This window comes from Levilactobacillus hammesii DSM 16381 (assembly GCF_001434395.1).
Classification (GTDB): domain Bacteria; phylum Bacillota; class Bacilli; order Lactobacillales; family Lactobacillaceae; genus Levilactobacillus; species Levilactobacillus hammesii.
Genome location: NZ_AZFS01000064.1, coordinates 177,291 through 221,622, shown reverse-complemented (window position 1 = coordinate 221,622; position 44,332 = coordinate 177,291). Strand labels below are relative to the sequence as shown.

The 44,332-nt window shown below is 50.5% G+C and carries 43 protein-coding genes, 1 tRNA gene, 2 pseudogenes and 1 CRISPR repeat array; of the genes and pseudogenes, 17 read left to right on the top strand and 29 right to left on the bottom strand.

The window, feature by feature from the left end; all coding sequences use genetic code 11:
- Positions 1–556: 556 nt before the first annotated feature.
- From FD28_RS11425 to FD28_RS13095, 4 genes are all read left to right on the top strand, one after another.
- Entirely contained in the window at positions 557–1,051 is a 495-nt protein-coding gene (locus FD28_RS11425) for a MarR family transcriptional regulator (RefSeq protein WP_057735172.1), read from the top strand.
- Positions 1,052–1,254: 203 nt separating this feature from the next.
- On the top strand, positions 1,255–3,204 hold the full coding sequence (locus FD28_RS11420) for a M13 family metallopeptidase (protein ID WP_057735171.1): 1,950 nt from the start codon (positions 1,255–1,257) through the stop codon (positions 3,202–3,204).
- Between the two features lie 229 nt (positions 3,205–3,433).
- Positions 3,434–3,712: a type II toxin-antitoxin system RelB/DinJ family antitoxin gene (locus FD28_RS11415; protein ID WP_057735170.1), complete on the top strand. Its 279-nt coding sequence runs from the start codon at positions 3,434–3,436 to the stop codon at positions 3,710–3,712.
- On the top strand, positions 3,702–4,004 hold the full coding sequence (locus FD28_RS13095; RefSeq protein WP_083478184.1) for a type II toxin-antitoxin system YafQ family toxin: 303 nt from the start codon (positions 3,702–3,704) through the stop codon (positions 4,002–4,004). Before FD28_RS11415 ends, FD28_RS13095 begins: the two co-directional genes overlap by 11 nt.
- Before the next feature lie 193 nt (positions 4,005–4,197).
- Here the strand turns inward: FD28_RS13095 and FD28_RS11410 are convergent, their stop codons facing one another.
- On the bottom strand, positions 4,198–4,692 hold the full coding sequence (locus FD28_RS11410) for a GNAT family N-acetyltransferase (protein WP_057735169.1): 495 nt from the start codon (positions 4,690–4,692) through the stop codon (positions 4,198–4,200).
- A 105-nt stretch (positions 4,693–4,797) separates the two neighbouring features.
- Here FD28_RS11410 and FD28_RS11405 point away from each other — a divergent pair, with 105 nt between their 5' ends.
- Entirely contained in the window at positions 4,798–5,688 is an 891-nt protein-coding gene (locus FD28_RS11405; RefSeq protein ID WP_057735168.1) for a LysR family transcriptional regulator, read from the top strand.
- A 79-nt stretch (positions 5,689–5,767) separates the two neighbouring features.
- On the opposite strand, the gene FD28_RS11400 is transcribed toward FD28_RS11405, so the two are convergent.
- The 8 genes and pseudogenes from FD28_RS11400 to FD28_RS11365 all read right to left on the bottom strand — a co-directional run bounded on the left by FD28_RS11400 (position 5,768) and on the right by FD28_RS11365 (position 16,576).
- Positions 5,768–6,787 carry a LacI family DNA-binding transcriptional regulator gene (locus FD28_RS11400; RefSeq protein ID WP_157059899.1) on the bottom strand — a complete coding sequence of 340 codons (1,020 nt, stop codon included), beginning with the start codon at positions 6,785–6,787 and terminating at the stop codon, positions 5,768–5,770.
- A 15-nt stretch (positions 6,788–6,802) separates the two neighbouring features.
- A complete protein-coding gene (locus FD28_RS11395) occupies positions 6,803–8,266 on the bottom strand; it encodes a UDP-glucose--hexose-1-phosphate uridylyltransferase (RefSeq protein ID WP_057735167.1) in 1,464 nt (487 codons plus the stop codon).
- A complete protein-coding gene (gene galE, locus FD28_RS11390; RefSeq protein WP_057735166.1) occupies positions 8,266–9,270 on the bottom strand; it encodes a UDP-glucose 4-epimerase GalE in 1,005 nt (334 codons plus the stop codon). The genes FD28_RS11395 and galE overlap by 1 nt, the downstream gene beginning before the upstream one ends.
- 251 nt (positions 9,271–9,521) lie before the next feature.
- Positions 9,522–10,691: a galactokinase gene (locus FD28_RS11385; RefSeq protein WP_057735165.1), complete on the bottom strand. Its 1,170-nt coding sequence runs from the start codon at positions 10,689–10,691 to the stop codon at positions 9,522–9,524.
- Positions 10,692–10,910: 219 nt separating this feature from the next.
- A pseudogene (locus tag FD28_RS11380) lies at positions 10,911–12,349 on the bottom strand (glycoside-pentoside-hexuronide (GPH):cation symporter).
- 59 nt (positions 12,350–12,408) lie between these two features.
- Positions 12,409–12,651, bottom strand: a complete 243-nt coding sequence (locus FD28_RS11375; RefSeq protein WP_057735164.1) for a hypothetical protein — start codon at positions 12,649–12,651, stop codon at positions 12,409–12,411.
- A 427-nt stretch (positions 12,652–13,078) separates the two neighbouring features.
- On the bottom strand, positions 13,079–14,812 hold the full coding sequence (locus tag FD28_RS11370) for a phospho-sugar mutase (RefSeq protein WP_057735163.1): 1,734 nt from the start codon (positions 14,810–14,812) through the stop codon (positions 13,079–13,081).
- A 732-nt stretch (positions 14,813–15,544) separates the two neighbouring features.
- Positions 15,545–16,576: an aldose epimerase family protein gene (locus FD28_RS11365; protein ID WP_057735162.1), complete on the bottom strand. Its 1,032-nt coding sequence runs from the start codon at positions 16,574–16,576 to the stop codon at positions 15,545–15,547.
- Positions 16,577–16,789: 213 nt separating this feature from the next.
- On the opposite strand from FD28_RS11365, the gene FD28_RS11360 reads away from it, so the two are divergent.
- From FD28_RS11360 to FD28_RS11350, 3 genes are read left to right on the top strand one after another with little or no spacing between them, the layout of a single operon-like run.
- Positions 16,790–17,911, top strand: coding sequence for an acyl-CoA dehydrogenase family protein (locus FD28_RS11360; protein ID WP_057735161.1), 1,122 nt, complete (start codon positions 16,790–16,792; stop codon positions 17,909–17,911).
- Between the two features lie 11 nt (positions 17,912–17,922).
- The gene (locus tag FD28_RS11355) at positions 17,923–18,717 is read left to right on the top strand and encodes an electron transfer flavoprotein subunit beta/FixA family protein (protein ID WP_057735160.1); all 795 of its coding nucleotides are present in this window, start codon (positions 17,923–17,925) and stop codon (positions 18,715–18,717) included.
- A gap of 13 nt (positions 18,718–18,730) precedes the next feature.
- A complete protein-coding gene (locus FD28_RS11350; RefSeq protein WP_057735159.1) occupies positions 18,731–19,696 on the top strand; it encodes an electron transfer flavoprotein subunit alpha/FixB family protein in 966 nt (321 codons plus the stop codon).
- Positions 19,697–19,963: 267 nt separating this feature from the next.
- On the opposite strand, the gene FD28_RS11345 is transcribed toward FD28_RS11350, so the two are convergent.
- Both FD28_RS11345 and FD28_RS11340 read right to left on the bottom strand, forming a co-directional pair.
- Positions 19,964–21,682 (bottom strand): phosphoenolpyruvate carboxykinase (ATP), encoded by a 1,719-nt coding sequence (locus tag FD28_RS11345; protein ID WP_057735158.1) that lies wholly within the window; start codon positions 21,680–21,682, stop codon positions 19,964–19,966.
- A gap of 620 nt (positions 21,683–22,302) precedes the next feature.
- Positions 22,303–23,457, bottom strand: coding sequence for an RNA-guided endonuclease TnpB family protein (locus FD28_RS11340; protein WP_057735157.1), 1,155 nt, complete (start codon positions 23,455–23,457; stop codon positions 22,303–22,305).
- 90 nt (positions 23,458–23,547) lie between these two features.
- On the opposite strand from FD28_RS11340, the pseudogene tnpA reads away from it, so the two are divergent.
- Positions 23,548–23,972, top strand: a pseudogene (gene tnpA / locus FD28_RS11335) (IS200/IS605 family transposase).
- A gap of 224 nt (positions 23,973–24,196) precedes the next feature.
- Here tnpA and FD28_RS11330 read toward each other — a convergent pair.
- Together FD28_RS11330 and FD28_RS11325 are read right to left on the bottom strand one after the other, a co-directional pair.
- Positions 24,197–25,003, bottom strand: coding sequence for a hypothetical protein (locus FD28_RS11330; RefSeq protein ID WP_157059890.1), 807 nt, complete (start codon positions 25,001–25,003; stop codon positions 24,197–24,199).
- 153 nt (positions 25,004–25,156) lie between these two features.
- On the bottom strand, positions 25,157–26,572 hold the full coding sequence (locus FD28_RS11325; protein WP_057735155.1) for an MFS transporter: 1,416 nt from the start codon (positions 26,570–26,572) through the stop codon (positions 25,157–25,159).
- 201 nt (positions 26,573–26,773) lie between these two features.
- On the opposite strand from FD28_RS11325, the gene FD28_RS13360 reads away from it, so the two are divergent.
- The 4 genes from FD28_RS13360 (at position 26,774) to FD28_RS11315 (ending at position 28,878) form a co-directional block, all read left to right on the top strand.
- Positions 26,774–26,950, top strand: coding sequence for a hypothetical protein (locus FD28_RS13360; RefSeq protein ID WP_169788501.1), 177 nt, complete (start codon positions 26,774–26,776; stop codon positions 26,948–26,950).
- A gap of 121 nt (positions 26,951–27,071) precedes the next feature.
- The gene (locus FD28_RS13265; RefSeq protein WP_157059889.1) at positions 27,072–27,245 is read left to right on the top strand and encodes a hypothetical protein; all 174 of its coding nucleotides are present in this window, start codon (positions 27,072–27,074) and stop codon (positions 27,243–27,245) included.
- A 100-nt stretch (positions 27,246–27,345) separates the two neighbouring features.
- A complete protein-coding gene (map, locus tag FD28_RS11320) occupies positions 27,346–28,140 on the top strand; it encodes a type I methionyl aminopeptidase (RefSeq protein ID WP_057735154.1) in 795 nt (264 codons plus the stop codon).
- Positions 28,141–28,158: 18 nt separating this feature from the next.
- Entirely contained in the window at positions 28,159–28,878 is a 720-nt protein-coding gene (locus tag FD28_RS11315; RefSeq protein ID WP_057735153.1) for a demethylmenaquinone methyltransferase, read from the top strand.
- A gap of 130 nt (positions 28,879–29,008) precedes the next feature.
- Here FD28_RS11315 and FD28_RS11310 read toward each other — a convergent pair whose 3' ends face one another.
- Complete coding sequence (locus FD28_RS11310) at positions 29,009–29,635, bottom strand: DNA-3-methyladenine glycosylase (protein ID WP_057735152.1); 627 nt, start codon at positions 29,633–29,635, stop codon at positions 29,009–29,011.
- 55 nt (positions 29,636–29,690) lie between these two features.
- Between FD28_RS11310 and FD28_RS11305 the strand changes: the two genes are divergently transcribed.
- Positions 29,691–30,083, top strand: a complete 393-nt coding sequence (locus FD28_RS11305) for a DUF488 domain-containing protein (protein WP_057735151.1) — start codon at positions 29,691–29,693, stop codon at positions 30,081–30,083.
- Here FD28_RS11305 and FD28_RS11300 read toward each other — a convergent pair.
- From FD28_RS11300 to FD28_RS11275, 6 genes are all read right to left on the bottom strand, one after another.
- Positions 30,037–30,714, bottom strand: coding sequence for a beta-phosphoglucomutase family hydrolase (locus tag FD28_RS11300; protein ID WP_057735150.1), 678 nt, complete (start codon positions 30,712–30,714; stop codon positions 30,037–30,039). The genes FD28_RS11305 and FD28_RS11300 overlap by 47 nt on opposite strands.
- 99 nt (positions 30,715–30,813) lie before the next feature.
- Positions 30,814–31,272 carry a universal stress protein gene (locus tag FD28_RS11295; RefSeq protein WP_057735149.1) on the bottom strand — a complete coding sequence of 153 codons (459 nt, stop codon included), beginning with the start codon at positions 31,270–31,272 and terminating at the stop codon, positions 30,814–30,816.
- 341 nt (positions 31,273–31,613) lie between these two features.
- A complete protein-coding gene (locus tag FD28_RS11290) occupies positions 31,614–33,227 on the bottom strand; it encodes a BCCT family transporter (RefSeq protein WP_420806201.1) in 1,614 nt (537 codons plus the stop codon).
- 312 nt (positions 33,228–33,539) lie between these two features.
- On the bottom strand, positions 33,540–34,145 hold the full coding sequence (locus FD28_RS11285; protein WP_057735147.1) for a sugar O-acetyltransferase: 606 nt from the start codon (positions 34,143–34,145) through the stop codon (positions 33,540–33,542).
- Between the two features lie 364 nt (positions 34,146–34,509).
- Complete coding sequence (locus tag FD28_RS11280) at positions 34,510–34,974, bottom strand: VOC family protein (protein WP_057735146.1); 465 nt, start codon at positions 34,972–34,974, stop codon at positions 34,510–34,512.
- Positions 34,975–35,102: 128 nt separating this feature from the next.
- Positions 35,103–35,969, bottom strand: a complete 867-nt coding sequence (locus FD28_RS11275) for a ribonuclease H family protein (RefSeq protein ID WP_057735272.1) — start codon at positions 35,967–35,969, stop codon at positions 35,103–35,105.
- Positions 35,970–36,244: 275 nt separating this feature from the next.
- On the opposite strand from FD28_RS11275, the gene FD28_RS11270 reads away from it, so the two are divergent.
- Positions 36,245–36,724 (top strand): hypothetical protein, encoded by a 480-nt coding sequence (locus tag FD28_RS11270; protein WP_057735145.1) that lies wholly within the window; start codon positions 36,245–36,247, stop codon positions 36,722–36,724.
- A 131-nt stretch (positions 36,725–36,855) separates the two neighbouring features.
- Here the strand turns inward: FD28_RS11270 and codA are convergent, their stop codons facing one another.
- Positions 36,856–38,094 (bottom strand): cytosine deaminase, encoded by a 1,239-nt coding sequence (codA, locus tag FD28_RS11265; protein ID WP_057735144.1) that lies wholly within the window; start codon positions 38,092–38,094, stop codon positions 36,856–36,858.
- A 599-nt stretch (positions 38,095–38,693) separates the two neighbouring features.
- On the opposite strand from codA, the gene thiD reads away from it, so the two are divergent.
- Positions 38,694–39,512: a bifunctional hydroxymethylpyrimidine kinase/phosphomethylpyrimidine kinase gene (gene thiD, locus FD28_RS11255; protein WP_057735142.1), complete on the top strand. Its 819-nt coding sequence runs from the start codon at positions 38,694–38,696 to the stop codon at positions 39,510–39,512.
- 147 nt (positions 39,513–39,659) lie between these two features.
- On the opposite strand, the gene FD28_RS11250 is transcribed toward thiD, so the two are convergent.
- The 4 genes from FD28_RS11250 to FD28_RS11240 all read right to left on the bottom strand — a co-directional run bounded on the left by FD28_RS11250 (position 39,660) and on the right by FD28_RS11240 (position 41,241).
- A complete protein-coding gene (locus FD28_RS11250; RefSeq protein WP_057735141.1) occupies positions 39,660–39,839 on the bottom strand; it encodes a hypothetical protein in 180 nt (59 codons plus the stop codon).
- The gene (locus FD28_RS11245) at positions 39,832–40,524 is read right to left on the bottom strand and encodes an NAD(P)H-dependent oxidoreductase (RefSeq protein WP_057735140.1); all 693 of its coding nucleotides are present in this window, start codon (positions 40,522–40,524) and stop codon (positions 39,832–39,834) included. The genes FD28_RS11250 and FD28_RS11245 overlap by 8 nt, the downstream gene beginning before the upstream one ends.
- 137 nt (positions 40,525–40,661) lie before the next feature.
- On the bottom strand, positions 40,662–40,814 hold the full coding sequence (locus tag FD28_RS13355; RefSeq protein WP_169788500.1) for a hypothetical protein: 153 nt from the start codon (positions 40,812–40,814) through the stop codon (positions 40,662–40,664).
- 121 nt (positions 40,815–40,935) lie between these two features.
- Positions 40,936–41,241, bottom strand: coding sequence for a hypothetical protein (locus FD28_RS11240; RefSeq protein WP_057735139.1), 306 nt, complete (start codon positions 41,239–41,241; stop codon positions 40,936–40,938).
- Positions 41,242–41,380: 139 nt separating this feature from the next.
- Between FD28_RS11240 and FD28_RS11235 the strand changes: the two genes are divergently transcribed.
- Positions 41,381–41,454: transfer RNA gene (locus FD28_RS11235), tRNA-Arg, on the top strand.
- Positions 41,455–41,598: 144 nt separating this feature from the next.
- Positions 41,599–42,297: a CRISPR direct-repeat array (repeat unit 28 nt; unit sequence GGATCACCCCCATACATATGGGGAATAC).
- 255 nt (positions 42,298–42,552) lie between these two features.
- Here FD28_RS11235 and FD28_RS11230 read toward each other — a convergent pair.
- The 4 genes from FD28_RS11230 to FD28_RS11215 all read right to left on the bottom strand — a co-directional run bounded on the left by FD28_RS11230 (position 42,553) and on the right by FD28_RS11215 (position 44,283).
- Positions 42,553–42,792, bottom strand: a complete 240-nt coding sequence (locus FD28_RS11230; protein ID WP_057735138.1) for a cytochrome b5 domain-containing protein — start codon at positions 42,790–42,792, stop codon at positions 42,553–42,555.
- 150 nt (positions 42,793–42,942) lie between these two features.
- Positions 42,943–43,146: a cold-shock protein gene (locus tag FD28_RS11225; RefSeq protein WP_024746588.1), complete on the bottom strand. Its 204-nt coding sequence runs from the start codon at positions 43,144–43,146 to the stop codon at positions 42,943–42,945.
- A gap of 193 nt (positions 43,147–43,339) precedes the next feature.
- Positions 43,340–43,951: an alpha/beta hydrolase gene (locus tag FD28_RS11220; protein WP_057735137.1), complete on the bottom strand. Its 612-nt coding sequence runs from the start codon at positions 43,949–43,951 to the stop codon at positions 43,340–43,342.
- A gap of 11 nt (positions 43,952–43,962) precedes the next feature.
- Positions 43,963–44,283: a hypothetical protein gene (locus tag FD28_RS11215; RefSeq protein ID WP_057735136.1), complete on the bottom strand. Its 321-nt coding sequence runs from the start codon at positions 44,281–44,283 to the stop codon at positions 43,963–43,965.
- Positions 44,284–44,332: the final 49 nt, after the last annotated feature.

Here is a 44,332-nt window from a genome sequence, read left to right as displayed (position 1 = left end):
AGACCATCGGCTAACACCGTCGTCACGGCTGCCTCCATCTCTGGCCTCCTCCGGTTTTGATAGTTGTTAACCTCTGTACAGGCCTGAACATCACTAAAGTGTCAGCACTGATCTTCCGTACAGTTCAACATGTTGCGTAGCCGTGAGTGAGCTAAATTTGAGCTCAGCTGTGGGATTTTCCAAGTGGTTTAACTTGGAAAATGGCGACTTTGAAACGTGGTCCGTCGGTTCAAAGCGAGGTCAGAGACCGCTCCTCAGGCTCTGACCGTCCTGCCCACCGCGTTCCAGCACAAATTTGGCGAACGGTAAGGCGGTCATTTTCCACAATATGATGTTCTCCCACAATCGAAGCGACCTTTTCAGGGGGTTGGTCGCGCATACCCTAAACCAGATAACAAACTGAATTGCCCTAACCCTTCCTCTCTAAGGGTAATCATTTTTATCCCCAGCAATCAGGCGGCATAATAACGGTATGCTGAGGTAGTGAATATCGGCGGTCATTATACTCGTAAATATTTGCTAAACCGGCTAGATTCGTTTTCAAGGGGGAGTTATTATGCAAAACGAAGAAAGAGTATTTGAAAATTTCCTACGGCAGTATCGTGAGATTTTTCGGGTGTTGATCAATGCCGCAGAGCAAATTACCGGACAGTACTCGGTCAGTTTTGAACAATATCTATTGTTGAAACAGATTCACGAGCAGCGCAACATTACACTCAGTGAATTGGCCGATTCTACCCGGACAACCCGCTCAGCGGCTGCCCGGAAACTACGGGCACTGTTGCTGGACGGATTCGTTGAACAAGAAGCCAAGATGGACGATCGACGGGTAAAGTATCTACGACTGACTGACAAGGGGACCACCGTAGAACACGACATCCACCAGGCTTTTCTGCAGAGTGCTGAGACCTGGAACCAGATTCCAACGAGTCTGACTTCAGCCAGCATCACCGACTTCTTCACCCAGTACCAACAAAACATTGCAGTTTGGGATCGGACTCGACCGAAGTTTCAGCGGCCCATCCTCAATGCCAAGCGCAACGCCGAATAGTTTGCCTAGCGCTTGACCAACCGCTAGCCACATCTGGCTGGCGGCTAAATTCCAGGGAAATAACGGGGGCTGGGCCGAAGGGTTCAACCCCCGTTATTCTGGTATTAGCACGGCATTATGAGAGAACTATGATAAAAAAATTCCCTTTTATCTGCAAAAGGGTTAACCTGTCACTAACGACTATTTTTCAAGGAGGATTTCCTATGCGTATTAATCATTTTGCTTCTGATGCCCCATCCGCTGCCGACTTTCCAGTTGACGAGTCCTTGCTGACCCAAGACTTCTACGAGGCCGTCAACGGCAAGTGGGCTGCACAGGCCACCATCCCCGGTGACCACGCGTCAACTGGGGGCTTCATGGACCTGGCCGACAACATTGAACACACGTTAATGCACGATTTCAGTGATCTCTTAGCGGGCAAATTGACCCCGGCTAATCCGGAAATGGCCGAGTTCAAAAAGCTCTATGGCATGACCAGTGACTTTGCGCAACGGGAACAAGCTGGCACTGCCCCACTCAAACCGTGGTTGGCTAAGATTGAGGCCCTCAAGGACTTAGATGATCTCAGTGATCACTTGGCCGACTGGCATCGCCTGGGCTTGCCGGTTCCCGTCGGTGTCGGTGTCGAACCCGACATGAAGGATACCAGTCGCTACGCCCTGTACGTGGACGCACCCGACCTCTTCTTGCCCGACAAGACCTACTACAGCAAGGACAATCCGGCTGCCAAACAACTCATGCCGATCTTTACCCAGACGGCCACAAAGTTATTGGAAATGTTGGGTTATGACAGCGATAAGGCCGCGACCATTGTGGAACAGGCCAAGGCCTTCGATGCGCAGATTGCCCCTCACGTAAAGTCCTCCGAGGAAGCTGCCGACTACGTGAAGATCTACAATCCACGGAAGTTAGCGGACGTGGACGCCAAGGTCAGCGCGCTTGATTTGACTGGCGCGATTACCGACCTGCTCCACGACACGCCGGAAACGGTCATCTTGCCACAACCGAAGTTCTTTGACGCCGTTGACGAGATCATCACACCCGCCAATTTCGAAGCCATCAAGAGCTGGATGCTGGTCAACACCGCCTTTGACGCAACGGGTCTCCTCACCGAGGAATACCGTCAAGTCGGGGGAACCTACAGTCGGGCCCTTTCCGGTAAGAAGGAAGCGCGTTCCCAAGAAAAGGCCGCTTACTACCTGGCCATGGGGACCTTCTCTCAGGTTGTCGGCGATTACTACGGTCACAAATACTTTGGGGAAACGGCCAAGAAGGACGTCCACGATATGGTCGTCAAGATGGCCAACGTTTACCAAAACCGGCTCAAGACGAACGACTGGCTCAGTCAGTCTACGCGTGAAAAAGCCGTCGTTAAGTTACAGAAATTAACCATCAAGGTCGGTTATCCCGACAAGATCGACCCGATCTACAGTAAGTTCCACGTGGACCCAAACCAGTCTCTCTTTGATAACCTGCAGGGCTTCAGCGAAATTGTGCTTGCCGATCACTTCGGCCACTGGGGCAAGCCCGTCGACCGTGACAAGTGGGAAATGAGCGCCAACACCGTCAATGCCTACTACTCACCAACCAACAACGAGATCGTCTTCCCTGCCGCCATCCTGCAAAAGCCATTCTACAGCCTGGAACAATCCAGCAGTGCCAACTACGGGGGAATTGGGGCCGTGATTGCCCACGAAATTTCCCACGCCTTTGACAACAACGGGGCCCAGTTCGATGAATTTGGGAACCTGAACAACTGGTGGACGGATGCCGACCTGGCACACTTCCAAGACCTGGCCAAGGCCATGGTGAACGAATTCGATGGGATTCCATTTGCCGGTCAGAAGGTCAATGGGAAGCTGACCGTTTCCGAAAACATCGCCGATGCCGGTGGCCTGAGCTGTGCGCTTGAGGCTGCCAAGTCTGAAGACGATGTCGACCTGCGTGCCTTCTTCATCAACTGGGGCAACGTCTGGCGGATGAAGGCCACCAAGGAATACATGCAACTCTTGCTATCGATTGACGTTCACGCGCCCGCCAAGCTCCGGGCCAACGTGCAACTCAAGAACCTGGCTGACTTCTACAGCACCTTCAACGTGCAACCTGAAGATGCGATGTACCTGGCACCGGCGGACCGGGTGAAGATCTGGTAATGCGTTAATCGTTAAAAATCAGCATACAATTGTTTAAGAAAGCGACTAAAGTTTCCCACAAGTTGAGAAATTTTAGTCGCTTTTATTGAACCAAACCATTACCGTGTATGTGCTCGCTTGTTAGGAATATAATTATTTACTCTGACGGCTTGAGGCTTTTTAGTTGCAGAAAACAAAGGAGAGAATTACAATAATGTCATACGATGGTAAACATTAGGGGGCCAGTGAGATGAGTAGCAACGTTACCAAAAATAAAACTGTGTCGACACGCGTTACATCTGAGATTAGCGCACGTGCCAAACTTAACCTAGCAAAACAAGGGCTGACTATTTCTGAATATATTCGATTATCTTTGGTAAAAGCCGCTAACAATGAAGTTCGTCTGGTCAGTTTTTTGGATTCTCCAGATGCAGCTGCGGCAAAAAAAGAAGCCGAAAATGGCCAGGTCAAGACTATTGGTTCATTAACTGACTTTGATGATTGGATCAACAAAATTGATGAAAATTAAACAAACGCCGTCATTTGAGCGTCAATTAAAGAAATTAGCAAAAAAACATTTCCCAATCTCTGTATTAAAACCGTGTTTAAAAGCGCTTGTTGAAAATGACACACCTATTTTAAAACGCCTTAAAGATCACGCATTATCAGGAAATTGGAAAGGCTACCGCGAATTTCATCCTGCACGCTACGGAAATTACAGTAAAAACTATGATAATTGGATTGTTATTTACCGTCTGGAACACGACACGCTAACCTTATTATTAGTGTCCACCGGTTCTCATGAAATCTTAGACCAATAGTAAAACTCGCAATGGCATGACAAAAGACAGGTCGTTGTTAATCTTCAAGAGAGATTAATGACGACCTGCCTTTTTGGGGAACACTCGATAGTTTAGCAACGACGACAAAACTAATATTCACATTCGCACATTGCTTTTCTTAAACTTGGCTTTTTCCTGGTCTTAGCTTTAACTATTTTCACAGCGGTTTCGACTATCTCACAATCCCCTGCGCATAAATCAACGACTGCCGATCCGGGAACGCATAGGCCACTGGCAGCGCCTGCCGGGAAATCTGCTGAAACCCATTCTTTTCGTAAAAATAATGCGATCGCGTTTCCGCAGCCGGCGTATCCAACACGATTTCCGTCAAAGCCGTTTCAGCCTTGGCATACGCCATAAACGTGGTAAATAAACGTTGTCCCAAGCGGTGCGGCTGACCACGATATGGCGGATAGGTAAAGAACTTTTTGAGCACTCCGACCTGCGAATCAACCCGCAATAGGCCGATACAGCCGACCACGTGGCCCTTATCCCACGCCAACCAGAAGTTGCCCCCCGTCTGTTGGTAGTGTCGCTGAATATCAAAAACATCCGCCTGTTCCGCCATCTTAATCCCCAAATGTGCCTCGGTATTCTGGCAAAACATGATGAGATCCACCAATTCAGCTACCGTTTGTGGGCTTTCCGTGTAAGGTTTAATTTCCAATGTTTGACAGCTCCCCTCTTATAGCCTAAGGTTAGCATGACCATTTGCATTTGAGAAATGAATAAAATAACTAACAACCATCAATTTTTGAAATGGAGGCGTTTTATGGATATCCGCCAACTCATGACCTTCCGGACCATCGCTGACACCGGAAGCTTTACGCAAGCCGCAACGTTACTGGGCTACACCCAATCAGCGGTCTCCAACCAGATGAAGCACCTCGAACAGGAACTAACCGCCCCACTCTTCATCTATGAACACCGTCAACTGACGCTGACCGCAACGGGCAAACGACTTCTCCCATTGACGGAGAACCTGCTCACCGACTATCAGGCCATCCAGCACTTAGCCAGCGATTCTCCCATAGCCGGAACCCTCCGAATCGCCGCGCCAGAATCCCTGACCATCTACAAATTACCCCCAATCTTGGCGGCATTTCGTCAAGCCTACCCGGCCGTTCAGCTACAGATCACCAACGCCACCTGCCGGGTCAACCGACAACAGCTGACGACCGGTGAGACTGACCTGGCGTTTATGCTGTGGCCGGCACTAACGTCCACAGCCCTGGTCGACCATGACTTGGGACCGATTCCGATGACCTGTGTCACCAGCCCCGAGACTACCGCCACCTTTGATACGCTCACCACGACCGACACCCTCCCCTGGATCATCAACGAACCCGACTGTAGCTACCGCAATCAGTTTGAACATTACCTTTGGCAAACCGCCCACCAGCGGCTCCAACCCATGGAACTGTGGAGCATCGAGGCCATCAAGCAGATGGTAATCAGTCACGTAGGCTTCTCCTATCTCCCGACGATGACCGTTCAGTCCGCGTTGCAGCAGGGGCAGCTGCGGGCGGTCACCACGCCCATTGCTAACGAGATCCACGCCCACCTCCTGACCCGGAAGAACACGACCAGCCAACCCCTGATCCAGGCCTTCGTTAACTTGGTTCAAGCACGGTGGCAGAACCACGTCTCGGTAGCGCAATGACATAACAAAACGGCGCCTTCAGAATTTCAAAATTCCGAAGGCGTCGTTTTTTAAGTGCTGTTCATTTTCTTAGCAAATCTTATTTAAGTGGTGGCAATGTGCTCTCACGTTCCACAAGCCGCGTCCCAATTGTCACCCGCTGTGGCGTACTGCGACCCGACTGCAAGCGATCAGCAACCAGATCGGCTGCCTCCGCACCCAGCATCTCCGTATCCACGTGGACGCTACTCAGTTCGGGGAACACGTACTTGGCAATCGTGGTGTCATTGAAGCTAAATAGGCTGACCCGTTGTGGGACCGCGATTTCATTCTCGCGCAAGGCCTTCAGTGCCCCAGCGGCCATCGGGTCGTTGGTCACGAAGAAAGCGTGGGGCAAATTCTTCCCCAACCGCGTCACCGCGGCCTGCATCTGTTCATACCCGGACTCCGCGGTGTAATCACCCGTAAAGACCAGTTTCGGATCAAAGGCATCACGCGCCTGCATCTCCTGGCAATAAGCCGTGTAACGCGGATCAATCACCGCGAGTTGATCATCCGTCGTCGATTCACTCCCACAGATCAGACCAATCTCACGCTGCTCGTGTTGCCAGAAGAAGTCGACGACCTGCTGTACGGCCACATCAAAATCCGTCACAACACTATCGTAGCCGTGGGCCAGCTGATCCTGATCCACAAAGACGAGATTGCCCGTCAGGTGTGACAACGTGGTCACCTGGGCGTCGCTGAACTTACCAATGGCAATCACGGCATCTACATCGGGATCAATCGCCTGCAGGTTATTTTGAAACGTCCGCGTGGCCAGCATATTCAGCTGCTCACAACGCTTCTCCAACCCCAGTCGAATCGCCATGTAATACAGGTCATCTAATTCCTTAGACTTCGAGTACCACTGAACGATGGCAACCCGTAATTGCTTCACCGGTGCATTCGCGCGGCGCTTAGACTTGGTGTAATTCAAGTTCTCAGCGACCTCGAATATTTGTTTTCTAGTGGATTCGCTCACCGACAACGTCCGATCATAGTTTAACACCCGTGACACGGTGGCTAGTGAGACCCCCACTGCATTCGCAATATCTTTTAAGGTGGCTGCGATCACCATCATCTCCTGACAATGTTAGAGTTGCGCGATGAACCGATCCAAAGCCGCCTGACCCTGGGCATCCCGCTTAAAGACGCCGGCATCAGCCAGCACCCGAGCAAAGGTATCCCCAATCGCCTGGTGGACGATGGCCGTCACATTGGCGGCGGTCACGGTCTGCTGTTGTTTCAGCTGATCGGCCCATGCCCGATGCATAGGTGCAATCTGGTTCGGCTGATCTAACAGGTACTTGCTGACTTCAGCCATCTCTGACTTCAGCCGGGCCGGCAAGATCGCACGCCCCATGACCTCAATCAAGCCGATGTTTTCTCGCTTGATGTGTTGCACGTCCTGGTGCGGATGGAAAATGCCATCTGGATACTGTGCCGACGTCTGATTATCCCGCAAGACTAAGTCTAACACATAATCTGCTCCATCACGGTAAGCAATTGGCGTAATCGTGTGATGCCGCGTTTCGCCCGTGTAGGCCCGGACGTCAACACTTTCGTCGGAATAAGCAATCCAACTCTTCAAAATCTTGGTGGCTGCCGTAATCAAGGGTTCCGGCTGCGTGCCGCGCAGGCGAATATCCGTCATCGGCCACTGCACGATTCCCGCGGAAACACCGGCAATCCCCAAGTCAATCTGACGGTCCAGGGGTGCCTTCATCATAGGGAAGGTGTGTTTGCCCCCCTGATAATGATCGTGCGTCAACATGGAACCGCCCACGATAGGCAGATCGGCATTACTGCCCACAAAGTACGTTGGCAACTGCCGAACAATCTCCAACAGGTTGGTAAACGTGTGCTGGTTGATCACCATTGGCCGGTGAATCTTTGCCAGGAAGATCGCGTGTTCCGCAAAGTAAGCGTAAGGCGAGTACTGGAAGCCCCAGGTTTCGCCGCCCAGCATCATCCGAATAATGCGGTGATTGCTGCGAGCGGGATAGCCCAAACGGCCCAGATACCCTTCGTTGGTCATGCAGAGCTGGTCTAGTGGATAACTCACCTGTTTTTGCGTTTGCGCTGCCGCAATCGCCTTCGGGTCCTTTTCTGGCTTAGACAGGTTGATGGTAATCTCTAACTCACCAGCGGCCGTCTTGGCAGGAAAGACCACGTTACGGGCAATGTTACGCGTTTTAATATAATTGTTAGCCTTACTGAGCTGATAGAACCAGTCCGTTGCCGCACTCGGGCTCTTCTGATAACGATCCCAGAATCCCCGGTTAACGGCTGATGGCAGTGGTGTCATGAAATCCATGAGTTGTGATTCCAAGATTTCCCGAGGACTAGGCGAATCCGCAATCTTTTGGTTCGCAACGGCCGTCTCGACCATTGCAGCAACCAAGTCAATCGGATCGCTACTCGTGGCCGCCTGGGCCGTGCCATCGCCAATCAAGGCAAAGATCCGGTTGGTCACGTACTGCCGATCCAATTCGGTATATGGTGCTGGTGAGCTGACAACAGCGTCAATAAACGTTTGAATTGTGTCTTGTGCCATTACTTCGCCTCATTCTGATCATCGTAGCCAGCCGGATGCTTTTGCTTCCAGTTCCAAGCCGTGCGAATGATATCCTCAACGTTGTCAAATTGTGGTTGCCAATTCAAGACTTTACGTGCCTTATCACTGGCCGCAATCAACGTGCTAGGATCACCGGCCCGCCGTGGTGCCATCTTGGCAGGAATTTCCTTGCCGGTAACCTTGCGAGCGGCTTCCAACATTTCCTTGTTGGAGAAGCCAGTCGAAGAACCGAGGTTAAAGGCATCGCTATCGTGGCCCGCCTTCAAATATTCCAGAGCCAGGATGTGGGCATCAACCAAGTCCACAACCTGGACGTAGTCTCGCACGTTAGTCCCATCCTTGGTTGGGTAGTCCCCACCAAAGATTGACAGCTCCTTGCGTTCGCCCGCAGCGACCTGCAAAATGATCGGAATCAAGTGGGTTTCGGGATGGTGGTCTTCACCAATGCTCCCGTCTTCCTTAGCACCGGCCACGTTGAAGTACCGCAGCGCGATGAATTTGATGCCATAGGCTTCGTCGGCCCACCGCATGATCTTTTCCATCATGAGCTTGCTTTCACCATACGGATTGGTTGGAATTTGCGGGTCCGTTTCCTTGATGGGAATCTGCTTAGGTTCACCATAAGTGGCCGCCGTCGAGGAGAAGATAATCCGCTTGACGTTGTGTTGGTTCATCACTTCTAGCAGTGAGACCATCCCCGTCGTATTGTTGTCAAAGTACTTCAATGGCTTTTCCATGGATTCGGGAACAATGGAGAATGCGGCGAAATGCATCACACCTTCAATATCTTCCTGATCAAAGACACGGTTCAGGAACGCTTGGTCACGCACGTCTCCTTCATAGAAACGCGCCTTGGGGTTAACGGCTGCCCGGTGCCCCGTCACCAAATTATCAACAACGGCGACATCGTAACCCTTTTCTACCAAACGATCGACGGCGTGAGAACCGATGTAACCGGCACCACCTAAGACTAAAACTGTCATGCGCAATTCCTCCTCAATTATGTCGCTTCAGGGTCAACGTCTCAGCCATTTACCGTGACTAACTGGCACACACTCTCCGTTGTCTGCTCTAGTCTCCGAATGACGTTCGACGTTGATCAGAAGTTCTTGTCATCTATCTATTTTAAACAAATTTACTTTGCAATTCAGCCGTTTCACACCGGTAATACCACCGGAACCGAACTCACGGCTATCCGACTAAATTTTACCAAAACGACCGACTAGCTGCCAAATTACTTGTGCAATTCCTTAGGGCCATCGGCAATTTCGGCAACGTAGAACTCCGCCTTGTGACCAATCGTGTCTTCGTAGACCTTGCCCACCTTGGCTTCAAAATCCTTGACGTTGGCCTTCTTAACGATGGCAATCGCACAGCCACCGAAACCGGCCCCCGTCATCCGAGCACCCAAGACGCCAGGCTGTTGCCAAGCCGTTTCAACCAACGTATCCAGTTCCTTCCCCGTTACGGCAAAGTCATAGTTCAGGGAAATGTGGGAGGCGTTGATTAAGTGGCCAAAGGTTGTCAAATCGTTGTCTTGCAAAGCCTTAAAGGCCTTCAAGGTCCGTTGATTTTCGAAGACGGCGTGACGGGCACGCTTGATCAAGGTCTCGTCATTGATCAAGTAAGCATTTTGATCAAATTGGTCTTCGTCCAGGTCACCCAACGTCTTGATATCTAGCTTTGTTTGCAAGCGACGAAGGGCTTCTTCGCATTGGGCCCGACGTTCGTTGTACTTGGAATCGGTCAACTCACGGCGCTTCTTGGTGTTCATAATGACCACCACGTTATCGCCCAAATCTAGTGGGGCATATTCATAGGCCATGGTGTTGGTATCCAATAGAATGGCCTGGTCTTTCTTCCCCATGCCAATGGCGAATTGGTCCATGATCCCGGTGTTTAGCCCGAAGTAGTCATTTTCAACCTGTTGGCCGACCTTAACCATTTCGACTTCATCCAGTTTCATGCCATAAGCGGCGTGGAGGATTTCTCCCATCAGCATTTCCATAGAAGCCGATGAAGATAACCCCGAAGCATCTGGCAAGTTCCCGTGAACGAAGAGATCAAAACCATGGTCAATGGTTAAGTTCTGCTTTGCCAGCTCGAACAACATCCCTTTGAGATAGTTGGCCCAGTTGTCAGCCTTGTTGAAGGCCAAGTCGTCCAGTGAGAACGTCAGCATCCCGGCATCGGGAACGTTGGCTGAATAAACCCGAAACTGCCGATCATCGCGACTTGAGTATGCGGCGTAACTCCCCATACTGATGGCCGCTGGGAAGACGTGCCCACCATTGAAGTCCGTGTATTCACCGATCAGATTGATCCGGCCGGGAGAGAAGAAAACCCGTTGCGGTGCGACGTCAAATTTTTCTTGATATTCCGTTGCTAAGCTGGCAAAATCCATGGTCATTAACCCCTTAATAAATTTTAGTAAAGTTTTACTACGATTATCATAGTCGCTTTTGACAACATTGTCAATTAACTTTTAAAGCGCTTTCTTTTTTCTGATATTCACCACGCCTGGCTTGGCACTGGCCCATCAAGCACGGAGCCCGTACGCCTTGCCAACGTGGTTCTACAGAAAAACCTCAGACACTTGTTCTGAGGTTCTCTGTAATCCTAACTAGTTGTCCAATTCGGCTTTCGTATCAGCCGCTTTTTCAGCATTTTCAGTCTTAATTCTCTTTTCCAACTTCTTCACGATTTCCGCATGCTTCTTTTCGGATAAGGTGACCTTGAACTGGTAGATCAAGGCTGATACCACCAGTAAGATCATGGCATGTAGAAAATGAAGGAATGGAAGATGAACATCCCGTGAGCCGTAATATCACTCGGCTTAGCGTTACCGGTCATCCCAGCTTGGACGGCGGCGATAACCACAATCCCCGTTGAGAAGGCCCCGGCTAATTTATCAATCAAGGGCCGAACGGACAAGGTCACAGATTCATTCCGCGTCCCATTCTTCCACTGCCCATATTCCACACTGTCGGTAATGGTCATCAAGGCCGCCAGGAAGATCATCGGGTATGGGAAGAAGAAGATCGCATCCGCAATGTACATCATGATGGCACTGTCACCCGCGAAGTTGAACAGCAGGTAACCGACTAACATCATGCAGATACCGCCGACGTAAACCCCACGTCGCGTGATCTTGGAAACAATGATTGGGAACAGTGGCACGGAGATAATTCCCAGGATGGCTGTCACACCCCCGATAACACTATAAGCATTCGAATTACCAATGACGTAACGGAAGTAGTAGATCAACAGTGAGTTCGTGACGACGTAGCTCAAGGCAAACAACAGGTAGGAGAGGCCTAACCACATCAACTGGTCGTTTTCACCAATCACCTTGAAGACATCGCGGAAACGCGTCCGTTCCGTATTTTGACGAATCAAGCTCTTGGTTTCCTTCGTTCCAAAGAAGGTGGCCAAGGCCCCTAACAGTGACACCAGGCCAATGACAATGGCAAAGCCCAACCAGCCGGCACGGGTCTGCGTATCACCGTGCGTGCCCGAGAACTTCTGAGAAAAGTAGATGACCAGTGGCATAATCACGATGATGACCCCTTGGGAGCCCAAGGTCGATCCAAAACGACCAACCGTCCCGAACCGGTTACGAACCTTGGTGTCCACACTCAAGGCTGGCAACATGGACCAGAACGAAATGTCTTTGAATGAGTAGAAAATATCCATAATGACGAAGACGATCCCGAAGACCAGGAAGTAGATCGAGGTATTGGAGTCGGCTAGGCCAAACAGACTAGAGAACATGAGAATCAGTCCGATAGAACTGACGATGGCCCCGGCCAGCAACCAAGGTTTGAACTTCCCCATCTTGGTATCGGTGTTATCAACCATCCCACCAATCATGGGGTCGAAAGCAATTTCAATTAACCGAATCACCACAACCATCGTGGTGACGATGCCGGCCTCAGCAGCGGCACCCTTCCCCACGAACAAGGCACTGGTTACGAAGATAGCAAAATAAGTATTAAGTGTTGCGTAGAAGGCATCGTGTCCAAACGCCCCTAGTGCATATGAGAGATATTGCTTAATCAAGGTTCATTCCACACCTTTCAACGAGAGACTAATTTCTAAGTCACAACGGTGACACTAATCTAGTGATACCGGTGTTCAATGATCTTCGACAGAACATCCTCCCGTTGTTGCGCTTTGGCCATATCAAACCGGGTTTCTTCCAGCTTGTTAAAGTCCTGTGCGAGTAACGTGGCTTCCAGGTAAAGCGTCAACTGTCGCTTGATATACAGCTTATTTTCCTCATCTGGATATTGCGTGTTACCACCCAAAACAGCCGCAGCAAATTTCTCCGGATTCAACGTAATCTTGTCATTCTTAGCCATCTTGACACACCTCTAGTTTTTCAAAATAGATACCTACGGAATTAGTAAAAAAGTTGCGATTCACTTTTAACTAAAATGTAAGCGGTTTACGGTCATTATTCTAGGATGATCTCAGCTTAAATGCAACCGTTTCCATTGTGAAAAAGTTACGATTTAAAGCGCTGTTTGGCGGTTGCATGCAATTGCAACCGGTTGTTTTTTTATTTCAATTTTTTTAGTAAAGGAATAAGTAAATTGGTCCTAGCCAGCTCCCACCTGATGAAAAGTCTTAGCCGCTCATGAACTTATTGAAAGCAAGTCACCACGCCAAAAGCCGTCCCAACAACCGGTTGTCCTGAACGGGCCAGTTCCGACACCAAAAAAACAGCTAGGCGGCTCTTCACCTGAAGAGTTGCCTAGCTGTTGTCAGTTATCTTTTCGTTCAAATTTACTTCACGGCGTCCACGTACTGTTTCAAAGCCGTTTCGTACCCGGCTAACCGCTGTTGTGCGGCGGCGTCGGTTGGGGCACTGGTCCCCACGTAGAACTTGACCTTGGGTTCGGTCCCAGAAGGCCGGATGCAGATCCAGGTGCCATCGCTCAACCAGTACTTCAAGACGTTGGACTGTGGCAAATCAATCTTGCTGGTCGTGCCATCGGCTGCGGTCTTGGTGCTCGTTGAGAAGTCTTCGACCGTTTCGATCGCACTCTCGCCAAAGGACTTCGGGGCGTTTTCTCTGAATTCGCTCATCAGGTGGGCCATTTGTGCCGCGCCATTGACACCGGCGAATTCTTCAAACGTGGTCTTTTCGGCAAAGTAGCCGTAGGTCGCGTAGAGTTCCTCGATCCCATCGTACAGAGTCATGCCGCGTTGTTTGTAATCGGCGGCGACTTCGGCCAACAGCACCGTCGACTGAATGGCATCCTTGTCCCGCACGAACGGCTTGATCAGGTAACCATAGCTTTCCTCAAAGCCAAACAAGAAGGTATGATCATTCGTGGTCTCGTATTGGTGAATCTGTTCGGCGATAAACTTGAAGCCCGTCAGAACGTTCTTCATCTCTACACCGTAAGCCGCAGCGATCTTCGTGGCCAATTCGGTTGACACGATGGACTTGACGACCCGCGAGTTGGCAGGTAACTGTCCCGCTGCCTTGCGTGCCTTCAGGATGTAGGCCAACAGAATCGAGGCAATCTGGTTCCCGGTCAACAGTTGGTAATCACCGTTGGGTTGCCGAACGGCAGCGCCCAACCGATCCGCATCGGGATCGGTGGCCACTAACAGGTCGGCGCCCTCCTTTTTACCCAGCGCAATCGCCATATCAAAGGCCTGCGCAAACTCGGGGTTAGGGAACGGCACGGTTGGAAATTCGGGATCGGCGATGGCCTGTTCTGGTACCATGGTGAAGTTTTCAAAACCAGCGCCACGCAAAGCCCGTTCACCGATGACCTTCCCTGTGCCGTGAAGTGGGGTGTAAATGAGCTTCATGGTCTTTCCCACGGACTTGACCAAGTCGTGGTTAATCGTCACGCTCTCGACATTTTGCAGGTAAGGCTGATCCACATTTTCACCAATGATCTGGAGCGTCTTATCGGCCCGCAACTGTTGTTCATCAGCTACCTTGATGTCAAAGACATCCTTGGCTGACCGCACAAAGTCGGTAATCATGTCGGAAGCCTTAGGCGGCATCTGGCCACCATCCGGCCCATAGATCTTATAACCGTTGTACTGCTTCGGGTTGTGGCTCGCGGTAATCATGATCCCCATGGCCGTATGTAAATGCCGCACGGCAAAGGACAGTTCCGGTGTAGGCCGTAGATCATCAAAAACAAAGCTGGGAATGTGGTGGGCACCCAAAACGTGAGCCGCCTCGTGGGCGAATTCCGTTGAATGATACCGGGAGTCAAAACTGATGGCGACCCCGCGTTGCTTGGTGGCCTCATCCAGGGTGTCCAAGTAACGGGCCACCCCCTCGGTTGCCTGCCGGACGGTGTATACGTTCATTTGGCCAATTCCGGGGCCCATCACGCCACGCATACCGGCCGTCCCAAAGCTCATGGGACCACTAAAAGCGGCTTCCAATGCCTCGGGATCATCCGCAATCGCGTCTAATTCCCGCTTGATGTAAGGAATCATTGTGGGTTGTTGTTGCCAAACTCGATAATTATCTTGCCAACTCATCTAAACCTCTCCTTTTTCACTTAACGTTTTTGTCTGGATGGAATTGTGCTTTGTGTCGCCTTGCCGGGCAGTGTCAATCAGCCGTGACGCTGTGGGCGGACGCCCGGAGCCAAAGAGCGGTCTCCGGGCTTGACTTCGAACCTCACAGACCGAGTTTCAAAGTCACCAATTACCCAAGTGGCTGGCCACTTGGATAATTCCCACGGCTGAGCTGATTGACACTGCCCTCACGGCTAACCTAGCGTTAACCCAGACACCATCGTCAGTCAGCACATCATTTAATCCACTCCCCGATGTGTGACCGAAATTATAGAATCAACATCACTACTATACCAGCAACGCCGCAAAGTTTATACCAGTCAGGCCGAAGTTTAACTCAGGTGTTAGCTAAACTTAAGGGCTTCTTTAATGGTCAGCCCACCGTTTCACGGCTATTTTCATGACTACAAACCAAATGGCTGAAATAAGCCGAATCCAATCTTGAAACAGGCACCCTATCGTAGTTTTCAACCTAAACCAACAGTAGAGGCCTCACCGCGTTGCCGCAGACGGTCAGGGATGGAGCCAGCCGTGAGGGTGAAGTTAGCTGGCGTCTTAGGCCAGGTTACTTCACCGGACACGCTTGGAGACTCGTTGAACTTGACGAGGCTCCAACGCGAGGTGCGAGACCGCTTTATGGCTCGTACCGTTCCCCAATCCCTGACCGTCGAAGGCGCTTATCTAATCCTTGGCTTAGTCCTGGTTGTCTGCCAAGTATTGGTAGGCGATGGTGTGGGTGACGGGGTGGTTGGCCGGGAGAACGATGTCGCCGAAGTCATCGTGGTGAATGGCATCCGGCAACGCTTGGGCCTCCAAGGCCAACGCATTGTAGTCCCGGACCTCTGCGCGTTTGGCATCCGTTGGGTTTGCCGTGAAGACGACCAAGCCGTCACGATCGGAGTATACCGCAACTCGACGGTGACCCGCAGCATCCCCAATGGCGGCAATCGGCGTGGTGGCACTTGGCTTGACTACAAAGGCGTCATCGTATTCAACTGCCCCATCTTTTTTGAGTTGTGCCAACCCATCCGCGATGGTTCGTGGCTGACTGAAGTCGTACCCCGTGCCGGCCGTTGGCAACTTCTTGCCGCTGGGCGTCTTGTCTCCCTTGAGTTCCAGTCGCTGATTGCCGCTCAGCAACAGCCACTGTTTGTCGATGCTGTGCTGGTCATCGGTCACGTTAAAGTACGTGTGAATGGTTGGGTTAAATAGCGTGTCGGCATCACTCGTCCCCGTAAAGCTGATTTCTAACCGATTTTCGGCCGTTAGGGTGTACGTGATGCTGGTGGTTAACGTCCCGGGATAGCGATCCTCGGCGGGCGTCACGGTGTGCGTCAACACCACGCTAGCCGTGTCAGCCGTCTTCTTGGTTTCGCCGGACCAGTTCACGTTTCTAAAACCATGCGGGCCCCCGTGAATGGCATTCTTGCCCTCATTGGCTTCCAGGTGAACCGTCTGACCATCGAGATCAAACTGGGCGCCGGCAATGCGGCCAGCGACCCGGCCCAAGGCTTGGCACAGGCAATAGCCGTTGTGATCATAGGCGGTGATATCGGACTCGCCGACCACTAATTGTTGGCGCCGATCGCCCTCTACGACACTAAATTCTTGCAGGGTTGCGCCCCAGGTCAAGACACTGACTCGCGTTCCTTGTTGATTAGTTAACAGGTACTTGGTGACGGACTGTCCTGCGATAGTTCCAGCAACTTCTTGTGTAATTTCCATGATTGCTTTCCTCCAATTTAGAATCCGGTTTCATTGTATAATAACCAGCTGGTCAGTACCAATTTTTTTATAGCTAAATTTGTGATTACCCACAATCATTTATTCCTAAAATAAATGATACTTTTACTGGACTTATCATTTGATTATTCTCTATACTTACTTCGAATCGTGCACTTTTACACAATTAAAACGCTTGATAAGGAGGAACTATTTATGCCATCTACAACTGCTGCCGCTGAAAAGCTGCTACTCCAAATGGTTGACGACTATACCGCGCGGGAGATTAGTCCCCAGGATATGCCCATGGATGCCGCGGGTGACTTTCCAGCCGGTTTTATCCAAAAGTTAACGAATACGGGTTTTCTCGGCATCATGCTACCCCAGGAATTTGGTGGTGCCGGCTTCGGTCCCGAGGCCACGGCAAAGGCCCTCAACCACATCGCCCGCGGTAACGCCAGCACGGCGGTCACGCTCGAAGGTCACTTTAAGACCATCGATCAGATCCTAAAATTCGGGACTCCCGCCCTGCAAAAGCAACTCTTACCGTCCGCAAATGACCGGATCTTTGCCTTCTCCATGACCGAAGCCTCCGGTGGCTCCAACCCCATGGGTATCAGTTCGACGGCGACGCGTGAGGGCGACCACTGGGTCATCACCGGCGATAAGATCATGATTACCAACGGTGGCTTAGCGCAAGTCTACTGCGTTCTCGTCAAGACGGCGCCCCAAGAGCTTTCCGTCTTCGTGGTCGATCAAGACATGCCAGGTTTCTCATTCGGAAAGCGTGAAGACTTCATCGGTCTGCGAGGGACACCGGTTGGTGAAATTGTGATGGATCACATCATCGTTGACGACGATCACCTGCTGGGAAAGCTGGGTGACGGCGGTAAAATTGGGGATTCCGCCCACGACGATGCCCGGGTTCTCATGGGTGCCGTTCTAACGGGCATCATGGAACACGAGTTGAAGATCGCCACCGACTACGCTAAGGAACGTAAGGCCGGTGATACACCATTAACGGCACTTCAGGTCACCCACCGTAAAGTGGCCGACATTGCCATGCGCAAGGAAACCACACGTCTCCTCTACCAAAATGCCGCCAAGCTTAAAGCCACTGGCCAACCTTACAGTGAGGAAGCCGCCATGGCCAAGGCCCACGGCTCACGCGCTGCCGTCAGCGCCGGCGATGACACCTTACAGATCCTGGCCGGCTACGGTTACAGTCGTGAATACCCGGTAGAACATCTGATCCGTGATGCTCGCGCCATGGAAATTGCCGAAGGAACCGTGGAAAAGATGCGGTCCGCCATTGCCACCGCCGAATTTAAGAAATAGGAGGTCTTCCCATGAAAATTGTCGTATGTCTCAAACAAGTTCCCGAAACCAACGATGTCACCATTGACCCAGTCACGCACAACCTGGACCGGCGTGGTCTGGCTGGTGTGATGAATCCCTTTGATAAGAATGCTATTGAACTTGCCCTACACTTAAAGGACACCGCGGACGACGATGTTCAAGTCGCCCTCCTTACCATGGGCCCCGATGATTACGCCGAGTCCCTCCGCGAAGGGATGGCCATGGGCGCCGATGCCGGCTATCTGCTGTCCGACCGAGCTTTTGCGGGGGCCGACACCTTGGCCACGGGTTATGTGATTGCGCAAGCCCTGAAGAAGATTGGCGATGCCGACCTGATTTTATTTGGTCGCCAAGCCGTTGACGCCGACACCGGCCAAGTCGGCCCGATTGTCGCCGAATTCCTCCACCAACCACAGATTACCTACGCGGCCAGTCTGCGTCTAAGCGGCAAGAATGAGGTCACGGCAGAACGGCTATTGGAAGACACCAAGCAAACGTTGGTCGCCCAACTGCCTGCCGTGGTCAGTGTGCGAAGCGAGTTAAATACGCCTCGTTACCCCACCCCCCGCAACATCCAACTCAGCTTTGACAAGCCCCTGACCGTTTGGCATCATGACGACCTCGATCTCGATGACACTCGTCTGGGCCAAGCTGGCTCACCGACCATCGTTACCAAGGTCTACGCGCCAGAACCCGTTAAGCGGGAATTAACCCCACTGACGGGAACGCCCAGTGAAGCCGCTAGTCAACTGATCAAGGCCCTGAAAGGCCGTCAATTAATCTAAGGAGGAATCTGCCATGTCAAAACCAGAATTATGGGTCATTGCGGAACGCCGCTTAGACCACATTGAACCCACCACGCAACAGTTAATCACCAAGGCCAAGGGCTTAGCTGGTGACCATTTCAAGACTGTCGTCATTCTACTCGAAGCGACCAACGATCACCTAGAAGATGAATTAAAGGCTTACGGTCCCGACGAGATTCGCGTGGTCCGGGATGACCGTTTCCCCACGGCCACGGACGCCGAACACGCCGATGCCCTAGAACAGTTGGTGACCAAATACCAGCCCAATTCGATCTTATTTGGCGCCACGATCACTGGAAGATCCATCGCCCCACGGCTGCAAGCCAAGTTACGGACGGGATTGACCGCCGACTGTCTGGATCTGCGTTTCGATGACGACACCCTAGTCGCTACCAAACCCTCTTACGGGGACAACATCATGTGTGAAATTATCTGCCCCGACCATCGGCCCCAAATGGCCACGGTCCGGCCTAACACGTTCGTTGCAAATACCGCTGAAGGTGCGGCGACCGTCACCACCGACACCATCACCTTCCACCCCGTTGACCGCCTACAGGTAAAGGCCGCAACACCAGTCGTCAACACCGCCACCACAGTGGGTGATGCTAGCCGGGTCGTCGCCCTAGGACGCGGTGCGGCCAGCGCAGCCACCATCGACACCGCCACTCAACTCGCCGAAAAATTCGGCGGTCGGATTGGTGTCTCTCGGCCATTGACCGACCAAGAACGCTTCAACCACGATGATCAGATTGGCCAGAGTGGAAACACCATTCATCCCGAATTGATCCTCACTTTCGGGGTCAGCGGCGCCGTCCAATTCTTGGTTGGGATGCAAGATTCCCAGACCATTGTCGCCGTGAACTCAGACAAGGATGCCCCCATCTTCGACGTCGCTGATTACGGCTACGTTGGGGATGCTCAGGCCTTCATGTCGGCCTTATTGGCACAGTTTGTTTAAGACCTATTGTGCTTAGATGGAAACGGCTTCTGACAGCCACAGGTGATTAGTTTAGACGACTAGCCATGCCATCTAAGCTCCGGTAATGATTCTTGTCCTTTCAGCCTTCAATTACACAAAAAATCCCGTCCACTAACCGATTAACATCGTTAGTGAACGGGATTTCTTCTGCTATTATCAAAATAAATTTATCTTTTAGCCAAACAAATGAGACTGTTTCGGTATTTTTTTCGTTAGTAATAGTATAACGATTATTTTTCGCTATCCCTACAATGCCAACAGTTCAGCCAGCAATTGCCGGGCCGACTCGTTGAGCTTGTCCTGTGACTTGTCGTTACCCAGGTGGGTGTAGATCTCACCGACATACACGTCATCCGTGAACAGACGGTCAAAGACGGCATCGATGATCGGTTGCGTCGCCGCTTGTTCCTGAACGGGACCAAAAGGATTGGCAAAGAACGTCGTGCTCATCCCCACTTCATCCGTGGTGCCCAGTGCCTTACGCTTGCCGGCGATAAAGGTGGCTTTGGCCGTTTCCTGATCCGTAAACCGGTGAACCCCCACGGCATCGTCATAGTTATTGGCGTAGACCCACATGTCAATGTGATGGTGCATGACAATCCGTGGCCAGGTGTTGGCCGGGATGATGACCCGTGCATTCTTTTGTTCGGGGTTCATATAGATCCCCCGGTCCATGTTGTTAAAGGCAACTTCGCTACTCAGGTCATCGAGGCGGACGAACGCCCCGGTTTCAGTCCCTTGCGCGTAGAGTTCCTTGCCTTGTAACGTGAAGCTACCCATGTCGTCAAAGATGGTTTCCATGCTGACAATCTGGTCATCGGCGACCTGTTGCAGAGCCTCGATGGATTCAGACTTACCGGCACCGGAGTCCCCGAAGAAGACGACAGTCTTGGTTTGACCATTTGCAAAGGTAATCTTCATCATTGACCCGTGAATTGGCAGGCGTTTCTGCGCGATCATGTGCAGGTTGTGAAGCGTCAGGCACATCTTCTTCATGTAGCCAAAGTACGTGGTCTGGTCGTTGTAAGGCACCTGACCGACGTAGATGTCGTTGGCCTGATCGTAGAAATAATGGCCGTTTTCGGCATCGGTATCCGTTGCCACACCCGGTGTCCCAAACAAGAGCACCAAATCCGGCTTGTGATCTGCCACCTGCTTCGCATCGGCGAGCTGGAACAGGTTAGCCAAGGCCAACCCGGAAGCCATGTAGTCGCGGTGGAAGTAGATGTAAGCCAAGCTTTCCCCAATCATGGCTGGGTAACAGAAGAAATCGTCCTCGGTGCCCTTGAAGTTCGTGATGGGGTTGACCTGGGTCGCCGTAAAGGTACCCTTCCGCTTGTTACTCTTGGTGTGCAGCATCATTGGTGGCCGTAACATCAACCGGTCAATGAACCGAATGTCCTTCAGCTTTTCATAACCGGCGGGCATCTGCCAGTTCAATTCCTGGAGCAACATGCAGGCGCTGGAACCGGCGCTCACTTGACGATAAACGTGGTTGGCGTGCCCCTGTAATTTTTCTTCAATCGTCCGGTACAGACGAATCACTAAGTCGTTAAACCGTTGATCAATCGTCATAAATTCACTGGCGACCACATCGTTTTGCTTGATGGTCATCGTCGCAACCCGCAAGTACGTCCGGTAGTAGGAATAGAGGTCTTCGATGCTGGCCAGAATTTCTGATTTTTGATACTGGGCAAAAGCATCCGGCTGATCCGTCAAAATGGCCTTGATGGTGGCCAAGTAAACCTGTGGTGTCACCAGGTTAAAGGTGGTCGATGCGTCAGCGACTTCCGGCGTCCGGTCCCGTTGTTCGTCCAGGAACAGGCGCACAAAATCGGCGAGTTCGTCACTGTTAACGAGGTCAAAAATGCTGGTAATAAAGCGTGAATTGTAGTCCAAAACCGCAACGTTCCGGTCGGGATTTGCGTAAAATGAAGCCAAATCAATTGCTGCTGGTGTCTGCATGGTGAAGCCCCTTTCATAATGTCTTAAGAGTAATTCTAGCCTAAAAGCGGGTCAGAAGGAAGCGACTTTGCAAGATATTAATAGCATTTGTCCCAAAGCTGACTTACCATAAAAGACGTAAGCGCTATCAATTTATTTATAATCCGGGTTGTCGTGGACCTGAAGCGTGCCGTTCATTATGACCAGACTAGTTGATACAGATGATTATTTAAGACACCACGCGGACAACCCCTATTGAAAATGCACCAACCGATGTGAGCCGTGAGGGTGGCCCAAATAAACTCAGCCGCGGGAATGCTCTTAGTGGCGACTTTGGCCGCTTAGAGCACTGGTGTCGTTGAAACTCGGTTTTGGAGGTTCAACGGCAAGCTCAGAGACCGCCCTTTGGCTCTGGGCGTCCGCCCGCCGCGTTCCGGTTTATTTGGGCCACTCGGTAAGGCGCTGCAACCACCATGATCATGTGAATTTTGAAAGGAAGTTCTTGGATATGAAGGTGAACTACCCGTCACTAAAGTAACGAGCTTCTAGGAACACCGCTGACTTGCATGACACTTATGGGGTGTCACGTAGCGGTTACGGCTATCAACTAAGGACTGTTCCAGTCCAAGGCAGTTTGATATTTAAGTAGTTGCGGCCAAAATATTCTTAGCGGCGTTAACGTCCCTATCGTGGTTTGTTCCACAATTGGGACAAGTCCATTTACGAATGGACAGTTCATGCTTGCCATCGTCAAAGCCACAGCTTGCACAAAGTTGACTAGTTTTCCGTGGGTTTACAATCACTAGTTGCTTCCCATACCAGGGGCATTTATAGGTCAGTTGACGACGAATTTCACGCCAAGACTGGTTCGCAATGGCCCGAGCAAGTTGATGATTTTTGAGAAGATTCTTGGTTTTCAAATCTTCAATTTTAATCACATCATATTGTTTGACGAGTTGGATCGTTAACTGATGCAGGTAATTCTGACGTTGGTTAGCGATCTTTTCGCTGTACTTAGCGACCATCCGTTTCGCCTTCTGATAATTTTTAAAATCAGACAATTCGCGGGGTTCAGAAAATTGATTGTGATGATCCCAGGCAATTTCTTTTTGTGCCTGACGTCGACGACGCGCTAAGCGTTTTTCCCAGTAGTGTTTCTTCTTGGCAAGAAGCTTGTCAAAACGAATTGTCGGTTGTTTTTGCCCATCACTAGTGATCATCAAATCGGCCACACCTAAATCAATGCCCACTGTTTGACCATTTTTAGCTAACGGACTGATTTCGGTTTCAACTAACAGTACCGCGTAATATTTGCCGGTTGTTGAAAGTTTGATGGTCGCATTTTTGAGCTGACCGGTAATCTTCCTACCCGTTCTAAAGGGCATCAGACCAACCTTAGGAATTCTAATAATGCGATTGTTTTTGATGGCTAAGCTGGTCCCGGAGCACTTAACGTTGTAGCTTTGCTTAGGAAATTTACGCGACTTAAATTTAGGAAAACCGGTATTAGTTTCCTTAAAGAACTTTTGAAAAGCGGCTACTAGGTCATGACACGTCGATTGTAGACTAGTACTCTCCGCTTCCTTTAACCATGGGTATTCCCGCTTTAACGCTGGCAGCAAACTATTAAGAGCATAAACGTTCAGAAATGGTGCCTGGGGATTGTTTTCGTAGCGTTTACGCAGCATGTTTAGCATTTGATTCCAAACGAAGCGATTATAGCCAAAATTAAGGTTGATCTTTAACTGTTGCGCCAGACTGGGGTAAATTCGCAGCTTAATACCTTTCAGAACCATCCGTTCACCTTCTTTACAAAGAGCATATCACAGATGTTATGCTATACGTCTCGTAGTCACTTACAAAATAACTTATAAAAGGATACACATATGATTAAATATGAACGAACTAACGTCTATGATTTTAGCTTTCACTTGGTTTGGGTGACAAAGTACCGTAAACCGGTCTTTACGTCCCCTGAAAAGTGTTCGGCCTTGAAAAATATTCTCAGTGAAATTGCCAGCCGACATGCCATTGAAATTTTTAGCTTAGAAGTTATGCCTGACCACGTGTACATGATTGTTAGTTTTGCGCCTAAATACGCGCCCTCTTCAATTGTAAAAGCCTTCAAAGGTGGGTCAGCCAAGCAATAGTTTAAGCAATTCCCTGAAACGAAACGGCAACTGTGGGGGGGGGGCACTTGTGGTCGCCCAGTTTTTTCATGAGCACCTTAGGTAATGTTTCAAAAGAAATTGTGACACAGTACATTGATTCACAGTTAGATCAATACAATGGTGGTCGTCCAAGACGTTGATTCATCTCGGCATTGCAATACCGAGTTCTCTCAACTGACGCCACCTATAGACTTGGCTCTGAGCGTCCGCCCGCCGCGTTCCAGTTTATTTGGGCCACCCGGTAAGGCGAAGGGACCACTAGGTTGTCCAATTTCAGGCCGACCGGTATTGCTAGAATAGGCATACCTGGTACTTTAAAACTTTCAGTCATTAGTTAGCCAAAAAACCAACTAATCTTTAGCAATCATTTGATCGACGCTGCATCAAACTTGACATTCGCCTTCTGGCTAACGACTTTGGTCAGTGCATACGCCGGGTGACGACCAGCATGTCGGTAGTAACCAAAATAGTGGTTCCCCAATTTCACTGACTTGGCGGAGATACCCGTATAGGGGGATGCAAAGACCTGATGGCTTATTCTTCGATAGTTGACCGATTGACTACTGGTATCGCGATATGACTTCTCAAAGTCATAGGTGTCAACGTTCAGCATTTCTTGGGTGACATGACCGTTCTTTTTCTCTAAATCCACCGAAAATGGCAGTGGCCTTGGCTGCTTAAACTTCGCATTTTCAATACGCGACCGCAAGCCCTGATAGCCAGCCACAATTCGCCTATCGGATTTCACTGCCGCAAAACTAACAACTGTCGCCTTTTGATCCTTTTTTAAGTTTTCTTTTTCCACGGACAATTTTTCTTTGGTGTCCGTCATTAAGGCTTGTCGTTTGTGGGTGAAGGCTTGTTTTGAAAGCGCCATTCCCTTTTGTTTTAATTGTTGAATGGACAACCGCGCTGCGTCCCCTAACGTAAACGAACTGGGCACCTGAAAGGCGGTGGCCTTGCCATTTTGCGTAATCACGATCGACTTCAACGGCATCTTTAAACTAGGCTCATTCTGACTTTTGGCAATGTACCAAACCTGTGTCCTCGCCGTTTTCCCCATTTGACCAAAGGCAATATCCCCTCGCTGTTCATTGGTAGAATCACGAGCACATGCCACCAGCGTTAAAGACAGCACTACTATCGTTCCCAAAACCATTCGATTTCTCATCAACTTTTTTCCTGTCCCCTGCATTTACTAATTTTTATTATTATAATCCCCACAAAGGGATAAACCATTCAGTCGTCAAAATATTAGGTTTTCCTTTAACAAAAAGCCCATCCGCGCTAACGAATGGACTTTATAACACTTATTTTATCACGCTTAAGCCGCTGCCTTCGTCTTCCGACCGTCACGCAATATCGCGGCGAAGATCCAGCCCACCACGGCGACAATCAAGAAGGTTAAGAACACCGCGTGGTACCCGCTCATCGTGGCTGCCAGATGTGTCGTGACTTTGATATGGCTGGCCGTTACCATCGCCAAAATCAAAGTGGCCACGGCGACCCCGGTTGAGCCGAGAATCTGCCGGACGGTCGTGATCACCGCTGTCCCGTGGGAAATCAACTGATCCGGCAGGGAGTTGGCCCCCAGCGTAACCGCTGGCATCATGACAAAGGCGTTGCCCCCCTCAATCAACGTGGCGATCAGAATCATGGCGATTAACGATTGCCGACCGGATACCAGCGTCAACCATAACCAGCCCAAGACAATCATCGACATCCCCGTCAGCATGGTTGCCTTAAACCCAATGTGATCGGCCAATTTACCGGTCAACGGATTGAGTAAACTCAGGACCACCGCGCCGGGAACCAGCGCCATCCCTGAGGCAAATGGTGACATGCCCAGGACTTCCTGGTAATAGAGTGGAAAAATAATCGTCACCACAATCAAGGCAATGTAAGACGTTCCCGTCAATAACACCGCCAAGTCAAAGTTGAACGTCTTGAGCACCCGCAAATCGAGCAACGGGGTCGTGGTCTGAAATTGCCGCCAAACAAAGAAGGCGACGGCCAACAAGCTGACAATCAGTAAACCGGTCATCCAGCCCCAGTTGACGTTAACCTTGCCAATCTGGTTGACCACGTACAGGATCCCAATGAACCCCACACTACTGATGACGGACCAGTAATCTAGGTGGGATTCGTGTTGTGGCATCACATCTTTAATGGTCTTCAACGCGACTAAGAAAACAATCGTAATCACGACCATGAAGACGACGAATAATCCCTGCCACGTGGTGTAACGGAGCACAATTCCAGAAATAATCGGTCCCACGGCTAACGCAGACCCCATGACGAGGCCGGCCATCCCCATGACGCCGCCCCGCTGTTTCTCCGGGGTAATCCGCAGCATCACCGTTTGATAGGATGGAAACATGATGCCGACCGCCATGGCCTCCATCACCCGTCCCAACATCATCAGACCGAAGCTCGGGGCCAAGTAAATAATAAAGGTCCCGATATCGAATAAGGCTAAGACACTGACAAATAGAACCGGAAAGCGAATGTTATTTAACAGCCAGGGGCTGACGGGCATCATCACCACCATCACCAGCATAAAACCGGTCGTCAACCACTGCACCGTCGACGCCGGCACCCCGAAGTACCGCATCAGCGTCGGATACGCCGTAGATAGTGACGATTGACTGATGGACATCGTAAAGGTCCCCGCCAGTAGTGTCCAGATAAACGCCAAGTGATTGTAGGAACGCCCCTGTAAATCAATGGGTTGTGCCATGTAATTCCTCCCTCATACCTACTTTAGAAACATTATCAACTGACTTTTATCCTAGTCCTTTTCCGCGCAACTGTAAACCAACGTGACCCGCTATCTCCCTACGCAATCAAGTTACTTATCCCCTAATCTTTGGTACAATGAAACTAACTAAGGGCTGATCCATTCAGCCGTCGCGGACTACGCAAGGAATGAGGGTAAAATATGGATTTAGTGGCATACTTACACGACGAGATTAATTTCTTAACGGAACAAATGAACCGGGCCAAAGACGAAAAGGACAATGCAATGAAGTTCTTGTGTGACGCCCGCATCACTGAAGCAAAACGCATTCTGGAACAAATCGACAACGGGACCATTAACCGCTTAACGGCCGAGTAGTGGGGAATCGTCCCCCATCGACACTAATCAAACCAACCGGTATCAGCAACGTCCAACGCGTTTGGGGCCCCGGCCTCAGGCGCGTTTGTGCCGCCGTGTTGGTCACAACGAGGAGGTCATCATGAACAGTCGGATCGTTATAGAAAGTCTGGTCTTACTCATCATCTTTAGCTTGTTAGTCTTCCTAATCTTTAGCTTGATCACAGACTTTAGAACAACGCTGTTGCTGATTCTCCTTTTAACCACGGTCGGCTTCATTAAGACCCATTTTTTCAAGAAGACTCACAGCCGCTAATCCGGCTAACGCGGTGCCCGGACTTTTCGAGTCACGGGTTCGCCTAAACGTTAAATTAGGTGTAGATTAGTAGTGTACGAAATTTTGAGGAGGTAACACGTTGATAACCATTAAATCAGATCGTGAAATTAAAAAGATGGCCGAATCCGGTGCCGTTCTGGCCGGTGTGCACAAGGGCCTGCGCGACATTATTAAGCCAGGAATCTCTAGCTGGGAGATCGAACGGTTTGCCAACAAGTACATCGAAGAACACGGTGCCACCCCTTCCGAAAAGGGTTTTGAAGGCTACAAGTATGCCACCTGCGTCAGCGTCAACGACGAAGTGGCCCACGCCATTCCCCGTAAGGAACTGCTGTTAAAGGAAGGCGACATCGTGGCGGTTGACATGACCGTTAACCTGGACGGCTTTGAAAGTGACTCTTGCTGGACCTACGCGGTTGGCAAGATCAGTCCTGAAGCCCAACACCTCATGGATGTCACCAAGAAGTCCCTCTACTTGGGGATCGACCAAGCCGTTGTCGGCAACCGGATCGGTGACATTGGTCACGCCATCCAAGCCTACACCGAGGGTCAAGAACACATGGGTGATGTCCGTGAGCTGATTGGCCACGGTATTCAACCCACCATGCATGAACAACCTAACGTGCCGAACTACGGTGAAGCCGGCAAGGGTCTGCGTTTACGCGCCGGCATGACGATTACCATTGAACCCATGATTAACCTGGGGACTTGGGAGATTGCTTCACGGGAAACGGCCGACAAGTCATGGGAATACTACGTGACCGCCGACGGTTCTCTGTCCGCTCAATACGAACACACCCTGGTCATCACCGATGATGGCCCTAAGATCTTGACGTCCCAAGACGACGAGATCGACGAAAAGTACCGACTTTAATCAAGGAGGCGCCCCTGCATGGCACTAACCAATCACACGCCGGAACCGGCTGTCCAAAACATTTTTGATAAGATTGCCCCGCAATACGATCAGATGAACAGCGTCATTAGCCTGGGCACCCATCGCCTGTGGCGTAAGCACGTCATGACCGAAATGGCGGTCAAACCCGGCGACTTTGCATTAGATCTGTGCTGTGGCACGGGAGACTGGACCTTGGCGTTGGCGCAGGCGGTCGGTCCGGCTGGTCGCGTGGTCGGCTTGGACTTTAGTCCCGTGATGATTCGCGAGGCCGAGCAGAAGGTTCGCGCCGCCAAGCTTACCGATCGGATTACCCTGCGCGAGGGCGATGCCATGCAGTTGCCCTACCCCGACAACAGTTTTAATGTCGTGACGATCGGCTTTGGCCTGCGCAACGTCCCGGATGCCAACCAGGTTCTCCGGGAAATGGCCCGCGTGGTCAAGCCCGGCGGTCAGGTGGTCTGCCTGGAAACCTCGCAACCCACCAATCCCGTGATTCATGCGGGCTGGCAGGTCTACTTTGGCCACGTGGTTCCCTTGATGGGGAGTCTCGTTGCCCACCACTATCAGGCCTACAACTACCTCCAACGGTCGACGCACAACTTCGTCTCGGTCACGCAACTCGCCACGATGTTTACGGCAGCCGGACTGACACGCGTTCATTACCACGTCTTTAATCTGGGCGCGGCCGCCGTGCACTTCGGGGTTAAACCTTACTAAGGTTATAGCAAATCAAAATCCGCACCAAACTAGATGATCTATCGTCTGGTTTGGTGCGGATTTTTTATTCAGGTTGTTTATTTAAAGGCGGCCGGGACACGCCCCCCCAAAATTTTTATCTTCACGGTCATCAGGCCCAGCCGTGGGTCTCTCGATCCCAGTCACGCTTACGGCTGCCGGAGACAAAGGGGTTGCCTGCCACGGTAAACCGTAGTGGCCGATCCTGCCAGCTCCCCGCCGAGACGCCGACCCGGGATGTGGCCGCAACTTCCTTGGGTTGGCGCGTAGCTGTCGGCGTAATCGTCAAATTTTGCGCGCCCAACAGGGTCCGGTTCAGGTCCTTCGACTGAATGCCCAACGCCGCCATTAGCTTACCGGGGCCATTGGTCACATCCGGTACCGGCTTGTCCCGATTCCGTTGCATCAGGTCAAGCCCCCGGTGCGGTTCGATACCGCGAACCAGGATTCCTTGGGGTGTTCCCGCCGCCTGGGTGGCCACATCAAACATGTAATAGCCCCGCAGGATATAGATGTAAATGGTCCCCGGTGCATCGTACAACGCCGCATTGGCAGCCGTGTAGCGACCGTTAAAGGCATGGGCCGCCGTATCCTGTTCACCCAGGTAAGCCTCGGTCTCCACGATCCAGCCACTCATGGTGCCGGCTGGCGTTTGATAAACCAATTCGTGTCCCAATAGATCCTGGGCAATCTGGGGCGTGGGGCGTCCCGTAAAAAAATCCGCTAAAGCGTCTGACATCAAATCTCTCCTTCAATTTCACTATGTTAGAATGAAGCCATGGAGATGATACCTTATGGCAATAAAATGTGAACGTATCTATACAAAACCCGCCGATTTGGACGGTTACCGGGTGCTCGTCGACCGGCTGTGGCCACGCGGAATTTCCAAGGTTAACGCGCAACTGGCGTCCTGGGAAAAGGAAATGGGCCCGACAACCGAGCTCCGGAAGTGGTTCAATCACGAGCCGGAAAAGTTTCCAGAATTCAAAAAACGCTACGTTGCCGAGCTTGAAGCTAACGCAGCGTTACCCGCCTTTTTGGACTTGGTTGCTGAACAGCTCAATACCCAAGACGTGATCTTATTATACGGCGCCAAGGATCAGGAGCACAACCAAGCGGTGGTTTTAAAAGCCTTTTTACTCAAACGTTTAGCTGACCGAGTGCCCGCTGCACGGCTGACAGACTAAGGTCACGGGTACTGGCTAACCTGGCATCCGCACGTGGCAGTGGCTGCGCGTTGATCCCAATCGTAAAGCACCCCGCCGTCTTAGCCGCACGTACACCGGTAGTGGTGTCCTCAAAGGCCACACAGTCCTCGGGGTGCTGATGAATCAGCGCGGCCGCGGCCAGGTACACATCGGGTGCTGGCTTGCTGGCCTTGAGGCTTCCCGCCGGCACAATCTGTGGAAAATACCGATCGAGACCCAGGTGGGCAATCTCTGCGGGGGCATTGGTCGAGGCTGAAGCCAAGGCCATGGGATACCCAGCCGCAACCAGCTCGTCCAGAAAAGCCGTGACCCCCGGTAAGCGATTAGCCGGGGTCAGAGACGCCACATACTGGCGATACAACGCGTTCTCGTGATCCGTGAGCCGTTGCTTCTGTGCTGGCGTAAAGTCGCTCTGACGTCCCACAGAGGCCAGTATGGCTTGCAGAGAATCCGCGCGACTCATTCCCGGTAAAGTAGCCGCCAGTTGATCGGTCCACGGAATCTGGAGTTCTTGTGCAACCGTTTGCCAAGAAGCCAAATGGTACTGCCAAGAATCTGCCAACACCCCGTGGAGGTCAAACAGGAAGCCACGAAGATGACGTGGTTGCATTTTCCTCTCCCCCTTATGAAAGCGTTTCAAATTTAAATCTATTATACACCAAAATAAAATGGTTCACCGCTTTAAACTATGCGGTGAACCATGGTTAATTTAGCGAATTACGATAACTGAAACGTCGGATTTCTTGGCCAATCGCAGGCCAATCGCACCCGGATGCCCGTGACTAGCGAAGTCAACGTCCGCCCCACAGACGACGAGATCCGGTTTGAATTCCGGAATAATCTTTTGAAGAACCACGTCATCGACGTCGCCATCCTCGGCCACGATGGACCGCACGTCCTCGACACCAAACGCGGTGGCTTGGTCGGCATAGCCCTTGACGATCGCCTTTAGCTCATCTCGCTTCTCGTTGAGCTTATCGGGCATCAACGATTCATAGATACTGATGTCGTTACTTTCCAGTACGGACGCAATGCCCAGGTGGGCCCGGTAATCCCGCGCCATCGTCATAGCGAACCGAAATGCGCGGCTCGTTGACGGCCGATCATCCTCGTCGATCGTGATTAAAATTCGCCGAAAAAATAGTGGATTGTTACTTTCGTCTGCCATAAAACCCCTCCTGCAGTGATTGGTGATCCGGCCCTATTGTATCATACCTGATTAAAAAAGTACTTTCTTGGCTTAACTAGTAGCCCACCGGTTGGATCCGTTCAACCGTTATGGCTTTCTAGCCTCGCCATGAAAAAACGCCCTCCAAATTTGGAAGGCGTTTTTGGTTTGATTTCGTCATTTTGGGTGCCGCTGAATTTTCTCTAGTAAAACCAGCGGCCTTCGAAACGTGTTCTCTCGGGCAGGTTCCTGCGCTTAACACGCCTAAGCACCGGCCCGGTTCCACCGGGCGGGCACTTAGTCCCGTTAATGCTCAGAACCTAACCGCCCTCTTTTACACTCTATCTCGCGTGATCCGGTGACAAGATCATCGGTCCACGAACCGCACGTGGCAATTCGACGGTAATCCGCCGAACCACAACTGGTTGTGGAACCACCACTGGTGCTGGCTTTGGCTTGGCTGCCAACATGTGCCAGATTGAATGCAACAGCAAGATGCAGACAAACATCAGTGGGAACCCAGCGATCGTTGACACGGTTTGAACGGTCTTGAAGCCCCCAACCATCACAATCCCGAAGGAGAAGATGATAAAGACAACGACCCAGATCATCCGGTTCCAACGACTTGGTTCCTGACCGTCATCCAAGTGAAGACTGGTAAAGGATGACACGATGAAGGCGGACGATGAAATCGTCGTTGCCAGGAAGATGAAACATGAGATACAGTACAATGCCAAGATAATCATCTTAAATGGCAACGTGGCAATCACCGTGGCAACCACGGCGGCTTGACCCTGCGTGTTTAAGATGTGGACCAAGTTGACGGCCCCGGTTTGTTGGAGCCACAATGAGTAGCCCCCGAAGATAGCATAGAAACTCATGCACCCTAAGGCACCGTAAGTGAGCATCCCCACTAAGACCTGACGAATCGTCCGGCCCTTGGAAATCCGGGCAATGAACAGTCCCATGACGGGCATGTAGGATAACCACCAGCCCCAGTAGAAAATGGTTTCCTGCTGAGCGGTACTATCCCCACCGTTAGGCATCGTGTTCGTTGACATAGCAATAAACTTTTGGGCCATTAACCCAATACTATTGGTTTCAGAATTTAAAATATAAACCGTGGGCCCGATGATTAAAATAATGGCTAACAGACCCAACGCCGTCCAAATGTGAGCGGAACTCAAACGGTTAATCCCACCATTTAAACCATGGAATACCGTAACGGCAAACAGAATAAACAAAATGATAAAGAGTTCAATTTTAAGCATGAGGTTATCTTGAACCCCAGTCAGCCGGCTGAGTACTTTGGAAATAATCGGAATTTCCATCCCGACGGACGAACCGATCCCGCCCATAATCCCAAAGACCACTAAGAAGTCGACCACGTGCCGTGCAATGACTTTTCCTGTGCTGTCACCCTGAAGACTGGTGATCGCGGCACTGACTCGTTGAACCTTGGCGTGCTTCACGTACAGGACGTAAGCAATCGCAATCGTTGCTGGTGCAAACATCATCCAAGCCATGGGGCCCCAGTTGAACTGCCCCATCATGTGGGCAGCACTGTAGGCGTTACTTGAAAATGGCTTAAACCCGAAGGCTGGGTGTTGCAGGTACCGCAGTGGATCAACGATAGACAGCATCAAAATACTGGCATCGATCGCCGTGGCGAAAACCATTGACCCCCACTGAAAGTTACTGTAATGGGGCTTGTCATTGGCATCACCCAACTTAATTTTACCAAACTTACCAAATGCTAAATACATAAAAAATAAGAAGTTGATCACGTACACCATCATATAGGCCCATGACATGCGAGTATCAATCCAGTTCAATAGAGAACTCAGAGTGGTTTGTAATTGGTTACCACCTAAGATAAATAGCAATGACGCGAGAATAAATAAAACGATGGTTGGTACGAATACTAACTTATCAATATTTTTACGCGCTAAAATAAATAATCCTCCTCATTTGTTTCCTGGGAGCGAACTCCCAGCGGTCATGCTTCGAAGAGATTGTACGAAAAAAGCGCTAATACATGGGTCGTCACACGAGCCACCTGTACAGCGCCATTACGGTTACATACAAATTGCCTACGCAAATCTCTTTGAATCAATATCCAAAGTCTATTATACGCGGACACTAGGATTAGTAAAATCTTGCTGATGGATAAGAAATTTCTTTCGGAATTAAAGCGTTTACATAGCCAATGGCTATTGCATTCTAAGAATTTGATTAGAATTTAGGTGATAGCTTAACTCTTTGTGTTAGTCAAGCTTTTCTGGCCACTTTGCCTTGGCAGCGGCATTTCCAGTGGGACCGTTGTCAATTTCCTTGATGGCGTGAGCGGGATTCCCCACCAATACCACGTTATCACCGAAGGACTTCGTGACGACGGCGCCGGCACCAACGACGACATTATTCCCTAACGTGACACCAGGTAAAACCGTCACGTTGCCACCGAACCAGGCGTTATCACCAATCGTGATTGGTGCCCCCATTTCAACATCATGGACCCGAGCCATCGCATTCAAGGGATGAACCGGTGTGTACAGCCCGACATTGGGACCGAAGTAGCAGTGCTCGCCAATCGTGATTGGGCAGGTATCCAACAAAGTCATGTTGTAATTACCATAAAAATGATCGCCAATGTGAATGTTCCAGCCGTAGTCGTATTCCAACCCAGCTTCAACGAAGAAGTCATCCCCACTATCCGCGATCAACTTGCGATAACCGTTGTTTCGCTGCGCGTTATCATCCAGTTGATTGACTGCGCGCAGTTGCTTTCTCGCAGCGACCCGCCGTGCAATTAATTCAGCATCGAATTGATCATAGGGCTGACCCGCCGTCATTTTTTCCCGTTCTGTTGTCATTACATCAATCACTCCTCTTGTATTCCATGATAACACTTGCCACGGGCTTTCCCCAAAGAGGGCATCTAGTCCGCTATGGGGCAGTCCCCTGTGGAAAGGTTTTGAACCCCTAAGTTAGATGTACATTCTCACCTGCGGCTACCAGAGATTCCGGCTGGGGGACCGCCGGCGGCCTGAGAAACGGTAAGGCGGCATTTTAAAGTAATATCGCCGGTATTTTAATTTTCATCTTGATTTTCTGTATCATTGCGTCTTACGGATGGTTACAACCCACAGTGACGTAAAAAAGGAATGAGCTAAACGCGCTCATTCCCAGCAGTTTATTTGTAAATTAATCACTCACGATCCCCTATTGGCGACCCCGTTAGGCATTTTCACTAACCGTGTCACCCGGCATCGTCTGTTCACGCAAGATCCAGGTAATCCCGTAAGCGTCCACGACCTGCCCCATCTTGCCCCCGGAGCTCTGTTCACCGAAGGGACTGATGACCTTCACGTCGGACTTGAGAAGCCGTTGGTACAGGCCTGCCAATTCCTTCACGCTGGCGGAGTCGTCCGCATCCACGTCGATCATCAGTGAAATCAACGTGGAGGACGTGGGCTGACCCATCAAGGCATCGGCACACTGAATGTCCAAGCCCAGGATCTTAAACCCACCACTCATGGTCATTTCGTCTAAATTAACCGTGGGTGCTAACCCAAACTGTTCGACTTCCTCGGCCGTCGGGCTGACCCGGTAGGCGTTGGTTGCCCCAAAGACGCTCTGATAATACGCAATAGCTTCTTTGGCGTTTTCAAATTCCAGATATGGAATTAACTTTGCTTGCATCGTCGGTACCCCATTCATCACATAATTTTGAAACAAATCGATTGCCTAGTCACCGCTAGTCCGGTGCTAGTCTTCCCGATTAGATTAGCCGCATTTTATCCCTAGCTGGTATTATACCCTTAATCACCTTAAAACGGTAGGTCACGCAACCCTTTCGCAATGTCAGCGAGCGATTGCTCAGCCGTTGTATGCTTCAGCGGTGCCTGTGAGGATGCCGCCTGAGGGTGTTTCGCAGTCGCCGAACTAGCCAGTGCTGCTGGACGCGAAGCAACCGGTTTGACCGCAGCATGGTGGCGTTCTTGCCCCATCCCATCCATGGTCTCGTTTAACAAATGATCCACGAACACATTTCCTTGGTTGGTCGCGTGTCCCTTGGTCCATTGATAACTGAGCTGTGTAAATTGTGGCAACAGACGATCAACGTCCTGCCACAGCTCGGCGTTGGCCAACGGCCCCGCGCTTCGCTTCCAGCCACGCCGTTTCCAGCCAGCTAGCCAGCCCTCAGTAACGGCGTTCAAAACGTACCGGGAGTCTAAGACAAAGACAATGCTGGTCTGATTCTGGTTTAAGTCGACTAGCTTCTGGAGCGCATTACGAAACGCCATGATCTCCATTCGATTATTGCTGGCCCCAAATTCACCATCGGATCCCGTCACAACATCAGCGGGAAGTTCAATGCGATAGGCCCAAGCGGCCTTGTCGCCGGTTCTCACGTGTCCACCAGCGACATTTCCGGTGTTTCGCGAGCCACCATCCGTGTAGACGGTGATCGCCGCAGAAACGGGATGAGCAGGTGTCGTCGTCCGGGCCGCTTTACTGGCCTTGGGCGCACTCGGCGTTGCCTGGCCCTGCATGAAGGCGTCTGCAGCACTCGCCGACGTGAAGCTCTTATACTGGGCCCCGGAGAAGCCGGTGACCTGTGCTTGGGTTTCCGCCCAAGTTCGGTAGATACCGGGCTTGCGACCGCGGCGAACTGCGTAGTATTTCTGTGCCAAATTCATTCCTCACTTTCAACCTAGTCTAAGCTAGTTTACCATAGTTTGCCGCATTCTAAATAAATCCGCTATTACGTGCTTTATGAAGCCGATACCATCCTAACTAGGGCCTTAAAAACTTTTTCTGCCCACGACCACCATAAACCTTAAAAATCAATAATTTTAAAGTGTAAATTGTTTCCATAACTTTTAGATTATGCTAATCTTGTAAGTGTGAGTAATGGCCGGAGACTGTCATTTTTACTTATTTTTCCAAATTTTTAAGGGGGTTTTTGATGAAGAATCCAATCCATGCGTCCATGATTACCGTCGACCAAGCCCGCGCGATGCTTAAGGACCAGCGTGAACAACGTGACGAACGTTTTCCACAACTGGCCACCTCCGGCCAATATATCTTACCAGACTATCGGTTAACCCGTAAGCGCGAGGCCTTTAAGATTCGGCGGCATACTTTTTTAAAGAAACATTTCCGTTCCTACGTCGCCTTTGATTCCGACAACGGACAAACTTTGTGGATTCACAATTTTCCGAGTTTGTCCGAGGCCTGTTTCTGGCTAAACACTGGCTTGAAGCCCAACGATACGGACTCCGCTGGTTCTTACCAAAGTTGGAAAGAGGAACACGTCGCCGAGATTGAGGCGTTGAAGGATCAACTACGCGCCCAACACCAAGAAAAGAAAAAGCCCGTTGTGGCACCCAAACCGGTTACCGTAACGACCGTTAAAAAAGTAAAGCGTGCGAAGTCTAAAAAATAACAACTTTACGCGAGAATCTCTCCATTCCTGATACTAGGAAACGGGGAGATTTTTTTGTATTCAAATAGGCATCACGATCCCCGCCTCAACCGGAATGACCGTGATGCCTGTTTGGTTATCTAAAAATTAATTTATTTTAAATTCAAGTGGACCTGTTTGGGATCGGTCTTCACAATCACGTTACCGTGGTGAATGGAGTATAGCACTTCTGAGCGCTGATTTAAGGCGTTGTAGAAGTTGTCATTGTTCATGATGACCAAGTTGGCCGGCTTGCCCTCAGCGATGCCATAATGGTCGCTGACGTGCATGGCCTTAGCTCCGTTAGTCGTAACGAACTTGTAGGAACCCATGATGTCATCGTAACCCATCATCTGAGTCACGTGAATCCCCATGTGGAGCGCATCCAGCATGTTGCCGTCACCCATAGGATACCAAGGATCCTTGATGTCATCTTCACCAAAGGCCACATTAACCCCGGCCGCATTTAGTTCCTTAACCCGGGTTAAGCCACGCCGCTTAGGGTACGTGTCAAAACGACCACCCAAGTGGGTATTGATCAGCGGGTTAGAAATCATGTTGATGTGTGACATCTGCAATAGGCGCATTAGCTTGTAAGCATAGGCGTTGTTGTAAGAGCCCATGGCCGTGGTATGGCTAGCCGTCACTTGGTCGCCCAAGCCAGTCTCCAAGGCCAAGGTAGCTAACGTTTCAAGGCCACGTGAGGCAGGATCATCGATTTCGTCACAGTGGGCATCCACCAGCTTGCCATACTTTTGCGCTAAATCAACGGCAAAGTGCAGAGATTCCACGCTGTATTCTCGGGTAAACTCAAAGTGTGGGATAGCCCCAATCACGTCAACACCCAGCTTGGCCGCCTGTTCCATTAATTCCTTACCGTGTGGGAATGACAGGATACCCTCTTGTGGGAAGGCCACGAGTTGCAACTCGATAAAGTCTTTGACCTCATCACGAACCTGAATCAAGGCCTTCAATGCCGTCAAATTAGGATCGGTGACATCCACGTGGGACCGAACAAACTGAACCCCGTGGCTTGCCTGACGTTCCAACGCTTGGCGAGACCGAGTCTTAACGTCTTCAATACTCAACGTCTTCTTCCGTTCGGACCAGATACGAATCCCGTCAAACAGCGTCCCTGACTGGTTCCATTCGGGATCGCCCGCCGTCATGGTACTGTCCAAATGAACGTGTGGATCAACAAATGGCGGTAAAATTAATTTCCCCTGCGCATCGATCACCTGTTCATTGTCTTTAGCCGTTAAGTGATCGGCAATTGCCGTAAACTTCCCGTCCTCAATACGAATATCCTGTGGCTGCTGTGCGTTTTCGATGAGACCTTGTTGAATTAACATGCGCGTTAACCTACCTCCTACACTTTTTCATCAGATTAGTAAAAACCGGGAATGGTCAGGCCGAGCAAAAGCAGCGTGCTGTCGGCAACTAACCCCAGTATCACGGCAATAGCACTCACCGTAGCTGGGACCAGACACCACCAGGGTCCCTTTCTACTGGTCCGAACCAACCCTACTAAGCTTATCACAGTTAGTCCGAATCCGAACAATAAAGTCACGGGTTCATGGGGAAACCACTGATAGATTGTCTGAACAGCGCCAACCAGCGCATACCAACTGACCACAAATCCAACCAAACTCCAAGATAGTACCCACCATTGTTCACGTCTCATCCGTTTTCACCTCTACACGTATTTTCTAGTCAACCGGTCCCACCTACTCACGTTCAAACTTACGCGACTCCCCCTGAGTTTACGAGCAATTAGCCACCGTTAAGGATGTCAGTTAACCTCGAACCACCGACGCCTCCTCCCCGGGAGATCAGGCTTAGGCACGGCCGGCCCCGTTACAAATAAATTTATCGAACGGTGGAGTCGTCATTTCCAACCAGTCTATGCTATGCTGGAAGCTACAGTATTGATTTCGGAGGTTGATTAAACATGGTAAATTCATACCCACAAGCCCTCACCATCGCGGGTTCAGATAGCGATGGGAGTGCCGGCATGCAGGCTGATCTGCATACCTTCTTCGCGCGTCACGTCTACGGGGCTTCCGTCATGACCGCCTGTGTTGCCGGTAACTCTTATGGCATCCACGCCAGCGTGCCGATGCCCACCGACTTTATCGATCAGGAATTCAAGGACCTAGCGGACGACTACCACATTCGTGCCGCCAAGACGGGCATGCTCGCCGATTCCGAGCTGATCAATACCGTCGTCAAGAATTACCAAGCCGCCGACTTCGGCCCACTGGTGGTTGATCCGGTGATCATGACCAAGCACGGTAACCAGTTGCTGGAGGAGAGCGCGTTTAACACCTTACGGACCAACTTAATTCCGTTAGCAACCGTCCTGACGCCGAACTTCTTTGAAGTCGAAAAGATTGCAGAAATGACCATTAGTTCCGATGCTGACATGGAAAAGGCGGCACACAAGCTTCAGGACATGGGCGCCAAAAACATCATCGCCAAAGGGAGCCACGCCGATCCTCACCAAACCGTGGTGAAGGATTTCGTCCTACTGGCCTCCGGTGAGAGCTTCTGGCTGAGTGAACCCTACCACGAAACCGACCGGGTTAACGGGACCGGCGATTCCCTGTCAGCCTGCATCACGGCCGAACTGGCCAAGGGCACGCCCATGAAACACGCCATTGAGATTGCCAAGCAATTCGTCAACGCCGCAATTGGGTCCCCCATTGAAGTAGGCCACAAGTTTGGCCCCGTTAATCACTGGGCAGCCATGGATCGCGATTTTTCTTAAAATAAACTGAATGCCAAAAATAGCTAGGCCCCCTGCAATACGGTGGGCCTAGCTATTTGACTAAAGTTTAAAATACCTACACTAGTGACAATAATTGGCCTAAAACTGGGTAACCTGGTGGTCCTTTCGCCTTACCGGTCATTCCGATTACCACCGGTCGGGCCGCCACGTTCGGCCATCAACCTCACCGCCGAGCTGCTCGCTACGCCGATCCTGCTCGGCCACGACTTGTTTAAGTGCCAGCCAGAACGCCCGGTCCGTAAACTTTTCCTGTTGATTCGCCAACTGATCAATCTGTTGGCGCAACCATTCTGATTGTTCAGTCATCTTCTTGCTCCTTAATCATTGCCAAAGTGTCGGTCAGCTGATCGAGATGCTCGCGATTTTGGTCGAAGACGCTGGCAATCAACTGGCCGGTCGCCTGTTGCTCTGCCGGTAGCTGCTGGACCTTGTCAACGAGTCGCTGGGCAAACCAAGCCTGACGATTAGCCAAGCTATCCGGCTGAGGTTGCGTCAAATAACGCTGGTAATCCACAACTAACTGTAACTTTTCCGGCTCTTCCAAATAACTGAACTGATAGATTGGAAAAATCGGTAACCAGGTCAACTTCGCGCGTTGCGCCAGGGCCGCCAGAGGGGCTAACGCTGCGTCGAGGGTCAGGCCCTCGGCCCCGCCCCGTTGGAAAGCCGGTTCCGGCATGCCGGTGGTGACGACAATCCCCAGCTCCTTACCCGCCAACGGATACCGGTGATCGCCGTAGACAAAAGTCCGGGTGAGCACCGTATCCTCCCACGCCTTCAGACCAGCGGGAGCGGCGTACCAATACAGGGGGAATTGTAAAATGATGCGGTCTACTTGGCGTAACTGCGCTTGTTCTTGGGCCACATCCAGTTTCGCCTGCCCCTCGATGTGTTCCCAGATCACATTCTGGCTGGGCAAACTTTCCTTCAAGAATTGCTGACTCGTTGAATCTGCCAACTGGGGATGGGAGACCAATACCAACGTGGTCATGACTTCATCAGCTCCTTCACATTTTTTCATTAAGCCTACTGTAGCACACTTGCCTTGCATTCTAGACACTGTCTGCTCAAAGAAAAAAGGCCAAAAGAAAAGGCCCTTAGCAATTTGCTAACGACCAGTTGACTGAATTAACTTAAGCGACGATCAGAACCATCGTGAAATTTATCGCGCCGGGTTGCCAGATGCTTACTGTTCTTCCGGAAAGTTTCCCGGTTGTTCAGATACAACTGTCCGACGCCGGCCAAAATGATAATGAACAAAATAATAACTAGTGCTTGCATAGCAATTCCCCCCGTCAACTTTAGGTTACAGTTATATTATCTAAATGTTACAGGAATATTGCAAGCATTGTGTTATGAAAATAAGAAATTCTTGATATCTTGATATAAATCATTAGATTGTTTACTTAGTGGTCGTACGGGTTGACGATTGTTGGCTATCCCGTTTTTGTTGGGATTCCCGCTGTGACTGCCGTTTCTTCTGAGCTTTGCGGACCTGATTGGATACTTGATCGGTCGGGCTAACCGTCTTCTGACGAGACAGATTTGCCACTGGCGCCGCCAATAATAGAACAATCACCGCGGATAAACAATACACGTAATTTTGCCGTTTATTGCCCATCCCCTGTGTAATCTGAAAAAAATAGTAAATAATACAGATGGCCGAAAAGAAAACGGCGATTTCTGCCACGATGTGGATGACCAGCATGTCCATTGCCCCCTCACTAACTGCCTTTACTCTACTGGAGAGCTGGGGGCGCTGTCAACTTGTAAACCCGGCTAATCCGCGATTGACAGGGCGCGACGGCTTCTCTATAATTAAGGAGTTGTTGGTTAGACCTCATTAGGTCGCAATAGCTCAGCTGGATAGAGCAACGGTCTTCTAAACCGTAGGTCGAGGGTTCGAATCTCTCTTGCGACATCATATTTGGCGTTTGGGACAAAAGGTCCTAAATTTCAGCAATTAAAAATTGGTACTAGAAATCGTTTTGTGATTTTTAGTACCAATTTTTTCGTTACACATGGGGAATACCTACCTTAGCCACACCTTTAAAACGAATTTTGAGGATCACCCCCATACATATGGGGAATACGAGAACCCGGGGGGCCATGTCGGTCGCGACTAGGGATCACCACCATATGTATGGGGAATACCCATGAGTCATCACGCCTGACTTGACAATCAAGGGATCACCACCATATGTATGGGGAATACCATCCGAAACAAGCCCCCGCGTGCTGATCGGTAGGATCACCCCCATACATATGGGGAATACACTTTATCGGTCGGCATCCGAACAAATTCGCTGGGATCACCCCCATACATATGGGGAATACGGGAATGCCTGAGACAACGCCAGTACTCGTGTAGGATCACCCCCATACATATGGGGAATACGCTCACTAAGGGTAGCGGCCTTTTTTTCTACAGGGATCACCCCCATACATATGGGGAATACCTGACTATCTTTTGAAGGCTGATATAAGCAAAGGGATCACCCCCATACATATGGGGAATACCGTAGTTGCATCGCCGATGAGTCAAGCTGGCCGGGATCACCCCCATACATATGGGGAATACGGATCTTGCCGTCATAAACCATCATGGTGAGCAGGATCACCCCCATACATATGGGGAATACAAGCGGCGGGGCTGACTGAGCTAGTGACACCTGGGATCACCCCCATACATATGGGGAATACAACATAATCACTACTCCCTTCCTGATAGCTCAAGGATCACCCCCATACATATGGGGAATACACTAAACAAAAGCCGCCACACCAATGTTTGAAAACAGCTAAATCCCTGTTTTCAATTAACTTGTGTCTTTAGCATACATCAGGTCGGCCTCATCCACAATTGTCATTTCACTCATCCCAATGTCCACGAAATAAGTGACGCGCTGCAGATAATTACCTGCGGCGCGTCACTTGTTTTATACCTTTTTAATTTCAGCCATAAAAATCGTCGAATCAAAAAAAGGCCGGAAGTTTTCCGGCCAATCTGGTGTCTTCTTTAAGCTTCGTACTTGCCAACAACTGGTAGCTTGGCCAAAACTTTACGACCATGTGGCGACTTTTCATCGATAACACTGGTCAATTCTTGCCCCGCTAGATTGCCGTGATGCTTGCCGCCAGCCCAAGCATCCACGCCAGAAACATCATAGACAGTCCCGTCAATGGCGACGTAGGCCGGCTGACCCTGTTGACCATCAAACTTTGCTAATTCGTCCTTGGAAAAGATTTTTTCACTCACAACTACCACCGCCTCATTTATTTAGGTCCATCATAAACTGACTGAACCAACAACTCAAGCAATTCACCTTTCAGATGATAACTAAAGGACAGAAAAAAACCACCAACCGAAGTTGATGGTTTTTCACGACACGATTTAGGCTAATGTAAATTAGTCAACTACCGTAACGTTAGCAGCTTGTGGGCCACGGTCGCCTTGTTCTACATCAAGGGATACGTGTTGGCCTTCTTCAAGCGTCTTGAAGCCTTCACTGTTGATAGCAGAGAAGTGAACGAAAACGTCTGAGCCGTTTTCCAAAGTGATGAAGCCGTAACCTTTATCAGCGTTGAACCATTTAACAGTACCTTGTTCCATAAGAATGAAACCTCCATGCGCATAGCGCAATAATATTTGCATTTGAAAGCTGGGGTAAAAAGGAGCCATTCTTATAAGAACGTCGAGCCTTTAAAACTTCCGAACCATAAATACATTAACCATAGGATAACAGGTATTTCCCAGAATAGCAAATGCAAACTCCGATATTTTTAAACTATTTTGCAATAAGGCCCTAATTATTTTCCGATAACCATTCCTTAGCAGCTAAAACTTCCTGGGGTGTCAGCATGTGTGTGCCCCCCGTCTGAAAGAGTGTCGTGGCAATTCCCCGATCTTCGCAATCTGCCGCAACTTTGGCCACAGTTGCGACCGTCACCAACGGGTCTCGTTGCCCAGCTGACAGCCATGCCAGGTAGTTTGGTCGTTGACCACGTTCCGGTGCCGCTAGCCACAAAGGATGAAACAACAATGCCCTATTTCCCGGCAATTGACCCGTTCGAATACCGTAGGCTGCCATCGCTGCCCCATTGGAATAACCAACCGTAATTAGCCGTTCACTGTCCCAATGGTGGTGTTCACAAATTATTTTTATTTCATCGCTAATCCACTGTGATTCGACGTTCAACTGCTCCGGATTGACCGGTCCCGCTGCCGTCTGCTGAAAATATTGGCGCTGGGCACCGACACCGCAGCGCCCAGCAATCGTCACCAACGGACTCTGCGGCGCCAATCGACGACCAAAGTTGAGCATTTCCGTATTGGTCCCGCCAGTTCCCTGTAACAACAAAACCGGCGGCTCAGTGTTGGCCCCCGGTGCCGTTTCAATTAAGGTCTCTTCTACCAAGTTGATTCCTCCTAACGGCGAACGATCAACTCGATCTGGCCCTTTTTAGGGGCGAAATTAAGCCCATAACAGACTTCCCCTAGGATCTTCCCATATTCGGACAAAACGTCGTTAGGCAGCGGCGTATGCGTCTTCAGCTGGTCGATTAATTCTGGCCCTGACTTGACGTCTCGCAGCGACACAAATAACAACGCGTTATCAATTAAGTCCCGTAACAAATCGGTCAACAGACCATTCGGTTTTCCCTTTTCATCCGTCACCACAACCTGATGGCTTTCGACTTCTTGATGATTTACCGAAACTGTTTTTAATACGTCAAAAATCGTTTGCACGACCAGTCACTCCCTCGCGAATCCGTTTTCAGTTTAACTAGATAATACA

Coding starts and splice junctions, on each gene's coding strand:
- FD28_RS11360 (WP_057735161.1), top strand. CDS start 16,790: ATGCCATCTACAACTGCTGCCGCTGAAAAGCTGCTACTCCAAATGGTT.
- FD28_RS13265 (WP_157059889.1), top strand. CDS start 27,072: ATGAACAGTCGGATCGTTATAGAAAGTCTGGTCTTACTCATCATCTTT.
- FD28_RS11310 (WP_057735152.1), bottom strand. CDS start 29,635: ATGTCAGACGCTTTAGCGGATTTTTTTACGGGACGCCCCACGCCCCAG.
- FD28_RS11400 (WP_157059899.1), bottom strand. CDS start 6,787: ATGGTGATCGCAGCCACCTTAAAAGATATTGCGAATGCAGTGGGGGTC.
- thiD (WP_057735142.1), top strand. CDS start 38,694: ATGGTAAATTCATACCCACAAGCCCTCACCATCGCGGGTTCAGATAGC.
- FD28_RS11325 (WP_057735155.1), bottom strand. CDS start 26,572: ATGGCACAACCCATTGATTTACAGGGGCGTTCCTACAATCACTTGGCG.
- FD28_RS11425 (WP_057735172.1), top strand. CDS start 557: ATGCAAAACGAAGAAAGAGTATTTGAAAATTTCCTACGGCAGTATCGT.
- FD28_RS11300 (WP_057735150.1), bottom strand. CDS start 30,714: ATGCAACCACGTCATCTTCGTGGCTTCCTGTTTGACCTCCACGGGGTG.
- FD28_RS11365 (WP_057735162.1), bottom strand. CDS start 16,576: ATGGAAATTACACAAGAAGTTGCTGGAACTATCGCAGGACAGTCCGTC.
- FD28_RS13095 (WP_083478184.1), top strand. CDS start 3,702: ATGAAAATTAAACAAACGCCGTCATTTGAGCGTCAATTAAAGAAATTA.
- FD28_RS13360 (WP_169788501.1), top strand. CDS start 26,774: ATGGATTTAGTGGCATACTTACACGACGAGATTAATTTCTTAACGGAA.
- FD28_RS11285 (WP_057735147.1), bottom strand. CDS start 34,145: ATGACAACAGAACGGGAAAAAATGACGGCGGGTCAGCCCTATGATCAA.
- FD28_RS11245 (WP_057735140.1), bottom strand. CDS start 40,524: ATGACCACGTTGGTATTGGTCTCCCATCCCCAGTTGGCAGATTCAACG.
- galE (WP_057735166.1), bottom strand. CDS start 9,270: ATGACAGTTTTAGTCTTAGGTGGTGCCGGTTACATCGGTTCTCACGCC.
- FD28_RS11370 (WP_057735163.1), bottom strand. CDS start 14,812: ATGAGTTGGCAAGATAATTATCGAGTTTGGCAACAACAACCCACAATG.
- FD28_RS11340 (WP_057735157.1), bottom strand. CDS start 23,457: ATGGTTCTGAAAGGTATTAAGCTGCGAATTTACCCCAGTCTGGCGCAA.
- FD28_RS11385 (WP_057735165.1), bottom strand. CDS start 10,691: ATGGATTTTGCCAGCTTAGCAACGGAATATCAAGAAAAATTTGACGTC.
- FD28_RS11225 (WP_024746588.1), bottom strand. CDS start 43,146: ATGGAACAAGGTACTGTTAAATGGTTCAACGCTGATAAAGGTTACGGC.
- FD28_RS11375 (WP_057735164.1), bottom strand. CDS start 12,651: ATGGCTAAGAATGACAAGATTACGTTGAATCCGGAGAAATTTGCTGCG.
- FD28_RS11420 (WP_057735171.1), top strand. CDS start 1,255: ATGCGTATTAATCATTTTGCTTCTGATGCCCCATCCGCTGCCGACTTT.
- FD28_RS11250 (WP_057735141.1), bottom strand. CDS start 39,839: ATGACTGAACAATCAGAATGGTTGCGCCAACAGATTGATCAGTTGGCG.
- FD28_RS11240 (WP_057735139.1), bottom strand. CDS start 41,241: ATGCTGGTCATCCACATCGTGGCAGAAATCGCCGTTTTCTTTTCGGCC.
- codA (WP_057735144.1), bottom strand. CDS start 38,094: ATGTTAATTCAACAAGGTCTCATCGAAAACGCACAGCAGCCACAGGAT.
- FD28_RS11330 (WP_157059890.1), bottom strand. CDS start 25,003: ATGAGAAATCGAATGGTTTTGGGAACGATAGTAGTGCTGTCTTTAACG.
- FD28_RS11355 (WP_057735160.1), top strand. CDS start 17,923: ATGAAAATTGTCGTATGTCTCAAACAAGTTCCCGAAACCAACGATGTC.
- FD28_RS11280 (WP_057735146.1), bottom strand. CDS start 34,974: ATGCAAGCAAAGTTAATTCCATATCTGGAATTTGAAAACGCCAAAGAA.
- FD28_RS13355 (WP_169788500.1), bottom strand. CDS start 40,814: ATGCAAGCACTAGTTATTATTTTGTTCATTATCATTTTGGCCGGCGTC.
- FD28_RS11345 (WP_057735158.1), bottom strand. CDS start 21,682: ATGCAGACACCAGCAGCAATTGATTTGGCTTCATTTTACGCAAATCCC.
- FD28_RS11415 (WP_057735170.1), top strand. CDS start 3,434: ATGAGTAGCAACGTTACCAAAAATAAAACTGTGTCGACACGCGTTACA.
- FD28_RS11295 (WP_057735149.1), bottom strand. CDS start 31,272: ATGGCAGACGAAAGTAACAATCCACTATTTTTTCGGCGAATTTTAATC.
- FD28_RS11395 (WP_057735167.1), bottom strand. CDS start 8,266: ATGGCACAAGACACAATTCAAACGTTTATTGACGCTGTTGTCAGCTCA.
- FD28_RS11270 (WP_057735145.1), top strand. CDS start 36,245: ATGAAGAATCCAATCCATGCGTCCATGATTACCGTCGACCAAGCCCGC.
- FD28_RS11305 (WP_057735151.1), top strand. CDS start 29,691: ATGGCAATAAAATGTGAACGTATCTATACAAAACCCGCCGATTTGGAC.
- FD28_RS11315 (WP_057735153.1), top strand. CDS start 28,159: ATGGCACTAACCAATCACACGCCGGAACCGGCTGTCCAAAACATTTTT.
- FD28_RS11405 (WP_057735168.1), top strand. CDS start 4,798: ATGGATATCCGCCAACTCATGACCTTCCGGACCATCGCTGACACCGGA.
- FD28_RS11350 (WP_057735159.1), top strand. CDS start 18,731: ATGTCAAAACCAGAATTATGGGTCATTGCGGAACGCCGCTTAGACCAC.